Source organism: Rhizobium sp. SVR5-2C, from assembly GCF_056755115.1.
Map to the genome: position 1 here is coordinate 1 of NZ_JBNDHT010000034.1, position 55,450 is coordinate 55,450.

General features: G+C 59.3%; 49 protein-coding genes and 3 pseudogenes. 29 read left to right on the top strand and 23 right to left on the bottom strand.

What is annotated here, in order from left to right:
- Together ACPYOI_RS12310 and ACPYOI_RS12315 are read right to left on the bottom strand one after the other, a co-directional pair.
- A pseudogene (locus ACPYOI_RS12310) lies at positions 1-378 on the bottom strand (hypothetical protein); the annotation flags it as partial.
- A gap of 54 nt (positions 379-432) precedes the next feature.
- Positions 433-1,746, bottom strand: a complete 1,314-nt coding sequence (locus ACPYOI_RS12315) for a glycosyltransferase family 2 protein (RefSeq protein ID WP_481422903.1) — start codon at positions 1,744-1,746, stop codon at positions 433-435.
- A 202-nt stretch (positions 1,747-1,948) separates the two neighbouring features.
- Here ACPYOI_RS12315 and ACPYOI_RS12320 point away from each other — a divergent pair, with 202 nt between their 5' ends.
- Positions 1,949-2,746, top strand: a complete 798-nt coding sequence (locus ACPYOI_RS12320; RefSeq protein WP_481415466.1) for a WecB/TagA/CpsF family glycosyltransferase — start codon at positions 1,949-1,951, stop codon at positions 2,744-2,746.
- Positions 2,747-2,827: 81 nt separating this feature from the next.
- Here the strand turns inward: ACPYOI_RS12320 and ACPYOI_RS12325 are convergent, their stop codons facing one another.
- From ACPYOI_RS12325 to ACPYOI_RS12340, 4 genes are all read right to left on the bottom strand, one after another.
- Positions 2,828-3,757, bottom strand: coding sequence for a glycosyltransferase family 2 protein (locus tag ACPYOI_RS12325; RefSeq protein ID WP_481422904.1), 930 nt, complete (start codon positions 3,755-3,757; stop codon positions 2,828-2,830).
- Positions 3,758-3,820: 63 nt separating this feature from the next.
- Complete coding sequence (locus ACPYOI_RS12330; RefSeq protein WP_481415464.1) at positions 3,821-4,639, bottom strand: CpsD/CapB family tyrosine-protein kinase; 819 nt, start codon at positions 4,637-4,639, stop codon at positions 3,821-3,823.
- Between the two features lie 39 nt (positions 4,640-4,678).
- Positions 4,679-6,322: a GumC family protein gene (locus ACPYOI_RS12335; RefSeq protein WP_481422905.1), complete on the bottom strand. Its 1,644-nt coding sequence runs from the start codon at positions 6,320-6,322 to the stop codon at positions 4,679-4,681.
- 585 nt (positions 6,323-6,907) lie between these two features.
- Positions 6,908-7,708, bottom strand: a complete 801-nt coding sequence (locus ACPYOI_RS12340; RefSeq protein WP_481415462.1) for a LuxR C-terminal-related transcriptional regulator — start codon at positions 7,706-7,708, stop codon at positions 6,908-6,910.
- A gap of 570 nt (positions 7,709-8,278) precedes the next feature.
- Between ACPYOI_RS12340 and ACPYOI_RS12345 the strand changes: the two genes are divergently transcribed.
- The 6 genes from ACPYOI_RS12345 to ACPYOI_RS12370 are packed head-to-tail and all read left to right on the top strand — an operon-like array spanning position 8,279 to position 13,782.
- A complete protein-coding gene (locus ACPYOI_RS12345; protein WP_481415461.1) occupies positions 8,279-8,785 on the top strand; it encodes an acyltransferase in 507 nt (168 codons plus the stop codon).
- Positions 8,782-9,819 carry a Gfo/Idh/MocA family protein gene (locus ACPYOI_RS12350; RefSeq protein WP_481415460.1) on the top strand — a complete coding sequence of 346 codons (1,038 nt, stop codon included), beginning with the start codon at positions 8,782-8,784 and terminating at the stop codon, positions 9,817-9,819. Before ACPYOI_RS12345 ends, ACPYOI_RS12350 begins: the two co-directional genes overlap by 4 nt.
- A complete protein-coding gene (locus ACPYOI_RS12355) occupies positions 9,816-10,919 on the top strand; it encodes a DegT/DnrJ/EryC1/StrS family aminotransferase (protein WP_481415459.1) in 1,104 nt (367 codons plus the stop codon). The genes ACPYOI_RS12350 and ACPYOI_RS12355 overlap by 4 nt, the downstream gene beginning before the upstream one ends.
- Complete coding sequence (locus ACPYOI_RS12360) at positions 10,909-11,634, top strand: acyltransferase (RefSeq protein WP_481415458.1); 726 nt, start codon at positions 10,909-10,911, stop codon at positions 11,632-11,634. Before ACPYOI_RS12355 ends, ACPYOI_RS12360 begins: the two co-directional genes overlap by 11 nt.
- Entirely contained in the window at positions 11,624-12,598 is a 975-nt protein-coding gene (locus tag ACPYOI_RS12365; RefSeq protein WP_481415457.1) for an NAD-dependent epimerase/dehydratase family protein, read from the top strand. The genes ACPYOI_RS12360 and ACPYOI_RS12365 overlap by 11 nt, the downstream gene beginning before the upstream one ends.
- On the top strand, positions 12,595-13,782 hold the full coding sequence (locus tag ACPYOI_RS12370) for a DegT/DnrJ/EryC1/StrS family aminotransferase (protein ID WP_481415456.1): 1,188 nt from the start codon (positions 12,595-12,597) through the stop codon (positions 13,780-13,782). The genes ACPYOI_RS12365 and ACPYOI_RS12370 overlap by 4 nt, the downstream gene beginning before the upstream one ends.
- Before the next feature lie 73 nt (positions 13,783-13,855).
- Here ACPYOI_RS12370 and ACPYOI_RS12375 read toward each other — a convergent pair whose 3' ends face one another.
- The 7 genes and pseudogenes from ACPYOI_RS12375 to mctS form a co-directional block, all read right to left on the bottom strand.
- The gene (locus tag ACPYOI_RS12375) at positions 13,856-15,364 is read right to left on the bottom strand and encodes an O-antigen translocase (RefSeq protein ID WP_481415455.1); all 1,509 of its coding nucleotides are present in this window, start codon (positions 15,362-15,364) and stop codon (positions 13,856-13,858) included.
- A gap of 10 nt (positions 15,365-15,374) precedes the next feature.
- The gene (gene rfbA, locus ACPYOI_RS12380) at positions 15,375-16,292 is read right to left on the bottom strand and encodes a glucose-1-phosphate thymidylyltransferase RfbA (protein WP_481415454.1); all 918 of its coding nucleotides are present in this window, start codon (positions 16,290-16,292) and stop codon (positions 15,375-15,377) included.
- Between the two features lie 82 nt (positions 16,293-16,374).
- The gene (locus tag ACPYOI_RS12385) at positions 16,375-17,685 is read right to left on the bottom strand and encodes a polysaccharide biosynthesis/export family protein (protein WP_481422906.1); all 1,311 of its coding nucleotides are present in this window, start codon (positions 17,683-17,685) and stop codon (positions 16,375-16,377) included.
- Positions 17,686-17,998: 313 nt separating this feature from the next.
- On the bottom strand, positions 17,999-19,474 hold the full coding sequence (gene mctP, locus ACPYOI_RS12390) for a monocarboxylate uptake permease MctP (protein WP_481415452.1): 1,476 nt from the start codon (positions 19,472-19,474) through the stop codon (positions 17,999-18,001).
- Positions 19,464-19,661: a DUF3311 domain-containing protein gene (locus ACPYOI_RS12395; protein ID WP_481415451.1), complete on the bottom strand. Its 198-nt coding sequence runs from the start codon at positions 19,659-19,661 to the stop codon at positions 19,464-19,466. Before ACPYOI_RS12395 ends, mctP begins: the two co-directional genes overlap by 11 nt.
- 272 nt (positions 19,662-19,933) lie before the next feature.
- A complete protein-coding gene (gene mctR / locus ACPYOI_RS12400) occupies positions 19,934-20,578 on the bottom strand; it encodes a two-component system response regulator MctR (protein WP_481415450.1) in 645 nt (214 codons plus the stop codon).
- Positions 20,575-21,961 (bottom strand): annotated as a pseudogene (gene mctS / locus ACPYOI_RS12405) (two-component system sensor histidine kinase MctS). The gene mctR and the pseudogene mctS overlap by 4 nt, the downstream one beginning before the upstream one ends.
- Before the next feature lie 400 nt (positions 21,962-22,361).
- Here mctS and ACPYOI_RS12410 point away from each other — a divergent pair.
- The 9 genes from ACPYOI_RS12410 to ACPYOI_RS12450 all read left to right on the top strand — a co-directional run bounded on the left by ACPYOI_RS12410 (position 22,362) and on the right by ACPYOI_RS12450 (position 30,538).
- The gene (locus tag ACPYOI_RS12410) at positions 22,362-23,243 is read left to right on the top strand and encodes a MurR/RpiR family transcriptional regulator (RefSeq protein ID WP_481415448.1); all 882 of its coding nucleotides are present in this window, start codon (positions 22,362-22,364) and stop codon (positions 23,241-23,243) included.
- Between the two features lie 110 nt (positions 23,244-23,353).
- Complete coding sequence (locus tag ACPYOI_RS12415; RefSeq protein WP_481415447.1) at positions 23,354-24,355, top strand: ABC transporter substrate-binding protein; 1,002 nt, start codon at positions 23,354-23,356, stop codon at positions 24,353-24,355.
- 70 nt (positions 24,356-24,425) lie between these two features.
- A complete protein-coding gene (locus ACPYOI_RS12420; RefSeq protein WP_481415446.1) occupies positions 24,426-26,144 on the top strand; it encodes an ABC transporter permease in 1,719 nt (572 codons plus the stop codon).
- Entirely contained in the window at positions 26,141-27,187 is a 1,047-nt protein-coding gene (locus ACPYOI_RS12425) for an ABC transporter ATP-binding protein (protein ID WP_481415445.1), read from the top strand. The genes ACPYOI_RS12420 and ACPYOI_RS12425 overlap by 4 nt, the downstream gene beginning before the upstream one ends.
- Before the next feature lie 34 nt (positions 27,188-27,221).
- Positions 27,222-27,977, top strand: a complete 756-nt coding sequence (locus tag ACPYOI_RS12430) for a COG4280 domain-containing protein (protein ID WP_481415444.1) — start codon at positions 27,222-27,224, stop codon at positions 27,975-27,977.
- Positions 27,974-28,216: a hypothetical protein gene (locus ACPYOI_RS12435; RefSeq protein WP_481415443.1), complete on the top strand. Its 243-nt coding sequence runs from the start codon at positions 27,974-27,976 to the stop codon at positions 28,214-28,216. The genes ACPYOI_RS12430 and ACPYOI_RS12435 overlap by 4 nt, the downstream gene beginning before the upstream one ends.
- A gap of 536 nt (positions 28,217-28,752) precedes the next feature.
- The gene (locus tag ACPYOI_RS12440; RefSeq protein ID WP_481422907.1) at positions 28,753-28,953 is read left to right on the top strand and encodes a DUF2905 domain-containing protein; all 201 of its coding nucleotides are present in this window, start codon (positions 28,753-28,755) and stop codon (positions 28,951-28,953) included.
- Between the two features lie 99 nt (positions 28,954-29,052).
- On the top strand, positions 29,053-29,904 hold the full coding sequence (locus ACPYOI_RS12445; RefSeq protein ID WP_481422908.1) for an FkbM family methyltransferase: 852 nt from the start codon (positions 29,053-29,055) through the stop codon (positions 29,902-29,904).
- Between the two features lie 151 nt (positions 29,905-30,055).
- Positions 30,056-30,538, top strand: a complete 483-nt coding sequence (locus ACPYOI_RS12450) for a hypothetical protein (protein WP_481415440.1) — start codon at positions 30,056-30,058, stop codon at positions 30,536-30,538.
- A 675-nt stretch (positions 30,539-31,213) separates the two neighbouring features.
- Here ACPYOI_RS12450 and ACPYOI_RS12455 read toward each other — a convergent pair.
- Positions 31,214-32,356 carry a glycosyltransferase gene (locus ACPYOI_RS12455; RefSeq protein ID WP_481415439.1) on the bottom strand — a complete coding sequence of 381 codons (1,143 nt, stop codon included), beginning with the start codon at positions 32,354-32,356 and terminating at the stop codon, positions 31,214-31,216.
- A 177-nt stretch (positions 32,357-32,533) separates the two neighbouring features.
- Here ACPYOI_RS12455 and ACPYOI_RS12460 point away from each other — a divergent pair, with 177 nt between their 5' ends.
- The 7 genes from ACPYOI_RS12460 (at position 32,534) to ACPYOI_RS12490 (ending at position 38,407) form a co-directional block, all read left to right on the top strand.
- Positions 32,534-32,878, top strand: a complete 345-nt coding sequence (locus tag ACPYOI_RS12460) for a hypothetical protein (protein ID WP_481415438.1) — start codon at positions 32,534-32,536, stop codon at positions 32,876-32,878.
- Positions 32,879-33,062: 184 nt separating this feature from the next.
- Positions 33,063-34,109 (top strand): glycoside hydrolase family 25 protein, encoded by a 1,047-nt coding sequence (locus tag ACPYOI_RS12465; RefSeq protein ID WP_481415437.1) that lies wholly within the window; start codon positions 33,063-33,065, stop codon positions 34,107-34,109.
- Between the two features lie 282 nt (positions 34,110-34,391).
- Positions 34,392-34,814 (top strand): EF-hand domain-containing protein, encoded by a 423-nt coding sequence (locus ACPYOI_RS12470; RefSeq protein ID WP_168833083.1) that lies wholly within the window; start codon positions 34,392-34,394, stop codon positions 34,812-34,814.
- Between the two features lie 262 nt (positions 34,815-35,076).
- Positions 35,077-35,529 carry a hypothetical protein gene (locus tag ACPYOI_RS12475; protein WP_481415436.1) on the top strand — a complete coding sequence of 151 codons (453 nt, stop codon included), beginning with the start codon at positions 35,077-35,079 and terminating at the stop codon, positions 35,527-35,529.
- Between the two features lie 30 nt (positions 35,530-35,559).
- Entirely contained in the window at positions 35,560-36,828 is a 1,269-nt protein-coding gene (tolA, locus tag ACPYOI_RS12480) for a cell envelope integrity protein TolA (protein WP_481415435.1), read from the top strand.
- A 290-nt stretch (positions 36,829-37,118) separates the two neighbouring features.
- On the top strand, positions 37,119-37,538 hold the full coding sequence (locus ACPYOI_RS12485) for a helix-turn-helix domain-containing protein (protein ID WP_481415434.1): 420 nt from the start codon (positions 37,119-37,121) through the stop codon (positions 37,536-37,538).
- Between the two features lie 560 nt (positions 37,539-38,098).
- Positions 38,099-38,407 (top strand): hypothetical protein, encoded by a 309-nt coding sequence (locus ACPYOI_RS12490; protein WP_481422909.1) that lies wholly within the window; start codon positions 38,099-38,101, stop codon positions 38,405-38,407.
- 127 nt (positions 38,408-38,534) lie between these two features.
- Here the strand turns inward: ACPYOI_RS12490 and ACPYOI_RS12495 are convergent, their stop codons facing one another.
- The 4 genes from ACPYOI_RS12495 to ACPYOI_RS12510 all read right to left on the bottom strand — a co-directional run bounded on the left by ACPYOI_RS12495 (position 38,535) and on the right by ACPYOI_RS12510 (position 45,074).
- Positions 38,535-41,750: an efflux RND transporter permease subunit gene (locus ACPYOI_RS12495; RefSeq protein WP_481422910.1), complete on the bottom strand. Its 3,216-nt coding sequence runs from the start codon at positions 41,748-41,750 to the stop codon at positions 38,535-38,537.
- A gap of 3 nt (positions 41,751-41,753) precedes the next feature.
- Positions 41,754-42,866, bottom strand: coding sequence for an efflux RND transporter periplasmic adaptor subunit (locus tag ACPYOI_RS12500; RefSeq protein ID WP_481415432.1), 1,113 nt, complete (start codon positions 42,864-42,866; stop codon positions 41,754-41,756).
- A gap of 192 nt (positions 42,867-43,058) precedes the next feature.
- Positions 43,059-44,057 (bottom strand): LacI family DNA-binding transcriptional regulator, encoded by a 999-nt coding sequence (locus ACPYOI_RS12505; RefSeq protein WP_168833077.1) that lies wholly within the window; start codon positions 44,055-44,057, stop codon positions 43,059-43,061.
- A gap of 9 nt (positions 44,058-44,066) precedes the next feature.
- Positions 44,067-45,074, bottom strand: a complete 1,008-nt coding sequence (locus ACPYOI_RS12510) for a Gfo/Idh/MocA family protein (RefSeq protein ID WP_481415431.1) — start codon at positions 45,072-45,074, stop codon at positions 44,067-44,069.
- A 200-nt stretch (positions 45,075-45,274) separates the two neighbouring features.
- Between ACPYOI_RS12510 and ACPYOI_RS12515 the strand changes: the two genes are divergently transcribed.
- From ACPYOI_RS12515 to ACPYOI_RS12535, 5 genes are all read left to right on the top strand, one after another.
- On the top strand, positions 45,275-46,567 hold the full coding sequence (locus ACPYOI_RS12515) for an ABC transporter substrate-binding protein (RefSeq protein ID WP_481422911.1): 1,293 nt from the start codon (positions 45,275-45,277) through the stop codon (positions 46,565-46,567).
- 78 nt (positions 46,568-46,645) lie between these two features.
- Positions 46,646-47,533 carry a carbohydrate ABC transporter permease gene (locus ACPYOI_RS12520; RefSeq protein WP_481415429.1) on the top strand — a complete coding sequence of 296 codons (888 nt, stop codon included), beginning with the start codon at positions 46,646-46,648 and terminating at the stop codon, positions 47,531-47,533.
- Position 47,534: 1 nt separating this feature from the next.
- The gene (locus ACPYOI_RS12525; RefSeq protein ID WP_481415428.1) at positions 47,535-48,446 is read left to right on the top strand and encodes a carbohydrate ABC transporter permease; all 912 of its coding nucleotides are present in this window, start codon (positions 47,535-47,537) and stop codon (positions 48,444-48,446) included.
- Positions 48,447-48,467: 21 nt separating this feature from the next.
- Complete coding sequence (locus ACPYOI_RS12530; RefSeq protein ID WP_481415427.1) at positions 48,468-49,553, top strand: ABC transporter ATP-binding protein; 1,086 nt, start codon at positions 48,468-48,470, stop codon at positions 49,551-49,553.
- Between the two features lie 13 nt (positions 49,554-49,566).
- Complete coding sequence (locus tag ACPYOI_RS12535; RefSeq protein WP_481415426.1) at positions 49,567-50,313, top strand: ThuA domain-containing protein; 747 nt, start codon at positions 49,567-49,569, stop codon at positions 50,311-50,313.
- A gap of 154 nt (positions 50,314-50,467) precedes the next feature.
- Here the strand turns inward: ACPYOI_RS12535 and ACPYOI_RS12540 are convergent, their stop codons facing one another.
- Positions 50,468-51,055, bottom strand: a complete 588-nt coding sequence (locus tag ACPYOI_RS12540; RefSeq protein ID WP_481415425.1) for a TetR/AcrR family transcriptional regulator — start codon at positions 51,053-51,055, stop codon at positions 50,468-50,470.
- A 132-nt stretch (positions 51,056-51,187) separates the two neighbouring features.
- Between ACPYOI_RS12540 and ACPYOI_RS12545 the strand changes: the two genes are divergently transcribed.
- Complete coding sequence (locus tag ACPYOI_RS12545; protein ID WP_481415424.1) at positions 51,188-52,402, top strand: MFS transporter; 1,215 nt, start codon at positions 51,188-51,190, stop codon at positions 52,400-52,402.
- A 12-nt stretch (positions 52,403-52,414) separates the two neighbouring features.
- On the opposite strand, the gene ACPYOI_RS12550 is transcribed toward ACPYOI_RS12545, so the two are convergent.
- The 4 genes and pseudogenes from ACPYOI_RS12550 to ACPYOI_RS12565 all read right to left on the bottom strand — a co-directional run.
- The gene (locus ACPYOI_RS12550; protein WP_168833068.1) at positions 52,415-53,059 is read right to left on the bottom strand and encodes a metallophosphoesterase family protein; all 645 of its coding nucleotides are present in this window, start codon (positions 53,057-53,059) and stop codon (positions 52,415-52,417) included.
- A gap of 302 nt (positions 53,060-53,361) precedes the next feature.
- A complete protein-coding gene (locus tag ACPYOI_RS12555; RefSeq protein WP_481415423.1) occupies positions 53,362-54,117 on the bottom strand; it encodes an ABC transporter ATP-binding protein in 756 nt (251 codons plus the stop codon).
- The gene (locus ACPYOI_RS12560; protein ID WP_481415422.1) at positions 54,111-55,178 is read right to left on the bottom strand and encodes a FecCD family ABC transporter permease; all 1,068 of its coding nucleotides are present in this window, start codon (positions 55,176-55,178) and stop codon (positions 54,111-54,113) included. The genes ACPYOI_RS12555 and ACPYOI_RS12560 overlap by 7 nt, the downstream gene beginning before the upstream one ends.
- Positions 55,179-55,210: 32 nt before the next feature.
- Positions 55,211-55,450: pseudogene (locus ACPYOI_RS12565) on the bottom strand (ABC transporter substrate-binding protein); the annotation flags it as partial.

A 55,450-nucleotide genomic window follows, 5' to 3' on the forward strand; every position in this document is an offset into this window, starting at 1 on the left:
CGGATTGGGCTCGAAGGCATGCACCCTACCCTCACCTCCGACGCGAGCAGCTAAATGCAGGCTGACCAGTCCTAGATTGGCGCCTATGTCCAATACGACATCTCCCGGGCGCACAAAACGATCGACTATCCAAGAGATTTTCGGGTCGAGATCGCCGACAAAGTACATGGTGCGACCGACCAGGTCGTTGACCGGCACGAGAGCCTTGCCACCCTTGACCTCAGCCCAGAGGTTGACCGTTCGATTGCCCGAAAGAAATTTGATTATGTTTGAGTTTGCAATTGTTGGTCCCCCGGATTTCAGGGGATAGCGTCGGGCTATAGCCGCGACGGACCTCTCTCGCCAACTCGGTGTGGAAGGGATTGCCGCAGGGATCATTTGTCTCTACTCCATCCTGAGATCTCGTTGCGCGCCAGGAGCCATTGATTGCATTCAAATTTCCGGCGCACGTGGTTTTTCGCGGGCAGTTCTGATCCAGCCTTCCCTGGCGCTGCCAAACAAGGTGCGCGGGTAGAGCTTCAACTTCCATGCCACGTAGAGCGGAATTGCGCCTATGGCACGCGCAGGCAGCGCTTTTTGTCCATAGGCCAGCCAAGCCGCAAACGTTGCGACAAACACCAGAGCCAGACTTGTCGCCGCAATCGCCAGGGGCAAAATCGATAGGCCGGCCGCCGCAAGAACACCTGTGAACAGCAGCGCTGATAACAGCAGAAACAGAAGCAGCGTCAGTGGTGGCACCATTAGGTCCAATGTTAGCGCTAGGCAGTCCAGGTTCAGGAACGTCCGAGGCTCAAGCAAAGAGCGCATTTCTGTTCGGATCATTCCGAGGTGACCTCCCTCCCAACGGCGGCGCTGGGAGCCGGCTCCTTCTTCGGAGCAGGGGAACTGGCTCGTAACCTGCGCGTGCTCGCAAAACCGTGGCGCGTGTCCACCGCGCGAGAGATCCAGTCCGAGCTTCATGTCTTCGACACGGTTTGAATTAGCTACGTGTGCACCGGCTAAAAGGCGCCACGGAATTGCAGTCCCGGTCCCGGTGACCTGGCATGGCAGGCCAAGGTGCGCGAGGCCGAGGGGCCTCACGTGGTTCTTAACGAGAAACGCGAATTCCGCCACCGCATGATTGATTGCCGCTCCGGCAGGGGCGGTCATCAGGTTGCGCGATTGAACTGGCTTGCCGCTTGCAACAACGGCCGCAGTAAGTCTTTCGAGCGCATTCGCACCAAGGTGACAATCCGCGTCGATCATTACGACGATTTCTGGTGGAGCCTTCTCCAAATGGCGTATGCCGGCATCGAGCGCAAATCCCTTACCGCGAAGGTCGCGGTCAAAACGTTCGAGGACCTCTACGCCCGCGGCCTTAGCAAGCTGTGCCGTCTGGTCGGTGCAGTTATCGGCTACGACGACCAGCCGGTCTTGGGTAGACAGCTGGCTGGAAATACTGGCGAGGGTCGCGGCGATGCCGCTTTCTTCGTTGTGAGCCGGGACTAGGACGGCAATCGAAGGACGATGCTTTCGGTCCATCTCCACGACCGGCCTCGTTCGCCACCCCAGGCTGGCGACGAGACATTCCAGCGCATAAAGAGTGCTCGGTATCGATAGGACAGCGGTTGCGGCGAAGGCTGTAGAGCTCAAGATCGCATTCCACACGCGATGTTCTCCTTGCATGACTGACGAGAAATTCTCACGTTCCGTCAAAATACAAATACAGAACATCGAATCTCCTCTCAAGTTTATAGCAATACGCATTTGGGCCTATCGCCTGACGTTCGAGGCTATATCTCGCTGTACGTCAAAGTGATGTTCTAATTTAGACCAATAATATATTGTATAACAACTACTTAAGATGATTAACTTCAAGCATAACTAAAACAAAACACCAATATAAGTCTGGAAAACGCTGGCGTCTGTACTTGCGTATCGCTGCCGACCGAGGGTGAGGGGAGAGGCGATGACCGGTCTAGACAAGCTGCCGCGAGAGGACGGGTTTTATGCCAGGCGCCGGCATTATTTTCTTGGCGCTCCTTTCGACTGCATTGTTCCGAATGCAGTCGTTAATCTTGTGAGTGACTGCGGGCCGGGTTCGCGATTTCGCTATATCGTCACGCCGAATGTCGACCACGTAGTAAGATTGAATGAAAACGCGGTGCTCGCCGAATACTACGATCGCGCCTGGTTATCCCTTTGCGACAGCCAGCCGATCGCACGGTTGGCGAGAGCCTTGTCTCTAGACTTGCCTCTCGTAACTGGTTCCGACCTGACCGCGACCCTTTTCAAGTCCGTCATCAACAACGGGGATAGCATTACGCTGATCGCAGCGAATGATCGAATTGTCCGCAATCTGGAACTCGCCTATCCAAGCGTACGCTTTCGAGCTTTCGTACCGCCGCAGGCGGTATGGACCAACGCCGCAGCCTTGCAGTCCTGTGTAGACTTTGCCACACGTGAGCGAGCTCGCTTCATTTTTATAGCAATTGGTTCGCCGCAGTCGGAAAAGATTGCGCACGAACTCTTGACGCATCCGGACGCTCGGGGAGTCGGGTTCTGCGTCGGCGCTGCTTTGGAATTTCTTACCGGAATGAAGAAACGGGCCCCCGCCTGGATGCGCCGGTCCGGATTGGAATGGTTGCATCGGATCGCATCGGATCCGCGAAGGCTGTGGCGCCGCTATGTTTTTGCAGTCGTGCCATTTGGGCGCATCGTCCTGGGAGAAATAGCAAGAAGACGCCGCCTTGCGCACGAAAGATGAAGCCCCCACACAGGACCGTTTGCGTTTTAAAATCACTTCGGCAAGCGGCCTTTGTAGGGAACCAACCTCTTCGCCTCGCGACTAGGCGGTCAATGCCCCGCGCAAGGCAGCCCGGTGTCTTCGGCGCAGTGGTACGCGCATGCTCTCGCCGGTAATAACACCGAGACGAAAAAGCATCGTGGACAAGTAGCCATGACGCTGACGGTAGTAGCGGATGCGGTTAGACGCCATCATGGCGCATAGCATGAGGTTATCCTCAGTTTTGCCGCCGATATGGATTGCTCGCGCGCCTGTATCATAGACAATGGAAAGGCCGCACCGGCGTACTCTTTCCTGGTAATCGACTTCCTCGCTGTAAAGAAAGAAGGACTCGTCCCAATCACCAACCGCTTGCCGCGCCCGTGCAGCAATGGCCAGGATCGCGCCAACCGCCCATTCGACCGTGCCGCCTTGATCGTACAAGGACGGATCTGCGACGACCTCGCTGAGGCCGAACCAGGCGGCGAGTTTCGATCCAACGAGCGCATCCGACCAAACGGTTACAAGGGACGGCTCGCGCCTGAGCGAGCGACTGACGCTGCCGTCCTCATCAAGGACCTGAGGGACTGCGACCCCGACCCGCGAGTCACGCAGCCGATCATTCAGTATTCGTGCCGCACCAGGATAAAGACGAATGTCGGGATTAAGGACCAGGATATTCCTGTCAGGTTCAATTGTTGCGACCGCGGCATTGATCCCTGCGGCATAGCCGGCGTTTCGTCCGTTCCTAATGACGCGGGCGCCGATCGGATGAGCAAGCGCGATGTCGACGGATCGATCCCTCGAATCGTTGTCGATGATGACCACTTCGTAGTGTTCAACACCCTCGAGACCCGCAGGCAACGAATCCAGCAACCCTGGCAGGACAGACGAGCTGTTGTAGGTCACAATCACCACGGCGAGTGGTCGCGCTGGTTCCGTGGCGTCCGCCAGTCGCTTATGCTGTTCAATCTGTCTCGGCAACGTGACCATGTCTCCCCCTCAGTCAGTTTTCGTAGGAAAATTCGGCGCCAAGCCTCGATCAGCTTCGTCCGGTCAGCAGCTGCTTTCACTGCCATATCGGCACTTGTTCAACACCACACCAAGGACATTGGTTTTTTCGGAAAGGTTATGCTCGCAGGTGTCAACCTCGCGCAGCGTGCTGTGTTCGGCGGCCGCGACTAGAACTGCGCAATCAACATTCGGCAAGAATGCCAGCACGTCATCGTTGGGTTGCATTGGCGGCAGATCGAACAGGATGATGTCTGGGCTCATCCTCTGTCGCATTTCCCGCAACACACGTGTTGTGTCCCGGCTCTGCAGCAGCTCCGCTGGCAAGGCAACAGATTGGCTATTGGCTCCAATTGCCAAATTGTCACCGTAACGCCGAAAAACATCGCGGATCTCGCTCTGCCCCTTCAGGTATAGTTCCATTGAGGGCAAGTCATCCATGCCGAGGACGTTGCCGATACCCGGTTGCCTCAGATCCAGGTCGACGAGCACGGTGCGGCAATCCTGTTGGTTTGCGAGAGCGAATGCCAGGTTGGCCGCAACGAAGGTCTTGCCGCAAGAAGGAGTCGGAGACGTAATGGCAACGGAGGCCCAGTTGTTCTCCCGCATGGTTTGCAGCAGCCTTGTGCGCATCATGCCGAACGCCGCCTGTGCCAGGTCGGAGCCGGTTATGGTGACGATGCGATTATTGGCGAGCACTTCGGAATCCATATGCAACGGCAAAAGGCCGGCCCAAAGCAAGTCACCTCCAGTCCGGGGACCTGGAACAATTGTCTGATCCGTTAGCCGCTCGCCCGCGCGCAAGGGCGTCGGCTCTTGCAGCGGTATTTGGGATTTCTCCATATTGACTTCCTGCATCTTCATGAGAATGCCTAGGGGAGGTTTCACAGGGGTCATGTTAGCTCACCAACTCGCTGTCAGTCTTGAGAAAAGCGCCTGAAATGCAGGCCCAAGCGGCCGGAAATAATAGTGAATGACCATCAGGGAGATGGGGATGGCGCTGCTGAACAGTAGCACGGCTAGACCCCGACTTTTGTTTGCAGCAACGACGTCGCTCGGCGCAAGGATGTGCGGAATAGTGGCTAGCGGCTGGTATTCAAGCATTTGAGCCAGCTCGGACGGTCGACGGATCGTCCGGTTCAGCAGCTCAAGCAGCACTATTAAGCCAAGACCTAATCCAACGCCTGCGACTGCGCCGATGGCGACAATCAGCCGGCGCTGCGGGCTTACCGCGGATTCGGGCGGTATTGCGGGCTCGAGCAGCGAGAAGCGTCCGCCATCCGAACGCATCTCGATTTGCTCGCCGATCAACGCCTCTGCCCGCCGCGCAATCGCTGCGTTATATTGCGTCTGCAGATTTAACTGGTTCCGCTCCAAGGAATTGAGCACCGTCTCGCTTTCCGGTGTCAGTGTAATGGAGCGGGTGAGCTCGGCGATGTTCCGCGTAATCGCCGATTTTTCGCGCGCTATGAGCTGAAGCCGTTCATCAATATCCGACAATTGAACGTCAAGTGCGGAAATGTTCCTCTTGTCCTTCGTGCCGTCTGCTTTCGCTGGGTCTGTCACCTTCAAGCCATCTTCCAGCGACGCAATTCGGGTCCGCAGAGCCACGATGTTGGGGCTCGAGGGTGAAAAGGTGGTCAATTGTTCCGCCAAGGCGCGGTTCATGTCCATCAGAGTTTGCTGCTCCGGCGTTAAGGGATCGGCACTCGCAATCTGACCGGTCGCGGCATAGGTGGCGACGAGATTGCCACGCCTGGAGCGCAGATCGGCCTCCTCATGCTCCAGCGACACCAGCCTTTCCTGCTGGCTGATTTGGCGCGTGCGGCGAAAATCAAGGCTGTCTGGCAACGTATCCTTGTTCTCGTTCTTGAACTTGAGAATGTCGGCTTCAAGCCGGTTTAAATCCGCGCCGAGCCTCATGACTTCCTGGTTGAAAAACCGGTACGTGTCTCCAGCGCGATCAGTGCGTTGACGCTGGTTGCGGCGCAGGATCATTCCCACGAGCTCATTGGCCACCTTTGCCGCCAGCACCGGTTCGTTCGCCTTGAACGACACGCTGAATACGGTCGCTCCCGGGCCACCCTGCGGCGCGTCCCACAGAACCTGTTCGAACGATATGCGGGAGCGCATATCCTTGGCGATATCCTCTCCGGAGAGCATTGCCCTTTCGTTGCCGTAGATCCCGAGCTTGTCCGCCAATTCAACAAGACCGTCGCGTGTCGTGATTTGCTGCTGAGTGATCTTCAACTGTTCAAAGACGTTTGTGGGAACGGTCGAACGAGCGAGTTCGGATGGAATCTGCGGGGATTCCACCAGGATTCTGCCGGTGGAGACGTAGGCCCGCGGGAGGGCGAGGGCAAAGGCGACGGCGATTGCCACCGCCAAGACGACGAATGCCGTGAGGTAAGGCAATCTTCGCTTCAGGATCCAAAAATAGAAACGTAGATCCAACTCGCCCACAACAATACCGCCCCACTTGAATGCCCCACCGGCGATGTGCCGGATGGTTATCTTCGGGCGATTGCGAATGACATGATAGATCATCGATGGTAGGTGCCCGGAGCGCATATTCGCCGGTCGTTAGTTCTTTGGGTGAATCTCCTATCCACCCGTCGTACTCCTAACGCGTCCCTCAGAGAGGTCCGCGCGACGAGATGCTACGGAGCGCCGTTTGAGCCAATATCTTCGTGTGCGGGAACTCGATCGTGCTATCCGTCGTGAAACAGGTTTCCCTGCTTATGGCGGCATTGCTGAGGTGCCATCATGACGGTTAACCACGAAGCCCTTTGGCGCAGCTCCCGCTGCGCCAAAGGGCTGATCGTCTTTGCCGGATGGGTGGAGAAGTGCGCTAAGACCTCCAATCCGTGAGGCTGCGAACACCAGGCCGAACGGAGGGAGCAGGATGATCTGAGGAGCCGGTTGGCGCGGGCGATTGCACGCGCGCCTAGCCTGGCAAGCGAATGCCCGCTTTACGACGCTCGTTATGTTGCACCTGACGAACTGTGCCCGTCCATCGAGCAATCCGGAGCATCAGATCGTGACCAGTGCTGAATTTCCTTTACAGCCACCGGGATAGGTTAAAGCGGGAATGCGCTTGCGATGTGATTGAAGACGTCGTCGGCTGACGGATCAGCACGGTACCCTGTTCGTTCCCGCGCCTGTGAGACTATCGGGAAAGAGATCGTTGATCTTGAAGACGACCTCCGTTCTGTTCGTCGCCTTGACCTTTTTCATGATGTTGCGAACATGCACCTTAACGGTGCTTTCCCGTAAATTGAGCTCATAGGCGATGATCTTGTTTGCCTTTCCGCGGCGAAGCGCCTCGACGACTTCCGCTTGGCGATCGGTGAATATCCCCGCCAAAGGGCGCGCCGTCGAATTGCCTGACTCGAGCAAGTGACGCATTGCAAATAGGGCGCTCGCAGGCACAAAAACCCCTCCTGCCACTGACAGCGCGATCAGCTCCATGCAGACGCTAATGCTGACCGACGTCGGTATATAACCTTTGGCACCATACTCGAGCGCCCTGACGATCTGGGCGTAGTCGTCGCTATCAGCCAATACGATGATTGGTATCGATCCGAACTCCGACGAAAGACTCCTGATTTCCTCCGAGACGGCAGGCTCGTCGATCTTTTTGCCCCCGACGTTCAAGAGAATTGCTGAAAGCGGAGGGTACTCGTCGCGTTTTTGCTCCCACTCCTCAATTGACCCGAATGCCAGGATAAGTAGATCAGCCTTGTGGGCCGCCATGCATTGCGCAAGGCATTGCCGGTCAAGTGCACGGTTGTCGAGAATTACTAGCGAATGCTTGGGCCTTGACCCTTCCACGAGCGTCCGGGTCAGTGCAGTCGAGCCGTGCTCAATTTTCAGGGGAGGAGCTACATTTTCCTGCCTGTGGTTTAAATTTGGTACAATCGCTGAACTCACAGCCTCATCCTCCCCCACATAGTTTCCCTACGCCCCAACTAAGGTCGAACATTCAACTCCTCTGCAGATACGGGAGTTTAGAATGTGCTAAAGTACAAACCAATTACCATAGTTCACCGGATGATACACTAATTAATATAGGTTAAATTCGTACATGAGCTCGCCAATACGATGTAAATAGAAGATATTTCTGTATGAAGACTGTTATTCTACTAAGCCATTCGCGGTAGGGTTGATAAAGATACTACGCAGCTAAGGCGCAAGCGCTAAAATCCGTGGAAACAATACCCGTCCCAGCCGCCAGGTCTGGAGCGAGCGCCGGACAAAAGCCACCATCAAGTTTGGATAGGGGCCACGAGTTTTGGCGTATACCGCCATCCAACCTTTGTAAGTATGTACTCCTTTAGGTGAATAAGCTTCAACGTTTTGCTTCTTTACTCAATTCGCGAAAACAATTCTTCTGGTGAAAGAAAGAAATATTTGCTCTGTCGAAATGAAACTTGGGCGGATCATGCGACTGCCGAGTTTTGTTGAGAAGCAGGGCCTGTTGGGAGCAGGGGTCTAGGCGGGATGATTGCATCAAACGTCAAGCTGGATGATGGCACCGTCATCCACCATCCAGATCTCGTGAACCTTTACGGCTGCGCGGTCGGTGCGGGAACGCGCATCGGCACTTTCGTGGAGATTCAGAAAAACGTCCTGATCGGAAAGAACTGCAAGATTTCCAGCCATTCCTTCCTCTGTGAGGGCGTGACGCTGGAAGACGGCGTTTTCATAGGTCACGGGGTCATGTTTACGAACGACACATACCCGCGCGCCGTCAACTCCGATGGCAGTCTGCAGACGGAGGCCGACTGGATTGTCATCCCGACCCTGGTCAAGCGCCATGCATCGATCGGCAGCAACGCCACCATTCTGCCTGGCGTGACCATCGGAGCGGCTGCGCAAGTCGGCGCAGGGGCGGTTGTAACAAAAGATGTGCCTGATGGCGCCATTGTCGCTGGCGTTCCGGCCAGGATGATCGGCCGCGTTAATGACAAGCCAGTTGACATGCACTCGTCGGGGGGAATGCGATGATCGGCATTGCTGTTGTCGGGTATGGGTATTGGGGACCGAATCTGGTTCGTAACATCTCGGAAACCGCCCGCGCTCACCTCGTTTGTGTCTGCGATCTCAATAGCGAGCGACTGGCGGCCGTTCAAAGCCGCTATCCCGCGATTAAAACCACCGACGATTTCGAGGAGGTCTTGCGCGACCCGCGAGTGGATGCCATCGCCATCGCGACGCCGGTTTCGAGCCATTTCAAGCTTGCCATGAAGGCATTGATGGCCGGAAAGCATGTCTTCGTCGAAAAGCCGATGGCCGCGACAGCGGAGGAAGCCTCGCGGATGGTCGACGAAGCAGCGCGCCGCCGCCTCGTGCTGGCCGTGGACCATACGTTCGTCCACACAGGAGCCGTTCGCAAGATGTGCGAACTCGTCGAAAGCGGCCTGGGCGACATGTATTACTACGACTCGGTTCGGGTCAATCTCGGGCTGTTCCAGCACGATGTCAGCGTCATTTGGGACCTCGCCGTCCACGACCTGTCCATCTTGGACTATGTCCTGCCGGAGAAACCGGTGGCCGTTTCGGCGATCGGGATGAGCCATGTGACCGGCGAGCCTGAGAACATTGCGTATCTGACGCTTTTCTTTGAGAGCAAGCTCATTGCGCACATCCACGTCAATTGGCTGGCGCCGGTCAAGGTACGCCGTACGCTGATTGGCGGTAGTAACAAGATGATCGTTTATGACGATCTAGAGCCCAGCGAAAAGATCAAGGTCTACGACAAGGGCATCACGATGAACTGCAATTCTCACACATACGGCGAGAAGGTCCATCAGATGCTGGTGGGTTATCGCAGTGGCGACATGTACGCGCCCAGGCTTGATATGACCGAGGCATTGAAAATCGAACTCGAGCAGTTCATCGATTGCATCGAGCAAAATGCGCGGCCGATCACCGACGGCCATGCCGGGCTGCGCGTCGTTCGCATCCTCGAAGCTGCAAGCCGATCGCTCGCGCAGCGCGGTCGTATCGTCGAGCTCGAAGAGGCGAGGCTCATCGCATGATCCCATTCCTCGACCTCAAAGCACAATATGCGTCAATCAAGGACGAGATCGATGCTGCGGTGCTCCGCGTGCTTGCCTCCGGGCAATACATACTGGGCGACGAGGTCGCCCGTCTCGAGGAGGAATTCGCAAACTACTGCGACGTCAGACATGCGATCGCCGTCAACACCGGAACGAGTGCCTTGCATCTGGCCCTTCTTGCGGCGGGCGTTGGCCCCGGCGATGAGGTGATCACTGTGCCATTCACGTTCGTCGCAACTGTGTCGGCGATTTGCTACACAGGCGCACGACCCGTGTTCGTCGATGTCGAACCCGTCACCCTGACAATGGATCCGGCCCAGGTCGAGGCAAAGATAACTCCCCGTACCAAGGGCATTGTTCCTGTCCACCTCTACGGCCAGATGGCCGAGATGGATGCGATCAAGGGGATAGCCGACTGCTACCGGGTGCCCGTCATCGAAGACGCCTGCCAAGCCCACGGGGCGGAATATAAAGACCGACGTGCCGGCAGCGTCGGCGTATCCGGCTGCTTCAGCTTCTACCCAGGCAAAAATCTCGGCGCCTGCGGCGAGGGAGGCATGATCATTACGAACAGCGACGATCAGGCCCAGACGATGCGGATGCTGCGCGACTGGGGGCAGGAACGGCGCTATCACCATCTGCTCAAAGGCTTTAACTACCGCATGGACGCCATTCAAGGCGCGATCCTGCGTATCAAGCTCCGGCATCTTGAAGCCTGGACCGAGGCGCGTCGCGCCCATGCCCGCCGCTATTCGTTGCTGCTTGCCGGATCGCCGCATTTAAAGACGCCTGTTGAGGTGGCCGATCGCCGTCACGTCTATCATGTCTATGCCGTAAGAAGCCGCGATCGCGATGGACTTCAACGGGCACTCACCGCGGAAGGCATTCAGTCCGGCCTGCACTATCCCATCCCGGTTCATCTACAGAAGGCTCATGCCGACCTCGGTTACGAAATCGGTGATTTTCCGATATCAGAAGCCGCGGCACGTGAAGTTCTCTCGCTCCCGATCTATCCCGAGATGACTGCGCGGCAGGTTGAAGAAGTGGTCGCCGCAATGGAGTATGCCTATGTCGGTTAACCGCGCAGGCGAGGCTCGACGGGTGCAGGCGGTCCACGGCCGCAATGAAAGGCCGGCGGATCCCGCCTACCAGGCCGTGTTGGTCGACGAACTCAGGCAATCATACGGGCGCGCTGGCCTGATCGAACTCTACGGCCGCTTCGCGACAGGGGAAGGGTTCGTCGACGCCCTGATGCGGAAGGCCATCTGGCAAAGTCTCGCGAGACGCTGCGGTACGGCTTTGCAGGTCGCAAGTGGTGCCGGCTTCAAGCATCCGGAAACGTTCGAAATCGGCAACGGGGTGTTCATCGGCGCTCAAGCCTATATCCAGGGACGCTATGATGGCCGATGTGTGATCGGCGACAATGTCTGGATCGGCCCGATGGCGTATTTCGACGCTCGCGATCTGGTGATCGAGGAGTTTGTAGGGTGGGGGCCCGGCGCCAAGGTGCTTGGCTCAACCCACACCGCCATGCCGGTGGATGAGCCAATCATTCGCACGGATCTCGAAATCAAGCCGGTGCATGTTGGCGCATGGGCCGACATTGGCACGAATGCGACAATTCTTCCCGGCGTGCACATCGGGAAGGGGGCGATCGTTGGAGCAGGAGCCGTCGTGGTCTCCGACGTCGAGCCATTCGCAGTGGTGGCGGGTGTGCCAGCGAAGTTCATGCGTTGGCGCACGGACGCCGATCCGATGCTGGATATGTCGCGCGGGGGAGATCATGAGAAATAAACGGGTGCTCATTACCGGTGGAGCCGGTTTGATCGGTTCGCATATTGCTGATCTCGTCGCATTGGAAAAACCCCGCGAGATTCTCATCCTCGACAACTTCGTGCGCGGACGCCTGGACAATCTCAGCACGGCGATAAGCGCCGGTCCTCTCAAGATCATCGACGGAGATATCAGAGACAGAGCGCTATTGGCGAAGGCCTTCGAGGGCGTCGATATTGTCTTTCATCAGGCGGCCATTCGAATTACCCAGTGTGCCGAAGAGCCACGGCTGGCCTTCGATGTTCTGGCGGAAGGCACGTTCAATGTTCTTGAAGCCGCCGTTAAGGCAGGCGTGTCGAAGGTGATCGCTGCCTCCTCTGCCTCCGTGCTGGGGCTTGCCGACAGCTTCCCCACGAGCGAAGAGCATCACCCCTACAATAACCGGACGATCTACGGTGCGGCGAAAGTGTTCAATGAAGGACTGTTGCGCAGCTTTGCCGAGATGTACGGGCTTCGCTATGTCGCGCTTCGCTATTTTAACGTCTACGGTCCGCGAATGGACGTGCACGGCGCCTATACAGAGGTGCTGATCCGCTGGATGGAGCGGCTCGCGGCCGGAATGCCGCCGATCATCTATGGCGACGGCAGTCAGACCATGGACTTCGTGCATGTCCGCGACATAGCCCGGGCAAACGTCTTGGCCGCGACGTGCGATGTCACGGACGAGGTGTTCAATGTCGCCAGCGGCAAGGAAACAAGCCTCCTGGAACTCGCGCAGATTTTGAGCGGGATCATGGGATCCTCACTCGAACCTCAACATCACCCGGCACGGACCGTGAATGGCGTGACCCGTCGTCTCGCCGACACAAGCAAAGCCGAACGGCTTCTGGGATTCAAGGCCGATATCCCGATAGAGGAAGGACTGCGTGATCTTGTGGCGTGGTGGCGGCTGGAATCGGCTGCAGCCGGAGGCGAAGCTGCATGAGCCCGTCGCTGCCTGCAATTCCGGTCGCCAAGCCTGTTCTCGGAGAGGAGGAGGCAGAGGCGGTACGCCGCGTCATCCTGTCAGGATGGGTGACGCAGGGACCGGAAGTCGCGGCTTTCGAGAACGAATTTGCAGCCTTTGTTGGTGCCGCGCACGCCTGCGCCGTTTCCAACTGCACGACCGCGCTTCATCTGGCTCTAAAGGCAGTCGGTATCTGCCCGGGCGATGAAGTCATCACGGTTAGCCATTCGTTCATCGCGACGGCGAACGCCGTCAGATATTGCGATGCGGTCCCGGTCTTCATCGACATCGAAGCGGACGGCTACAACATCGACCCCAGCCTGATTGAAACCGCAATCACGCCCCGCACGAAGGCAATCCTTTGCGTGCATCAGCTCGGCATGCCTTGTGATCTTCGCCGCATTGTGGAGATCGGAAAGCGCCACTCGATACCGGTTATCGAGGACGCGGCCTGTGCGACGGGAAGCGAAATCCTTTGGGAAGACTGCTGGGAAAAGATTGGCAAACCGCACGCCGACATTGCGTGCTTCTCCTTCCACCCCCGCAAGGTTGTCACGACCGGTGATGGCGGCATGTTGACCACGGCCAATCCCGAATATGATCGAAAATTCCGGCTGTGGCGTCAGCATGGCATGAGCGTCACCGATACCGTCCGCCACGGCTCGAAACAGGTGATCTTCGAGGACTATGATGAACTGGGCTACAACTACCGCATGACCGACCTGCAGGCCGCCGTCGGACGGGAGCAACTTCGACGGCTGCCAGAACTGATCAAGCGGCGGCGGCAGCTTGCAGAGCGGTACAGCGAGCGCCTGCCCACGATCGCGGGGCTAGCGCCACCGGTCGAGCCCAGTTGGGCTCGCAGCAATTGGCAGAGCTTTTGTGTGAGATTGCCGAGCACGGCCGATCAACGGGCAGTCATGCAAGTGCTGCTCGATCAGGGTATCTCGACCCGGCGCGGTGTGATGAACATTCATCTTGAGAAAGCCTATTCCGGCCAGGGCTTCCATCGCGCCGCCACAAGCCTGATGCGAAGCGTGTCAGCGCAGCAGCGAACGATCATCCTGCCGCTGTTTGTCCAGATGACGGAGGTCGACATGGCTTGGGTGGTTGATGCACTTCACGGGTGCTTTGCTGAAGCCGCTAACGCCGAAGCAGTCTGATTGCATGAGCGAAATGTTGCGGTTGGGCGATGCAGTATATACGAGGCAGGGCGGCGCTGAAGCGCGTTGCCTATCACGCCGATTTCGCGATCCATGCCCTGATGACCGCGGGCATTGACTCGGGCGGCAGCAGTTTGACCAACATGCGCAGCGAATAGAGTGTGCTCAGAGCGACCGCGACCGAGCCAATCGCCGTCGCCGGCCATAGCGGCAGGGCCCAAAAGGCGCAGAATACCAATCCCGATGCCGGCAGGAAAAGCAGCGCGTGCCTAAGATTGGCAGTCGACCAGCGGAAGCCGGTCAGCCGGTGCACGATGACGTAAATCAGGATGCCATGCCAGACATAGAGGCCAAAAAACGCCATGCCGGCTCCCAGCGCACCGAACTTCGATACGAAGAGCCAAGCCAAGCCCACATGCACCAGCGTGGCCGCTACCTCCGTCCAGAAGAAAATAGTCTGTGCGCTCTTCGCCAACACGATGAAACCCATCGGCCATGCGACAATCCTGAGCATCATTCCAAGGCAGATCCAGCGCAGAAGATCCACGGCACCGTGAAACTCCGCGGAATAGAACAAGCTCATCATGAGCGGCGCGAGGGTCAACGTGGCGAGCAGGCCTGGGCCGGCCAGCAATATGCTAACCTCCGCCTGCTCATTGACCAGCCGGTTGCACTCGGCGTCGTTGCCTGCAGTTGCGGTCAAGCGCGGATAGAAGTCTGTACCCATCGCCTGCAATATGAAGCCGGCGTAGAGACCGCCAAGCGCCCAGGCCGCTTGATACAATCCCGCCGCGACAATGCCTCCTTCCTGCAGCACAATGATGCGGATCGCATAGGCCGAGCCGAAGGTCAGTAGTCCGCTTGCCATAAAGACGACGCCGAGCCTGAGCAGAGCTGTCGCCTCCCGGCCAAACTGGCGAGCCGACATTCGTGATGAGTGCGTGGATATCTGTCTGCTGTACCACCAGGTCGGAAGAATTGAGACGACCGCTATCGCCACGAGAGAAGGTGCGATCGCCTGCGCTCCGAACAGGTAGATCAGGGGGATGCTGACCACCGTGCCAAAAAATCCTGCGAGCACGTTGATGCGGGCAAGATTTGCGATGCCCCGCAAGCCTTGGATCAAAGCAATCTGCCCGGCAGACACCACTCGGAAAAATACGGCCAGGGAGAGCAGCACGATGCCGCTGGCGTGTTGATAGTCGCCGAAAGTGAAATTCGAGACCGGAAACGCGACAGCCGCGAGAAAGAGCGCACCTAACAGTCCGAGCACCACCGATATGCGCCTGAGCGCTGTCGCCGACTGCGCGACCCTCTCTGCGTCCCCGGTGCCCGCGGCCTCGGCGATCTGGCGCACCCCGCTACCGCTCACTCCCAGACCAGCTATCGCTTGCGCGATGTCGACTATCGACCCGTAAAGGCCGATAAGCCCCACGCCCTCCGGTCCAAGCAGAACCGCCAGGGCTTTGTTGCGAACGATGCTCAAGGCGACGTTCACGAGCGAGGAGCCGCCCATCAGCATCGTCGACTTCAGGATCTGGGTATAAGTCTGACCACTGGGCGGGATGATGCGCAAAGTCATCAGATTACCCCTAGCCGTTTATCCTGTGGGGCACGGTCTCCGGCGCGCTATCCCAGCCCTGTTCCTCAACACAGCTCCGGAGATAGGCGGCGTATGCTGTCTTGCCGAGGCGGTAAGCGCGTTTCAAAACCTGGTCAGGCCCAAGCCAACCCATACTAAGGGCGATTTCTTCCGGACAAGCGATCTGGATGCCCTGACGGCGTTCAACCGTCCGCACGAAGGAAGATGCGTCGTGCAAGCTGTCATAGGTGCCGGTGTCCAGCCAGGCATAACCACGCCCGAGTTGGCATACATGCAGTTCATCGCGTGCAAGATAGGCGTTGTTGACAGCCGTGATCTCAAGCTCGCCGCGTTCGGACGGCTTGATCGAAGCGGCGATGTTGACGACGTCATTGTCGTAGAAATAGAGACCCGTCACTGCCCAGTTCGACTTGGGCCTTGCGGGCTTTTCTTCAATGCTCGTCGCTTTGCCTGTGACCCGGTCGAAGCTGACGACGCCATATCGCTCAGGATCATCGACGTGGTAGGCGAATACGGTGGCTCCATGTTGGCGAGCGACCGCCTGCCGGCAGAGGTCGGGCAACCCATGACCGAAGAAGAGATTGTCGCCCAGGATCATCGCAACGCTGCCGCTGCCGACGAATTCGCGGCCGATGATGAATGCCTCGGCTAGACCATTGGGCTGAGGCTGTTCGGCGTAGCAGAGATTGATGCCGAAATCCGAGCCATCGCCAAGAAGCTCCTGGAAGCACGGCAGGTCGCGGGGCGTCGAGATGATCAGGATGTCGCGGATCTCCGCAAGCATCAACACGCTCAAGGGATAGTAGAGCATCGGCTTGTCGTAAACAGGCAGTATCTGCTTGGAAACCGCGATCGTCAGAGGATAAAGGCGTGTGCCGCTTCCCCCCGCCAGTATTATTCCCTTCATGTCGCTTCCACCTTGATCTTGCTTCCGCCGACTGCGCCCGCGCCCGGCACGAAGCTTGCTGACCACACATGCTCTTCGCGGTTCACTGGCTTGCCTGATTGGGATGTGTCCCCTCCTCGATAGGCACGCCGGGAGCGGCCTGAGACGATCCGTCCGAAATGCGGGGTTGGACGACTCTCACGACATCACCAGGCAGGAGCGATGTCGTCTCTGAGGCAGGGAACTGATTGATTTGTCCCTTATCCCGCCGGCTCACGGTAAAGGTAAGCAGCGGTTCCTCACCACGGGTTCTCGATCCGTCGCCGGTCGAGAGTTCGTCGAGGAGCAGCTTCTGCGTCATTTCGCGCTTCAATTTAAGCTGATCAATATTTGCTTGTTCCGACTGCAATTCGGAAGCAAGTTCGCTCCGCCGCCCGTCATAAAGTCCCTCGAGATTGCGCGTTGTCTCACTGATTGCCTGACGGCCCCGCATGATGGCCGTGACGAGGTCGAGCCGGTCGGAGCGGTAAGTCGTGAGCAATCGTTCCAGGTCCAATTGGCGCGACGCCACCGTGAGGCCTCGCTCGACTAGAGTTTTGACGCTGGTCAGCTGTTCCTCGGCGGATTTGAGATTGTCATCCGAGCCCTTGAGCTTCTCCTCCAGCGTATCGATTTCCGTATTCAAGAGATCGCGCAGCTCGGTGAGCGCCTTTGACTGTCTGTCCTGCGCATTCGCGCGAGCCTGAAAAATGACCCTTTCCTGGTTGTAGATTCCGGTAGCGAGTTGCTGATCGGCGCCGAGCGGCTGCTCGAAAGTTATTTCCTTCGCCCCAGCCATCTCCGCCTGGAGCCGCGCTACTTTGGCGGCGCTACGTAGGAGCGAGTGATCGATGTCTCGCAATTCGCCTGCGAGCCTGACCGTCTGCGATTGCTGCTGACTTGCCGTGCGGATCGGCCCTCCACTCATTGACAGGGATTGCAGGACGGTAAGTCCCGACCGAAACTTGTATTCCCCAGGCGAGGTTACGTCTCCGACGACATAAATTGGCGGGTATTCGAGAATTTCGATAGTGACCGCGGGCGCTTGGACCAACCCGATCTTTTCCTGCAGGCGCTTGGCAATCTCGCTTGTGAGGCCGGCGTTATCCAGATTGCCGACGGAAAGCGAGCCAAGAAGGGGCAAAAAGACTGCGCCTTCATCCGAGACCGTGTAGTCGCCGCCCAGCGCATCCCATCGTTCATATTGGCCCTTGGCCGGCATCCATTGGACAATCGTCAGACGGATTTTCGTTTGCGGAGCAAAGGGACTGCCATCGGCGAGAACCGGCGAGACAGCTCCGGCAAGAAAGACGAATGCACTGATGACAAACGTCGCGTGAAAGAACACGTAAGGGACGCGGTGCGATAACTTCATGTACATGTCCAGCCTGCAAAGCGTCCTTAAACGGACGCCGGTCCAATGCCTTCGACGCTGCGCGAACGCCGGACGCCAAATCCGAAGCCGCAACGCTAGTGTGCAGTCTGGCGAAGCCTTGAGGAAGGTGGAGGTAGTTTGCTTCGCCTCATCAATATTGATGAGGTAGGCAGGGTGCTTCAGCCAAAATCGAGCGGAAACACATGTCTCGGCGCTGCTCGGAGGCATTGCGCGGGAAATCCGGAGGTCATGCGCGCAAGAAAAGGCGCGCTAGCCGCGAAGGACCGTTTCCAGATCCCTCGCGGCAGAGTCTTTATGCTCGGACGGTCGATCTTGCCGGCACGATGACGTTAACCACAACAGCAACGGCAACGTTCGCAGCAAGTGCAAGCAGGCCTGTATAGACGGTGAAGGGCTCACCGCCGAGACTGAGGGCATGCAGCGGCTTCCAGCCGGCATCCCAGACGAGGAAGGTGCCGCCGAACAAGCCGACGAACCAGCCGGCAAGGAGGCTCGGTGCACGGAACCAGTTGGTGTACAGGCCGGAAACCAGAGCCGGAAGCGTCTGCAAGATCCAGATGCCGCCAAGCAATTGCAGGTCGAGCGCGAACTGCGTCGGCAGGAATAGGATGACGAGCAGGGCGCCGATCTTCACGATGAGCGACGTGACCTTCGCGACCTTGGCTTCGCCGGCGTCACTGACATCCGGATTGACATAGGCCTTCCAGAAATTGCGCGTGAAGAGGTTGGCGGCGCCGATGCTCATCACGGCAGCCGGAACGAGCGCGCCGATTGCGATTGCTGCGAAGGCAAAGCCCGCAAACCAGCTCGAAAACAGCGTTTTGAAAAGCGCTGGAACGACGTCATTTGGGCTTTCGAGCTGTAGGTTCGCGGCATGACCCATGTAACCAAGCAACGCCAGCAGGCCGAGGAGCAGCGTATAAGCTGGCAGCAGGACCGCATTCTTGCGGATCGTGTTGCCGCTGTTGGACGCGAAGATGCCGGTCAGCGTGTGCGGGTACATGAAGGCGGCGAGCGCCGAACCCAGGGCCAGCGTTGCGTAGGCAACGTATTGATTGCCGGCAAGCAGCAGGCTGCCCGAGCCTTTCGCCTGGAAGGCGGCATCGGCCGAGGCGAAGACATTGGCATAGCCGCCGAGCTTCGAGGGAATGAGCGCGACAGCCGCAATCACCACGATATAGATCATGATGTCCTTGACGAAGGCGATGAGCGCCGGAGCGCGCAGCCCTGCGGAATAGGTATAGAGCGCCAGCACGATGAAGGCGATTGCCAGCGGCAGTTCGCCGTGCAGCCCGAGCGCCTTCAGGACCGCTGTCATGCCGACAAGCTGGAGGGCGATGTAGGGCATGGTGGCGATGACGCCGGTTGCCGCCACGGCGAGTTCGAGACCCCGCGAGCCGTATTGGCCATGCACGACATCACCAGCCGTCACATAACCGAAGTCCTTGGCCCGTTTCCAGAGAACAGGCATCACCATGAAGACAAAGGGATAGACAATGATGGTGTATGGCAGAGCGAAGAAGCCATAGGCGCCGACGGTATAAACCAGCGCCGGAACGGCGATGACCGTATAGGCGGTATAGAAATCGCCGCCGACCAGGAACCAGGTGATCCAGGTGCCGAAGCTGCGGCCGCCCAGGCCCCACTCATCGATATGGGCGAGCGTTTCGGGCTTGCGCCAGCGGCTTGCGACGAAACCCATGACGGTGACGAGCGCGAAGAAAAAGATGAAGACGGCAAGCGCCGTGCCGTTGATCTCAGTCGTCATGGTGCGTGCTCCGATAGGCGATCCAGGTCAGGAAAGCGGTAATCGGCACCCAGGCGAGCTGGTACCAATAGAAGAAGGGGAAGCCGAAAAGAGACGGCTCGAGAACATTGTAAAAGGGCGGCCAAAGCAGGCCTATATAGGGGATGACGAGCAGCCAGAGCGCTGCCTTGTTATGTCGTTTTTCCATGTCGGGATACCTTTCAGGCGCCATGATTAAGGCCACCGGGTTCCAGTTGTCGGCGTGGAAGGTAGTTCCGTCAGGCAGCGGCCACCGGGGGCCTTGCCAGGTTCAGTGCAGCAGGTTTTCCGCTGAATCGAAAGCAGGCATCATGCATGGAACTCCTCCCAACAGCCCCGTTGGCGAGGCGTGAGGAACTCCTATGCCGCCGGTTTTCGTGCGACAAGGTGTCGAAAGAGACGAAATACGCCGCCCTACCCAGAACTGGGTAGGCGAGGGCTTTACCCGATCTTTTTAGCAATACCGCGGTCGATCGCATAGCGGATCAGGCCAGCCGTCGTGGCGATGCCGAGCTTTTTCTTGAGGTTCTTGCGGTGCGTTTCGGCCGTGGCCGAGCTTATCCCGAGCGTTTCGGCGATCTCCCGGTTGCTACTTCCGGCACCGATCAGCCCCAGAATGTCGCCTTCGCGCGGCGTCAGCGGGTCGCCATCCTCCTCCGTGCCGCGCTCCATCAGCACGTCGACGACCCCCGATGAGAAATAGGTTCCTCCGCCCGCCACCGTCTCGATGGCCGAGACGATCTCGTCCGTCGACACGTCCTTGAGGACGTAGCCGGCAGCACCACGCATCACCGAAGAGGAGATATACTCCCGGCTGTCATGCATGGAGAGCATCACGATTCGTGCCTCCGGAAGTTCTTTCCTAAAGACCTCGATCGCTTCGATGCCGCTTAGCTTCGGCATGTTGATGTCCATCAGCACCACCTGAGGCTGGACCTGCCTGCCGATATCAAGACCCGACTGCGCAAGCCCGGCCGTGCCGACGACCTCGATACGGTCGAATGTTTCGAGCACCGCCTTCAGCCCGTCCAGCACGAGCGGATGGTTGTCGATCAAGAGCACCTTGATTTTCGGCGGTTGGTTCATGCGGCTTGGGCCTTCTGACGAGCGGACAGATTGGCCGATTTCGGCATCATTGCCGTCAGCGTCGTACCGGTCGTGCTCGTATTGATCAGCAATCGACCACGGAAATGGGCCATGCGCTCCTGCATGTTGCGAAGACCGAGACCGGATGCTCCTAACCCGACGCTCTTGCTGCCATCGAATCCGGTTCCATTGTCAGAGATCATCATGCGCGCACGCGCGGCGTCGCTCCAGAGCTTGACTGTAAGCCGATTGGCTCCCGAATGCCGCTCGACATTGTTGAAGGCTTCCTGGGCGACCCGATAGAGAGCAGTGCTGGCCTCGGGCTTCAACGTGTCGATAAAGCCAGCGGCCTCGATATTCGTGTCTATTCCTGTGCGGTCAGCGAAATGATGGCATAGGGCTTCGAGTGCGGCGGTAAGGCCGAGATCGTCAAGCACGCGGGGGCGGAGATCGTGCGAAAGCCGCCTGATTTCCTTGATGGCGCCGTTCAGCGCCTCGACGCCGCGATCAATGGTGAGGGCGGCATCATCGACGTTCGTCCTGACCTTGCGGCCAGCAAGATCCATGGCATAGCGGACGCCCAAGAGGTTCTGAGAAACGCCGTCATGCAGCTCGCGCGCCAGCCGTGAGCGCTCCTCTTCCTGAGTATCAATGACCCGTTGCGTCAGTTCCTTGAGTCGACCGTCGGCGATACGACGTTCATGGAACGTCACAAGCATGCAGGTGGTGAAAACGACCAGCACCGCCGGCACCGCGATCAGCGCCACGATCACGAACGTCTCTTTAATGTTGGAACGCATGCCGTCATTGGCGGCGGCACTTTGCGCAAAGACGTCGTCGAGATAGACGCCCGTCCCGACGACCCAATGCCACTTGTCGAGGCTAACGACGAAGGACAGTTTGTCGGCGATCTGCCCGGTCGAGGGCTTCTGCCATTTGTACTGGTGCAGTCCGCCCCCCGCTTTTGCCGTTGCGATCAGTTCGGCAATCACTTTGTCTCCGTCTGGATCCGTCAGGGCGAGCCAATTGCGCCCGTGCCGAAAGCTCTGGCGCGGATGGACGATGTTGTTGCCGTCATAGTCATAGACGAAGAAGTAGCCGTCCTTGCCATAGTCGAGTGAGGCGAGAATTTCCGCCACCTTATCCTTGGCGGCCTGATCGTCGGGGGCGGCATCGTGGTAGGTCGTCTGGATGGCCGACACGGCGAGATTGGTGAGGTTGAGAATTTCCGCTTTCCTTGGCTTCCAGCATGTACTGCTCGAACGTATCGATGCTGTTCTTGGCGAGATTGGCCGATTGCCAGGTGATGAAGGCGGTGATCGCCAGGATCGAGATCACGAGCGGGATGATCGCAAGTGCGATTATCTGGTGCCGTAGGGTCAATTGAGCATCCTTCCATGTACCGCCTCGTAGCCTTGGCATTAACGACGGATCGCCCCGATAAGCCCGGCTAGTAAGGGGCAACGACGGCACGGGTCAAGTCCGGACAAACATCTGCAGGCTACCAAGCGGTGCGACTCGCTACGCGCGCGTAGTGTCACCGTTCGCGCGCGCGCTTCGGCTATTCCGAAAGCAGGCAACGACACCATCCCGGTCGCGTTTTCCGGTCGAGATAACAAGGTGGCGTTTAAACCGCGATATTTCAATGCGATGGACGTTACTGGTCGGCGGCAATCCTGACCGGCCTCATGCCGCGCACTGCGCCGTCATCTTCCTGAAACATTTATTTCGGATAAGGACGACCTGTAGCAAACGCAACAATGCCACTTGGATGACAGATCGAATGACTTCGGCGGAAAATTCCCTTGACGAGCGGATCGAGGCAGCTCTGCCCGCCATGTCTCCGGCAGAACAGAAGATGGCGTCGTTCTTCCGCACGCAGAAGGAGACGGTCCTCCTGATGTCGGCCGCCGAGATCGCTGAAAGGGCGGGGACCAGCGACGCCACCGTCGTACGAACGGCCCGGTCACTTGGCTTCGAGGGTCTCTCCGGGCTGCGCGAAGCCATTCTCGCCGATCTCACCGGCGGAGGACCCGAGGGGCGGCTCAAACGCACGCTTGAAGATCTAAGCGAGTATCCGGATGGCGTTCTTGGTCACGTGCTGAAGGCCCATCGCGAGAGCCTTGAGGTGATGGCTTCATCGGATTTCTCGGATGCCTTCAGGCGCACCGTCCAACTGCTCTTTTCGGCCCGCCGGCGCTTCGTCTTCGGCATTGGTCCCTCCGGCAGCGTCGCCGACTATGCCGCCTTGCAGTTCAACCGGCTCGGGTTGCCGACCACCGCTTTGTCTGAGAGCGGAATTGGTCTGGCCGACCGTCTGCTGACGATCGGGGAGGGCGATGCAATCCTGATGATTGCCTATGCGCCCATCTATCGCGAAGTCTCGGTTCTTCTCGATCACGCTGAGGAGAACAATGTTCCGGTCGCCCTGGTCGGCGACAGCCTCGCGCCTTTTGTCCGAAAGCGCGTTGTCGAGGTTCTGCCCGTGCCACGCGGACGGGCGGACCATCTTGCCATGCATGGAGCTACCACTGTCCTCATCGAGGCGATGATCGTGGCGCTTGCCGCACAGGATCGATCCGCGGCGCTCGCCTCGCTGGAGAAATTCGGCGCCCTGCGCGGCGCGATCGACAAGCTGTGGCTGAAGAGAGGCGTAAAAAGGTAAAGTACGCTTGAAGAAGAAAACGTCTGCACTGTAATATAATTGAAATATTGTCATGGTATTGCTGCGGAGCATTCTTTGCTTCCAATAAAGCAAACTTTAAGGATAGACAAATGAGCAAGTATTTATTCGCTGGAGCGTTCGCATCCGCTTTGCTCGGTGCGATCGTCCCTTCAAACGCCGCGGACCATCTTATCGTCTACTCGGCGCTCGATACGGTTGATGCGGCCACCAAGGCGTTCACCGAAAAGACCGGCATTCAGGTCGATCTGGTTCGCCTTTCGACGGGCGAGTTGCTCGGCAAGGTCGCTGCAGAAGGCAACAACCCCAAATTCGACATCCTTTGGGTCGAGGGTTCGGCGGTCATGAGCAGACTGGCGGAGCAGGGCATTCTCAAGCCGGAGCCGGGCCTTGCCGACAAGGTCGATTATACTGACCTTGGCCGCCGCCTTGTGCCGCAGAGCCAGGCCTACTTCCCGGTCACCGTCTCGACTACGGCGATCGCCGTCAACACGAAGAAGATCGGCGATGCCGCACCGCCGAAGAGCTGGACCGATCTGGAAAAGTTCGCCGGCAAGGTTGCCGCCAAGGATCCGAACCTCTCCGGTCCGGCCTTCCAGTGGCTCGCTAGCTATTTTGCCGACAAGGGCGTCGATGCCGGCAAGGCGGAGCTCGAGAAGATCCTGACCAATAGAGCGCTCAGCGGTATTCCAAGCGGCGGCGCGGTGAACAAGTCGCTGGTCACCGGCGACGCGAGCCTGGCGATTCAGCAGGATACATCGATCTATGCGCTGATCGCCCAGAAGGAGCCGATCTCTGTCGTCTACCCGTCGGAAGGCGTCGTCGCAATTCCTTCCAGCGCAGGCATTGCCAGCGTCTCCACGCATGAGGATCAGGCGAAGGCCTACATCCAGTTCCTGCTGACGAAGGAAGGCGAGACAGCAATGCTGCAGACTGAAGGCGGCGACGGCTATTTCGCACCGGTCATCAACGGCGTGAAGGGCAATGGTGCCCGCGTCGACAACACAGCTACTTGGCAGATCCTCGACGACAAGATGGCCTCCGCAAACGAGACCGAATGGAAGCAGTGGTTCCGCGACCAGTTCGTTCCCTGATTACGCCCGAGGCGCGGTGTTTTCGCCGCGCCTCTTTCAACCAGAGACGCTGAGGCTTTTCGGTGCTGGAATGACGATCTCCTTGAATATCGGTCGACGAAACTGGGGAGGCAGTGCGCCGCTTCTGTGGCTTGTCGCCTTCGTGCTGATCGGCCTGCCGCTCCTGTTGGTGCTGGCACAGGCTGTGTTGCCGAAGCTTTTCGATCCGGTCGCTCCGAGTTTCCAGCCGGAGCTTACAGCGCTCGGCAGGCTTGTCGGTTCTCCACGCCTGTTTCGCGGCATTCTCAACACAATCCTGCTCGGACTGGCCGGCGCCGTCGTCTCGACGGCCCTAGGCACGGCCCTGGCACTCGTCCTGACACTCACCGATATCTGCTTGCGGCGGGCTTGGCTTGCGCTGCCCTGGATCGTGTTCGCGATGCCGAGCTACCTCAAGGGGCTCGCTTGGGTGCTGCTCATGTCCCGCGGCGGCTATCTCGTCTATCTCGGCGTTCTCACGCCGGAGGGAGCCTCTGCCTTTTTCGGCCCGCCGGGCCTCTTGATGGTGATGGCCTTGGCGCTGTTCCCGGTTCCCTATTTCATCGTTCGTTCGCGGCTGCAGGGGCTCGGCGGAGAATTCATCGATGCGGCGCGCATGGCCGCCGCGCGACCGCGCCAGACGATCCGGCGGATCATCGTGCCGATGCTATTGCCGGCCATCGGCCTCTCGCTGTTGACGACCTTTGCGGAGATCGTCGGCGATTTCGGGATAGCCAATACGATTGCGCGATCCATGAATTTCGGGCTGCTGACCTATAACATCTACGCGGCCACCGCGAGCTTTCCAGTCGATTTCGCTGCCGCCGGTGCGCAGGCACTGTTGCTTGTGGTGCTCGTTTCCGGTTCTGTTGCGGCAACGGCGCTCAGTGGTGCCCAGCGCGAAACCCGCTTCCTCTCCGGCCGCAACCGGCAGCTCGTCCGATACCAGCTGGGTGCCTGGCAGCCATTCGCGGTCCTTTGCCTTGCAATAGGTTCACTTGGCGCGGCAATACTGCCGTTGTTATCGATTGTTGTGCGGGCTTTCACAATCTCTCTGACAGATGGGCTGTCCCCGGGAAATTTCTCCCTTGATGCCATGCGGACAGTGTTCGACTCCGCAAGCGTCGCCGGTCAGGCGCTCGTCTGGAGCTTCGTCTATGCACTGCTGGCTGCCCTGGTTGCCGTGGCGTTCTCGACGCTGTTCGCCTATCGAATCTCACTCGCCTCCAGCGCGACCCGCCTGCTTTCCGCCGGCCTCGCGATGGTGACCGTCGCCATTCCCGGCATCATCCTCGCGTTCGGATACATTCTTCTCTACAACCGTCTCGCCGGCTTCCGCGATCTGGGGCTTTACGGATCGCGGCTGCTGCTGGTGATCGGCTATGCCGCCGCCGCGCTGCCCTATTGCCTGATCTTCCTCTGGGCGGCGCTTGACCGGTTGGGGAGCTCGCTTGGCGAAGCTTCGCGGCTTTCGGGCGCGGACCCCATGCAGCATCTGCGGCGCATCGTTCTGCCGCTCATTCGCAGAGCTGTCGTCGTCGCGTTCGGGGTGACGATGGTTCGTTCGCTCTTCGAGCTGCCGATGTCGCAATTCCTGATACCGAGCTCCGGCTCGGCTCTGCCCGCTCTGATCGTCAATGACTTCACGCAGGACCGGGATGCCGTTGCCTGCGCTCTGGCGCTGACAGCGCTTTGCGCCGTCGGCATCGTGGCTGGAATTGCCGCCCTCTTTCGAAATGAACGCGATCCCGCCAAGGAGGCCGGACGATGACCCACCCCGCACTGGAATGTTCTTCTCTCGTCAAATCGCTTGGCGGCAAGTTGGTGTTGAACGACTTGGCCGTATCGGTTGAGCCGGGCGAGGTGGTTGCTCTCGTCGGGGCCAGCGGTTCGGGCAAGTCGACACTGCTTCGATCGATCGCCGGTCTTGTCTCACCAGATAGCGGTGAAATCCATATCCAGGGCGACCTCATGTGGTCGCACCGCGGGGAGGTGCCCGCCGAGGACCGCAATGTCGGGCTGGTGTTTCAGGACTATGCCCTGTGGCCGCATATGTCGGTGCGCCAGAACCTGAGCTTTGGCCTCGAAGTGCGCGGGCTTAAGCATGAGGAGATCAAGCGGCGGGTCGACCACGCGCTGGAAATCACGCAGCTCGGATCTCTTGGGGCACGGCGGCCAAGCGAACTTTCCGGCGGACAGCAGCAGCGCGTGGCGATCGCCCGCTGCCTTGCGATGCGGCCGCGCCTGCTGTTGCTCGACGAACCTTTGAGCAACCTTGATGCGGCGCTGCGTGATGATCTCAGGTCGGAGATGATGCGGCTCATCCGCGCCGAAGGCATGACGGCTGTCTATGTGACGCATGATCAGGTCGAGGCCATGGCTGTGTCCGACCGGCTGGCGGTGATGGACCGGGGATCGATCGTGCAGTTTGCGTCGCCGCAAGCCATTTATGCCGCGCCGGCGAACGCTTTCGTCGCCCGCTTCCTCGGCGGCTTTTCGCTGATCAGCGGCACGGCCTACGACAACCGTTTCGCCGTCGGCGGCAATGGGGGCGTGCTCAGCCACAGCTCCAGTGGAATGAACGGCTCGGCCATGCTCGTCGTCCGCCCGGAGGACGGCCGGCCAGTAGACGAGCATCCCGACAACCATCTGACCGGCGAGGTTGTCGACAGCGCATTCCACGGCCGCTGCTGGCGTCTGCAAATCAAAGTCGGTTCCGACGTTGTTCGACTGGATTGGCCGCGCAGGGAGGTTCCCGGCTCGCCTCTCGCCTTCTCCCTTCCGCCGGAGCGATGCACCGTACTTCCGGCCTGACCCGCTTTATTGAAGACTGATATGGACAAATGAAATGACAACAATAACAAGCATAGGCTCGACCGTGACGGCGGCCTTCCTCGGTTCCTTCGTGGAGGTCGTCGAGGCCTTCACCATCATCCTTGCCGTCGGCGTGACGCAGAGCTGGCGTCCGGCCTTCATCGGCACAGGCCTTGCGCTTGCGGTCCTCGCCATTCTGGTCCTGGCACTCGGGCCTTTGCTCGGCCTGATCCCGATCGACCTGATGCAATTCATCATCGGCACGCTGCTGATCCTGTTCGGCCTGCGCTGGCTGAGAAAGGCGATCCTTCGAGCCTCCGGCTTCATCGCACTGCATGACGAGGAAAAGGCGTTTGCCGCCGAGACCGACAGCCTCCGCCGGCAAGCAGCCGAGGCGAGGGCGAATTTCCTTGCGGGAACGGCGGCATTCAAGGCTGTCCTTCTCGAGGGCATCGAGGTCGTCTTCATTGTGATCGCCACCGGAGCGGGTCAGGGCATGCTCGGCTATGCCAGCATGGGTGCTGCGGCCGCTTGTATCCTCGTGCTTGTCATCGGCCTATTCGTCCACAAACCGCTCTCCACTGTCCCGGAAAACAGCCTGAAATTTGTCGTCGGCCTGCTTCTCAGTACATTCGGCATCTTCTGGGTGGGTGAGGGCCTCGGCGCCGAATGGCCGGGCGCCGATCTTTCCCTGCTGCCGATCCTTGCCGTGCTAGCGATCTTTTCCTCCGTCGCCGTCAGGATGCTGCGCAATTATCACAATGCCCCCATGGAGCCCTCTGCCCAATGAACATTCTCAAAATCGTTTTCAAGGAACTCCTCGGAATGTTCATAGATGACGGCGCGCTGGCGCTGTTGTCTCTGATCCTGATCGCCGCCATCGGGCTTTTGGTGAAGCTCGGCTTTGTCACAGCCCTGATCGGCGCCCTGATCCTTGCCGTCGGGTGCCTGCTGATCTTGGCCGAGAGCGTTTTCAGAGCGGCGAAAGCCAAAGTCCGAAGCGCGCGTCAGGAGGCGCAGGCCGTGTAGAGCGGATCGGTGGGGCGGTGATCGTCTTGAGGTCGTCGGTGAACTCGGTCTCAGAGAAGGCCTTTCGGTAGCGCTCTGATCAGGCCGCTCCGCTACGTCCGGACTTTGCACGCCAGTTCAAACAACCGGAAACGAAAAAGCCTGCCGCGGGAGGAGGTGCGGCAGGCTTTTCCAAAAGAACCGATCAGCAACCTGGGAGGAGGAGTGGCGCTGATCCCGAGAGCGACCTGGGAGGAGGACGGTCGCACACTCGCATCGAAGTTCTGCGGGAGGAGGTGCAGCACTTCGATGAGTTGAATATACAAGGATTGCGCTCAAATCATAGGCAGGAATTCGCAATCCAGCCATGCGCTATGCGCGTGGCGAATAGGTCACTATACCTTCAACTGCCAGCATCGGGCGCTTTATCGGGCGCGCCCTGCCGTAGCGAAAACGCAATATGGGCGGCTCGTTTCTTGCCAAGGGCCATTTGGACTTAGAGCGAGGCTGGTTTAGATTGATCCGTGTCAATCGAGGCAGGAAGCATGGGAGCTACCATGTCCCGGACGCTGATCACCATTGGTCTTATAATCGTTGCGCTCGGTATTCTCTGGCCGTGGCTTGGGCGTCTCGGTCTTGGGAGACTACCGGGCGACATTCTGGTCCAGCGCGGGAGCTTCACGATCTATATCCCTATCGCCACCGGCCTGCTTGTCAGCATCGTGCTTTCCGCGCTCCTCTGGCTGATCAATCGCTAGAAGACCGCTTCCGCGAGCAACGCAGGCAGAATTTGACAATCTTAAGTTTGCCGTTCTTTCGATCTACCTAATAGACGGGCTGATGGAGGAGGGGGCTGCATGCCAAGGCGCGGCAAGTTCTTCTATTTCATTGTCAAGTCGATGGACGTTTTTCAGAGGATATATATGAGGCTCTACACGATATTGAGCCCATCTTCAGAAGCGTACACGGTTTTTGACGCCAGGATGCTCTGCAATTCTCGAGACTTCGTTCAACGACGAATCAGGTTCTTCGGTATATTTGAACATAACCTCACGCACTTCACCCTTTCCAGGCTGAAGCAAGGTGATGGTTATGCAGACATCGGAGCGAATGTCGGCTATTACTCGCTGCTCGCGTCAAAGAAAGTCGGCGCTGATGGTGTCGTCGTCTCGGTGGAGGCTGATCCAACCACCTTCACGAGACTTCAGACGAACCTTTCACTAAACGACACGGGAAATGTAAGAGCGCTCAATGTTGCCGCAACAGAAGAGCCATGCACGATTTCCATCAGAAAGGGCACCAAGCACAATGCCGGCGCCAATGCTGTAGCCGTAGATGCATCCGGTACGATACCAGGATTGCCGCTGAAAAGGATTCTCGGCGACGACATTGGGAAGATCAACTTCATCAAGATAGACATAGAGGGTTCGGAAGGACCCGTCCTCAAGTCTATCCTTGATGACGTTGATCGATTTCCTGCCGACCTAATCGTCGCCTCGGAAGTAAGCGATGACTCTTCGGAGTTTGTCGAAAAGTTCATCAAGGCGGGATTCAAAGCCTATGCCATCAGCAATATCTACACGGTCGATTATTACCTGATCAGGTCGTATCTCCGCCGGATCGGTGATCCATCCACTTTCGATATCGTCGAAACCAACAGATTTTTACCCGGTCAAAACGATTACGTTTTCGAGCGCATGCATGCTTAGGCGCTCCCGCCCTGCTTCTTATAGTAGCTCAGCCACCTGGATATCCGACGCGCCAGTGGGCGTGTCAATTCGGCAAGTGACAGATACCGCACCGGGCTATTGCGGCTTCATAATCTCGAGTTCAACTCCCAGATTAGATAGAGGATGGTCGATGAGGGAGCGATTTTGCAGGAATCTGAAAGTCACCGGCTTTTCCGCAGCCATATCTTTCTTGTCCTTCGTGCCAGCCCTGGCAGAGTGCAGGTCAGCGCTCAACAGCCCCGAGTGGCCGCAAATCGCCAGGGCGATCGGCTCCGCGCAACTGTGTGAACAACTTCCGCTGGGTCCAAACCACACCGCGAGATTTCAAGTGCTGTCGGTCGATATCTGTTCGTTGCCAAGCGGCGCATCGTCTGTCGTCGCAAAGGCTTTGCTGACTTGTGAGTCAAGTTCAGATTCACTCTTTCAGACGCCTCCGCTCGAGGGCGAAGTTGTAGCCACGGTGACGCTTGATATTGGCGCGTGCAGGATAACCGATGCAAATATTCAGATCAGCGGCGAACTCGGCGCGCTTCTGTCCGGGCTGGAGGAGACCCAGCAGTTCGCCCGGGACTGGGCGCAGTCGCAGTTAACTAGACTTTGCCGTCTGCGCTGATCGATACAAGCTCCGCCGAGATGCGTTAGCGTCGGTGCTTTGAAAGAAAAGGGGAGGTCGCTGGGGGGAATGCGACCTCCCAATGGATCGAAGCGATCCATTGCCAAGGGAGGGAGAAAAACACCAGAGCTCAGAAGCCTGGTCACCCGCCTCATGCGAGAGACGGACATGAGGCAGTGGTGATAAGGTACATCCGGTTTGCAAATAAAGGTATTATACTCCGGTATATGAGCGCTACGCCTTGGCGTGGTCGCTGGACGCTTGCGATCTCGTCGCGAGAACATCCCCCAACAGCATACCTGCCCGCTACCATGGCTTTTCGATCAGAAGGGCGTTCCGAGCGTTCACCCAATTGGATTATTGCGGTCGTTTTATGCTTAGGTTCTAATATGCTCTCTGATATGAGCACCGGGGGAAGCGGTGATGAGCATCGAAGACTTGGAAGCCTTATCTCGGAAAGAGTGGGGTCGTGTGCTCGGCTGTCGGCCGCGTGAACCTCGTCGCGCGGAAAAGCCTTCGCAATTGGAAACCAGTTCCGGAAGGCCTGCAGACGGTCATTCACCAGTGACGGAACAGCCTTCATCAACGCAGCGGATACAGAGTGGACCAAGCCGGGTTGATCCGGACTAGGCCGTGCCCGCGGTTAAACAAACGCCCGGTGGAATTTTGGGGTCTTCACATCTGGACAGCCGGTGCCTCACTCAATCGGGAACCTTGCGGACCGATCGTCATCGTATTGCCCCGCCATTCAAATGTCTTGCCCAACCAGCTTCGCATCCAAATGATAGGCATCATAACGTCTCTGGCTATCATGGCGACAAGCGACATGGGCGATAGATGCCAGTTCTTGCTCTTTGCCAGTGCTAGCTCTGGCAAGTAGACGGCCGCAAGAACCGCGACGGTACTCGCAGCCAGGCCGGCTCCCGACAGGGGGAGGCAGAACACCAGAAGCAGTGGTGGCAATAGTCCAAGAAAGATTTCAGCCGCGAAATAGATGGGAAACGTAACACGTCTCAGCCTTGCCCATCGGCATTGCCTTGACCATATATCCCGGACAGTCCGCTGGCCGAGCGGCTGATCGAAGGGCGATGCTACCAGATGAACCTTCAATCCGAGACCGTTGACCAGCTTTGTCGCTGCAGCGTCCTCGGCAATCTCCGCCGCCAGGGCTTGAATGCCTCCCCGGCGGTCAAGCGTCTCCTTGCGCCAAAGCATGCTTTTGCCTTGCGCAAAGCCAAAGCCCAGCGCTTCACCCGCATATTGCCAGCGTGCCTGATGCGTGTTGAGAAAGGCGCATTCGACCTTTGCCCAGAACCCTTGGGGCCGAGCGCCCAGGGGCGTCGAACAGACAAGACCGCTGTCGCTTCGCCATGCAGCCATCAAGTGGTGGAGATAGTCCGGAGGCATCAGAACGTTGGAATCGGCGAGGACGATCCAATCATGGGCGGCTGCATTCCAACCCTTGAGGCAGTTGTTGAGCTTCGGGTTGGCACTGAAACGGTCGTCTCCCACCAGCGTCCGGGATTTCACGGTCGGATGCTCTAAGCGCGCGCTTTCGATCGCTGCTACCACTGGGTCGTTTCGGTCAGCGACACAAAAGATGAGCTCGTAGTCCTGCCAGTCCAGGCGATGGGCGCAAGCGATCGTTTCCTGCGAGAACTGTTCGAGGCCGCAAACCGGAATGACGATAGAGACCGGAGATCGCGACGAGAGATCAGGTGTAACAAGACCACGTCGTGAAATCCGCCATCCGGCAATCATCAAACTTATGATGTGAATCGCCAGAAGGAGACCGACGACGGCAAGCATGTAGAGCATCGGCAATTCCAAGAGTGGAAGCGGCTGCAAAAATCACATGAATCGCGGCGCGACAGGTCAGAGATCACCATTCTCACATGACACTATGATGACGTGCGGCGTTCGGGCAGGCATTGGCTATCGCCTGTCACAAAGGTCATGCTTAATGGCGGTAGCGCCAGCGTGGGAGGGATCATCATGACGCCGCGCCAGTTCCGCAGGAACGCAGTCACGTTCTGGTTGGAAGCCCCTTTCGTGATGTCGCTCCGGCTCCAGCAGATGCAGATTGCGACGCTGACGGGTAAAGCCCAGGATGCGGCGGAACTTCAGCGGATGGTCGTGGAAAAACTCGCAGCCACTGCAGAGAGCGCGGTGGCGGTCAATATGGCGCTGTCGAAGGCTGCTTTCGACGCGACGATCAACTTGATGATGGGCAGACGTCCCTCAGTGACGAAGACTCACGACGCGGTCGTCGCGGCTGCTGTCAAACCCTTTGGTAAGCGTGTCCGCGCCAACAGCCGTCGCCTGGCTAACAAGAAATAAGACGGTCCCGTTCGCGAAGTCCCAACCAGGGGCGGCCGGACGATCCCTCTTGGCCATCCTCTCCGTTCAGCCACTTAGGCAACGGCGTCGTTAGGATTCAGTCTTTTTTGGTAATTCTCCGGTAAGCATCTCCTGTTCATGACGCGGCTTCTGCCGCCGGCAATTGTTTTGTGTACGGGGGCATATGCGTCTAGCGGCCGTTCCAGCAATATTTCTCGCCTCGCTGACCCTATCGGGCTGCGCATCCAATACCGGTCCGGAAAGCCTGGTAGCCGGATTGCCGTCGCAGGAAACGACGAGTTCCGTCGTCCGACCGGCCGCCCCGGTGCCTGTAGCAGACGTAGGCCAAACCTTCGCGCCGGCCGCTCCGCAGCAGGAGGTCCTTGCCTGGGCGGGGCCGGTTCCGCAACCGCAGGCCTTCGTGACGGCACCAGGAACGGCAGCCATGCCCGTTCCGGCGGAAAGGCCGACTGCGGCTTTCGCCCCAGTCGCCCCCGTCGACCCCGCGCCCCCCGCGATCGATCCGTCTCCGAGGACGCAGATTTACAGCCGCCGTTTCCGCGACGCCAAGCCCATCAATTTTGGTTCCGCCTCGCCACGGAAGCTCGCCGTGCACGGTGTCGACGTTTCGCGCTGGCAAGGCGGGATCGACTGGGTGAAGTTGCGGACACAGGGCGCGAACTTCGCCTATATCAAGGCGACCGATGGCGGCGACCATCTTGATCCGATGTTCCGGAAGAACTGGCGCAACGCCAAGGAGGCCGGGCTGAAACGCGGCGCCTATCACTTCTTCTACTGGTGCCGGACCGCCGGGGAGCAGGCAGACTGGTTCATCCGCAACGTCCCGCGGGACGCGGACGCTCTTCCGCCAGTCATTGACGTCGAGTGGAATGGCGAATCGAGCTGCAGGAAACAGCCTTCGCGGGCGCGGGTGCTGGAGAAGATGCAGGTCTTCATGGACAAGCTCGAGCGGCATTACGGCCAACGCCCGATCATCTATACCGCTCCGGACTTCTACCGAGACAATCTGAAGGGGGCGTTCCCCAACTATCACTTCTGGCTGCGCTCGGTAGCCGCTCACCCCGCCAAGGTCTATCCGGGACGAAAGTGGCTCTTCTGGCAGTATTCGGGCTCCGGCCTCTCGCATGGCGTCGAAGGCAGGATCGACCTCAACGTATTCCATGGCAGCGAGGCGGAGTGGCACGATTGGGCTGAAGCATCGGCCGGCTGAGCGAATCGGATAAGAAAGCGGCGGTTCTTCGCAATGCCTCTACGGTCCTTGCCCGGCCAGGTTCCCGAGCGCCATAAAAATCATAGTCGTCGCGTCGTTTGATCTGGCCGCGACAGAGGCTGTTCGGGGTAGTACTTCACGGCATCGGCTGCATTGGGCCGACGCATTCATCCTTTTCAGTTGTAACGCAACTCGCCAATTCGCGTTTTTGGCAAGGTCCGGACAAGTATCGGCCTACAACTTGGCCTTGCGTAAGGTCAGCCAGAAAAGGATATCATTTTTATGAAAGTAGGATCTGACAATTCCGTTTACAGCCTGTTCGTCCCGAAGGCGCGCAAGAGTCCGTCCGTGAAAGATGAGGGCATGGAGGTGTCGCCTCAACAGCCACCAAAGGCGCCGCCACTGCGAACCGATGATGAACTTGTCGCTGAATTCCAGGCGCGCATGGCCCGTCAGGCGATGGAATGGGCAGATACAAACAAAGACGGCACGCTCACCAAGAGCGAATATCTGGATGGCCAAACGCGCCTCGCCGCACTCAACGACAGGCCCTACGATGCAAGCTATAATGAGGACCGGTGGGCAAAACTCGACACGACCGGTAAGGGCTCCGTCAATGAGGACGAACTTCGCGAAGGTTTGGCCAACATCTTCCCGGTAAAGGTTGGGCATCTGGATCCAAACTATCGACTACCCAAGTCCTGAGGCCGCTTAGTGGCCCCTGAATGATGGATTTGACCGTCGCGAAGGAAATGACACGCGGCGGTCATCGGCACGAGATCTGCTAAAAAGCCTCGGGATCCCCTTCGACGCCTTGTGCCTCAATCGCCTCGGTGTTGCGCAACTGCAATGCTTCGCCACCTGCTGGTTCTCCAGCGAATTGTAGAGCTGTAGCCGCTCTGGCGAATGCCGTTCGTCTCTGATATATGACTATTTAAGTCAAGTTTCAGAAATGGATGGAGAAGTGATGTTGGCGGCAAGCAGGTTTGCAACTTTCGTGGCGGGCGGATTGATGGCGGCTGGAAGCATCTCGCCCGCCTATGCACAGGATGCTGCCGCGGCCCCTCTGGCTCCCGCAAACGCCCTCGAAGTCGAGCTCAACGCCCTGACGCCCTCGCAAAAGGGCTGCATGATGACCTTCGTGGCGCTGAACAAGCTGGGCTCACCGGTCAACAAGATTTCCTTCGAGCTCGCCTTCTTCAACGACAAGAACACCGTCGAAAAGATCACCGTTCTCGATTTCCGCGATCTGCCGCAGGGCAAGAAGCGCGTGCGCCAGTTCGACATGCCGAACGTCAAGTGCGAGGCGGTCACCCGCATCCTGATCAACGATACGCCGGTCTGCGATGGTCCGGCGCCGGGCGAATGCATGAAGGGTCTCGTCACCCGTTCGCAGATTTCCGTTCCCTTCGAAGGGTGAAGAATGGCGCCGGGGGCCGGGGAAAGGCAAATGGTAGTTTCAGCGAAATCCAGGTCGCGGCACGCGTTCTTCGCCGAGCAGGACGCGGGCGGTTCGAACGACAACCCGCCGGGGCTCCTTCCCGGGCACGAGATGCCGGAACTGCGCAATGCGCCGCGCCAGCCTGCTGGCGAAGCCATCATCCATTATACCCGTTTCGCTCAGATCGAATGCTTCCCGGAACATCCGCAAGGCCCGAAGGCTGGTGCTGCGGATGCGCCGCACATGGTGCAGTGCGCAATTGAAAAGCAGGACGCTGCGCCGAAGCTCCGCAAGCGCAATGTCGCCGTAGCGTGTCTGACGTCGTTTGCCTTTCATGCGATACTTTTCACCGTGCTTACCGTCGGCTTCGTGGTGACGCCGCATGAGCCGGAGGAGGAGGCGGGCGAGACTGTCAGCGTCGTCATTCTCGGCGATTCCGAGGCCGACCAGGCGTCTGCCGGCGACCCCGACCTGCAGGCAGAGCCGCAGCCCGAAGAAGTGGTGGCCGAGACCGTTCGGCCGGAAACGATTCAGCCCACCGAAGTGCAGCCGGAAAGGGCGGAACCTGTCGAAGCCGAGCCGGTTCGGCCGGTGCAGGAAGTGACGCGGGCCTCTGCGGAGACCGTCACGGCTACAGAACCGGAAGTCCTGACCTCGAATGTTCCGATGGAGACCTCCGTTATCCAGCCGATGGCGACCGAGATACCGGAAGAGGTAAAGCCCCTTGATCCGGTGGAAACTGCGGAAGCCCTGCCGGAGCCGGTGCAGCCGGAAGAGATGCCGATGTCCGCAACGCCGAAGGCCGTGCGGCCGGTCGAAAAGCCAAAGGCGGAAATGAAAGAGCCGCCGAAGAAGGTCGAAAAGAAGGTTGCCGGCTCGCAGGGTGAGAACAAACAGGATTCGAAGCGTGGCGCGAACGACGGCGAAGAACTTGCGAAGTCGAACCAGAACTCCCGTTCAGCCGGCGGTTCGGATGGAGCAGGCAGTGCGGCTGTAGCCAATTATCCGGGCAAAGTTCGATCCCGCATCAATCGCGGCGTAAAGGTGCCAAACGAATACAAACGCATGGGCCGTTCGATGTCGGTACGCGTCAAGTTAACGATTGGTGCCAATGGTTCACTTGCTGGTTTGTCCATAACGCAAAGTTCTGGATTTCTACAGTTGGATCAGGATGTTGCAGCTGACATTCGCCGTCTCTCCCCATTTTCGCCACTGCCAGCCGACTGGGGCAAGCCGACTTGGACGTTTGACGTGGGGGTCCAGGTCACCGGCCGCTAAAAGTCGCGGGAGCGGTCAGGCACGTATAAAAGCTCTTAAGCTCGTGTATAGGTCATCCCCTCCTTTTTAATAGTTGGAGCCTTTCTCCCGACAATAGCAACGGGCAGGGAGGGTGGTGTAACAGTAATAGTCCGGCTTACGTCCATTTGCAGGAGGTGCAGGCAGCGGCCTCGTCTGCGGCCGCTGGATGCGGTGCAGTAAGCTGAGCGATTTGGGACCCGAAGGGCGGCCGGCCCGGCTTACCCTGGAACAGGTGCCATTCAGTAGCGCGCCTCCTGGGAAATAGTGAAATGAACGCAAAAACTCCCAATGCAATCGACGTCCATGTAGGTTCGAGAGTGAGAATGCGCCGGTTGTTGCTCGGTCTCAGTCAAGTGCAGCTGGCCGAACAGATCGGCGTTACCTTTCAGCAGGTGCAGAAGTACGAAAAGGGTATGAACCGCATCGGCGCAAGCCGGCTGCTGAAGATTGCTGAAGTTCTCTCCGCGCCGCCAAGCTTCTTCTTTCAGCAGGACGAAGCATCGCCACAGCGGCTTGATGGAGACGGAATTTCGGACAGCGCCGATCCAGTAGGCGAGTTCCTGCGCTCGAAGGAGGGGCTTGCCCTCAATCAGGCATATCTAAAAATTACAGATGCAAAGGTGCGGGAGAAGATCCTTTCGCTGGTCAAGGCAATGGCGGCCGCCGAAACCGAAGCCCTCGCAATGTGACCATCGTTGCCGCATCGCACAGGATCTGCGCGGATCAAGCGGCACTCCAGCCGATGCTCGAGTTCAAAAACATGTGCAGCTTCCGACGGCGGCATTTGTTATCCGCGCAAGCACTGTCCGAAGCAGGCTGACATTCCACAGTCAATATCGCCTCTCAAATTTCAACAGAACCGCAGGGTCGGCACTGAGCCATGCCCGGAGTGTAACGGGACGGGGAAAGATGCCGCGCCCTGACCATGGGTCTATGATTGGCACAACCTCTGTATAATTTCGCGCGGTGCGACGGAATGGTACCTTCTCATAGCTTCATCGGCGAACTCCCCCGATGAGGCGTTCAGTACAGCCTCGGTGCTTCCCCCACCCCCCTCGCGCACCGTGGCCAGCGGATATCGTATCCGCATTGACCGCCTCCTTCAGCCGGGGCGGTCTTTTTTTGGGCGCTCGTGTCGTTTCACGCGCGATTCCGGCCGCAGTGCCGGCGCGGAATTCAACACCTCTCCAAAATTTGCTTTGAATGCTGCGGGCGCCGCTGCTTAACTGGCTTCAGGGGAGGACCTTCCATGAAGAGCGTGATCCTAGCCGCGGCGTTTTTGCTCCCGTCATCAGTCCTTGCCGTCGAGGCCGTGAACGTCGATGCCCGGGCTCATACCTGCAACCAGCTTGCGCAGATCATCCGTCAACAGAAGGCCGTTTTTGTTCGCGTCGGCTTCGGCGGCCGCAGCTTCCGCTATCCGCCAGCCCGTTGCCGGTTGGGTGATAAGCGCGACACGACCAGTTTGCGTGATGCCAACGGAAAGATGTGCATCCTCGATTACGCCTGCGTGTACGACCCGGCATCATCCTATAATTGGTCCTTTGGTTCGCGCTGAGAGGTGAGTGCGGTGTCCTTCGGCGGATCGCCGACGATCTCGCTTCGAGCGCCGGATGCCCGCCTCGTGGAGGAAGGCAAGATCCCGAGCTGAACCGGACTTTCCTCCGTCAGGCGGCCGCTTTGCGCTAACTCGAATCGGCACGCCTTTGCGTGGAACTCGCAACCTGATCGGGCTCATGTGGCCGCTCACCCGCTGGGGCAGCCGCAGCGGGCTGCGGCTGCGAGCCGCCAGCAAGCTTATGCGCACGTTCCCGGAGCGATTGAAAGACCACATAGAGGGCCGGGATGATGAAGATCCCGACGAGGGCGGCCACCAGCATGCCGCCTGCAACACCCGTGCCGACCGACCGGCGGCTGAGCATGCCAGCCCCCTGCGCGATAACCAGCGGGATCAATCCGGCGATGAAGGCGAAGCTGGTCATCATCACTGCCCGGAAGCGGGTCCGGGCGCCCTGAATGGCCGCATCGACGATGCCTGCACCTTTCTCCCGCTGGAACTTGGCAAATTCGACGATCAGGATCGCATTCTTGGAGGCCAGCGCAATCAAGACCACAAGCCCGATCTGGGCGTAGATGTCGAATGACAGACCCGCAATCAACACTGAAAGAAGAGCGCCTGCGACACCGACCGCCACCGAAAGCAGAACCGGGATCGGAATCGTCCAGCTTTCATAAAGAGCGACCAGGAAGAGGTAGGCGAAGAGGATGGCGAGCGCCAGGATCACGGTGGTCTGGCCAGCCGCCTCGAGCTCCTGAAGCGCTGTTCCGGTCCACTCGAAGCTGTAGCCTGCCGGAAGCGTCGCTGCCGAAAGCGCTTCCATCGCAGCAAGCGCCTGGCCCGACGAGACGCCGGGGGCCGGCTGGCCATTCAGCGTGATGGAGCGGTAGTTGTTGTAACGCACGATCGATTGCGGGCCTACGATGTAGTCCACGCGCGCCACGGATGCGACGGGGACCATCTCGCCGGAGGCATTGCGGACATGCAGGCGTGGAATGTCGTTGACGGAATCGCGATCTGTCTCGGCAGCCTGTAGATTGACCTTCCAACTGCGGCCGAAGAGGTTGAAGTCATTAACGTAATACGATCCGAGCGTTCCCTGCAGCGTGGCGAACAGATCGCTGACTGACACCCCAAGAGCCTGCAGGCGATCGCGATCGAGATAGAGATAGAGTTGCGGAGAGGTTGCCGAGTAGGTGCTGAAAGTCGGCCCGAGCATCGGGTTCTGGTTCGCCGCCACGATCAGCCCGCCGGCCGTCGCGGCCAGTTCCGTGGGTGGGCGTCCCTGCAGGTCGAGCAGTTGATATTCGAAGCCGGAGCCGCTACCCAGACCGAGGATCGGGGGCAGGTTGAAGGCGAAGACCTGAGCGCCCCTGATTGTCGTGCCCTTGGCCATGGTGGCCGCTATCGCGGAATCGACCGAGGCGGCTGCGCTCTCGCGCTCGGCGAAGGGCTTCATGGTCACTACGGCAAAGCCGCTGTTCGATTTCGCCAGGCCATCGAGAAAGCTGTAGCCCGTGACGCTGATGACGTTCGCGACTCCTTCGATGCCGCCCAGCAATGTTTCGACCTGGCGCACAATCGTGTCGGTCCTGTTGTAGGACGCGCCATCCGGCAGACGGATTTCCACAAAGAAGGCGCCTTGGTCCTCGCTCGGCAGGAAGCCGGTCGGCACGACACGGAACAGCCAACCGCTGGCGCCAATCGCGATCGCCAGCAGCACGAGGCCGACAATGGCTCTGCGAGCGATATGCTCGGCGACATACGCATAGCCGTCGCGGCTGCGGTCAATGCCGCGCGAGATCCACCCAAGAAGGCCCCGTTTCGGTCCGTGGTGCGGTTTGAGGAGGATTGAGCACAAGGCCGGACTGAGCGTCAGGGCATTGATCGCAGAAATCACCATTGACACCGAGACGGCGACCGCAAACTGCTGGAAGAGCTGACCGCTGAGACCCGGAATGAAGGCGACGGGCACGAAGACCGAAAGCAGGACGAGGGTGATCGCAACGATCGCGCCGGTGATTTCGCCCATGGCAAGGCGGGCTGCCTCCGGCGCACGCATGCCAGGATTCTCCTCCATCACCCGCTCGACATTTTCGACGACGACGATTGCGTCGTCGACAACGATTCCGATAGCGAGTACCAGCGCCAGCAGCGACACGGTATTCAGCGAAAAGCCCATCGCCAGTATGACCGCAAAGGTGCCGATAAGGGCTACCGGAACGGCGACCAGCGGTATCAGCGTCGCACGGACGCTGCCCAGAAAGAGAAATACGACGACGATGACGAGCACGAACGCCTCGATCAGCGTATGGGCGACGTTCTCCACACTCGCCTCGACGAATTCGGAGGTGTCATAGGAAATCTTGTAGGTGAGACCCTCCGGAAAGGCGCGGGAGAGGCGCTCCATCGCCGCCCTGACACCCTCTGCTGCGGAAAGCGCATTTGCGCCGGGAGCCTGATACGTCCCGATCATGGCGACCGGCCTGCCGTTGAAGCGCGCGCTGGAATCCGAACTCGCTGCTCCGAGCTCAACCTTGGCAACATCGCGAATGCGAACATAGGAGCCGTCGGGCTGTGCTCGCAAGACGACGTTTCCGAACTCTGCGGGATCGGTCAGCCGCCCCTGGGTCTGCAGGTTGAGCTGGAACAGCGGGTCGTTCGTCATCGGCTGGGCGCCGATACGGCCGATGGCGGCCTGGACGTTCTGCGCCCGTAAGGCGTTGATCACATCCGTTGGCGTCATCTCGAGGCTAGTGAGGCGATCGACGTCGAGGACCACGCGCATCGAATAGTCCTGGGCCCCGAACATCGATGCATCGCCGACACCTGGCACCCGCTTGAGCGTATCCATTATGTTGATGGTCGCGTAGTTCGAAAGAAACAGCGAATCGAAGCTGTCGTTCTCGCCATAGATGGCGATCACCTGCATCAGGGCGGAGGATTTCTTGCGGACGCTGACGCCGGTCTGCTTGACCTCGGATGGCAGGCCGGCTTCGGCGAGCGACACGCGGTTCTGGACGTTGACAGTGGCGATATCCGGATCCGTCCCGACGGCAAAGCTGACCGTCAGGTTGTAGGATCCGTCAGCGCCGCTCGTGGATTTCATGTAAAGCATGTCGTCAACGCCGACGACCTTGCTTTCGATCGGCTGAGCGACGGTCGCTTCGACCACTTCGGCGCCGGCGCCGGGATAGTTAGCCGTGACACTGACCTGCGGCGGGACGATATCGGGAAACTGGGCGATCGGCAGTCTTGTCAGCGCAATCAGGCCGGCGAGCGTCAGCACGATGGAAATGACGGCGGCAAATCGCGGGCGATCGATGAAGATTGCGGAGATCATGGCTTAGCCGTCTGCGGCAGGTGCAGCATCGACGACCATGCCGGGTCGTACCTTGCCGACGCCATCTGTTATAACGCGCTCGTCTTCCTTCAGACCTTTTGCGATCACCGACTGGCCGCCCGTAGAGCGAGCGACTTCGATGCGACGAAGTTCAACCTTGGAATCCGCCCCGACGACCATCACGAAGGCGCCTTGCTGATCGCGTTGTACAGCCTCCTGCGGTATGGCCAGCACATCCTGCCTGTCCAGCTGTTCGAACGTGACCCTGACGAGCGTGCCATCGAGCAGGAGTTTATCCGGATTGGCGAATTCGGCGCGCACCAGGATCGTATCGGTACCCTGCGCCACGTCGCTGGAGACGAAATTGATCTCCCCTTTCGACGGATATATCGTTCCGTTCGGCAGAGTTATCCCGACATTGCCGCCCGGAGGGGCCTCTCCCCTCAGCACGCGCTCGCGATAGGTAAGAAAAAGCGAGGTCGCGACTGGGAAATTGACATAGATAGGATCCAGCCGCGTCAGAGTGGCGAGCGAACCGGAATCGGGACCGACGAGAGCCCCGACATCTACAGCGCTCAAGCCGATGATCCCGTCGAAGGGCGCAACGATCTTCGTGTAGGAAAGATTGAGCTCGGCGCTCGCCTTGCTGCCCCTAAGACGGACGAGCTCAGCCTCTGCCTTCTTTACCTGGGCATTTGCAATGTCGAGCTGCGCCTGCGGGATCGTCCTGTTGGCGAAGAGCTGTTGGGAACGACGCTGCTCGATAGCAGCCAGATCCCGCGCTGCTTCGGCAGCCTCGATAGAGCCCTGGATTTCCTGAACAGCGGCCCGATACGTGCCGTCTTCGACCTCATAAAGTACCGTCCCGGCGGAAACAGTTTGCCCCTCTGTGAATTTGACAGCCTCCAGGAAACCGGAGACGCGGGCGCGAATATCGACCTTCTGTATGGCAACGACACGGCCCGTAAAGTCCGTGGTCTCCCGCAGATCCATCATTTTAGCGGGAGCGACGGTCACTGCAGGTGCCTGTTGGGAATAGGCAACGTCAGCCACGAAGATGATGGCAACAAATAGCGCGGATGAAAAGGCGGAAACCAATACACTCGAGACTCGCATGAAACGTTCTCCTGAGCAGACGCTGATGCTGTGTCGAATTTCCCGCCTAGACTATACACCAAAGCGAGCAGTCACAAAGAGACGAATCAGAAGCATAAAGTCCACCGCGGCGGACTTGTGCTTGCCGCGCCTAAAGTATCGCCAAGTCAGTTCGCTCGCTTGCGCTAGCTCATGCAATGATTGTTATAACGGCTACGCCGTTGAGCCCCAGCGGACCGTGCAGGTGAGCATCATGTTGTGCGGGCCTTCGAGTCCGGCTTCGTGACGCTCGATAAGCTCCACCACCGCATCCATGAAAGCGGTATGGTCGAGGCTCAGCGTCGTAAGATCGTTGCAGTCCCATGCGGCCATGGCGATGCCGTCCTGGCCCACGATGGCAATATCGTCGGGCGTGTTCTTGCCGAGGACGCGGCGGGCCGCGTCGCGGGCACCGATCGCCATCACGTCGTTGCCGCAGATGATCGCATCGACCTTGGAGCGATGCAGCAGGAGGACGGCTTCCTTGAACCCTGAATCGTATCCGTAGTCGCCAAAGGCCTCAGCTTCCAGGGAGAGGCCGCGTCTGGCGAGGGCATCGGCGAACCACTTGCGGCGCAGCTTGTCGATCCAGCTGGACTTGGTGCCGGAGAGATAGGCGAAGCGTTTCTTGCCGTCGCGGACGATCTTGTCGATGATTTCGTCGGCGGCCGCCGAGCCGTCAATGCGGATACTGGAGACGTTTTCGTTCTCAAGCGGTTCGAAGGACACGATGATCGGTTTCGTGGTGTGGAAGATATCGACTGCGTCCTGCATCGAGACCATGTCGGAGAAGACGACAACGTGATCGACCTGATAGGTCGAGGCCAGGCGCATCAGTTGCAGCCGGTCGGAGTGATCGCGGCAACAGAGGATGATGGGCAGAAGCTGGCGGGCCTGCAGCCGCTGGACGAGAAGTTGCTGTTCCTCGGCTTCGCAGGGGTTGCCGATCGCATTGACGACGAGCGCGACCAGACGGGAACGCTGGTTGTTCAGGGAACGCGCCAGCGCATTCGGCTGATAACCATGTTCGCGCGCAACTGCCAGGATGCGGTCGCGTGTAGCGCTGCCGATCCTCGAATCCGACGAGAAAGCCCGGGAAATGGTCGCGGAGGACACCCCGGCGAGCTTTGCCAGTTCCTTCGAGGTCATCCGTCGTTTGCTCATTACAGACATTCCACACGCTTACGGCGCGGCAATCCTGACGGGGACGCCGTCTGCCGCTGCCGATTCCTTGATTGCATCCCAGAGCCTAGCGAATCGTAAGCCCATTTCAACCGAACCGGTGTTCTCCATCTTTCCGCCACGTATGGCGAGAAAGCTTTTCATCGGATTGCCGAGAATCTCGGCCTCCTCACGGGCTCCACTCGCGCGGTCTACGCTGATTTCGCGCCAGCCGCCCCAGGCGTCGATGCGAACGATCGCCTTGGAATAGAAGAACGTGATGTATGAGGCGCAGCCCGGAGGACCTTCGCCAGCCGCCGTCAGGGTCGCAAGCGCGCCATTCTTGAGACGCGCCGAGACGGCGGTTGCGATATCGATCCTTTTCCCATGATTGTTCATGTAGGCCGAGACGCTTTCGAAATCGGAGTTGGCGAGCAGGCAAACGGTATTCATCATGTGCGCGCCGGTATCGAACATGAAGCCTCCGCCGGAGATTTCGGGCTGCTGCTTCCAGTGTCCGTCGTAGTTGCTCGACCAGCTTTCCCAGATCATCCCGGAAATCGCGATCAGATCGCCGAATTCGCCGCTCACGGCGCGCTCGCGGGTATCGATGACCAGCGGAGAAAGGCCCCCCTGGAAGGCGGTGACGATCGTCACGCCACTTTTCTTTTGCGCAGCAATCAGCCGCTCGGCTTCGGCGACCGTGGTGACCATCGGTTTTTCGAGGAAGAGGTCGAGACCGGCTTCCGCAACCGCGACCGCCTGTTCGCCGTGGAAGGCGTGCGGAGTCGAGACGTAGACGATATCGAGCTCGTCCCGACAGGTGGAAAGCATGTCCCGATAGTCCTCGAAGCTCCTCGGCGCCGGCGCGCCGGAAGCGACGCAGACGTCAATCAGCCGCTGGCGGGAGGAGGGATTCGTGTCGGCGAGCGCCACGAACTCGAGTTCAGGCATCTTCGCCCAGCTTTCCGCATACTCAGCCGCCTTCAGCCCGGCGCCGATAACGCCAAGCCGCAATTTCTGTGACATGCAAAGGTCCTCCCGATCGAATTGTGTATACGATTACACAACGATGCAGCGAAGGCAATATCAAAAATTATAAAGCAAAATCAAATGTATAATGCATGGGCGCAGTGCTTCTTAATATCCATCTTGTCTTAACTGCGAATGCGTGTACATTTTTGCGCACGGTGCTGGAGGGCGCCGTGTACCAAAAGGGAGGACTTCCGTTGAAGAAGACGGTCATTGGTGGCCTCTGCGCCATTTTGCTCAGCGCCGTTTCGACGCTGGCGCATGCCGAGACAATCCGAATTGCCAACCACGGCCAAGCCGGCATCGACGCCATGAAGTCGACCGTCGAGCGCATCGAAAAGAAGTATGGGGTGACCGTCGAGGTCATCGAATATCCCGCGCCGGACAAGGACTACCTGACCAAGCTGCTAACGGAACTCGGGGCCGGGAATGCTCCAGACCTCTTCTCGATTCCGACGACGGCTGCCGTCGCCGACATGGTCGAAGCCGGTTACCTCGCGCCGATCAGCAGCGAGTTCAAGGCCTGGGAAGGCTACGGCTCTCTCTATGATGTCGCAAAGCAGCTCGCCGTCAGCCCGGACCGCGAAACCTATGTGATGCCGTTCATGCTCGGCATTCAGGAGATCTATTACCGCAAGGACGTTCTCGACAAGGCGGGCATCTCCACCGAGCAACCGAAGACCTGGAAGGAGCTTCTTGATCGTGCCGCCGAAATCAAAAAGAAGACCGGCGCCTACGGCCTGCTCTTCCCGGCGGGCGTTTCCTGGGGCAGTGGCGCCTTCGACGAAGGCTTCCAGCACCTGATCGTCGGCTCCAAGACGCCGCAGATCGTCGATGCCGATGGCAAGCTCGACCTCAATGGCGGGGGCGTCAAGGACGTCTTCGACGTCTACAAGCAGCTGATCGACAACGATCTGATGCCGACGCAGCCGCTGCTTGGACCGGAACCGTGGGTCGTGCCGAAGTATCAGATGTTCCCGGCCGGCAAGCTTGCTGCAACCACCTGCGGCTCCTGGTGCTACATCTTTGACTGGGGCCGCGAAAGCAAGAACCCAATTCCGGACGTGACGAAAGTCGTCGGCACCTGGACGGTTCCGGGCCAAAGTGGCAGCCAGTATGTGATTGCCAACCTTGCTGCGCCGTGGGCGGTCAACTCCAAGTCCGCCAATGTCGAACTGGCGAAGAAGGCGCTGATGGAAATCGGCTCGGTAGAGACCCAGGTGTCCTATGCGGCCCGGATCGGCAACATTCCGGCCAGCAAGGACGCTGCGAAGAATGCCGACTTCCAGAAGCTGACCGAGCTGGTTCCTATCCATGCGGCCGCTGAAAACGGCGTGTTTCTGAAGCAGGCTGCCGGCTTCGGCGCGGTTGCCGAAGGCGTTGCCCGAGCAACCGAAGCGCTGCTTCGCAAGGAAACCGATGCGGCCGGCGCCCAGAAGATCCTGGTCGACTACGTCAAGGAAACGCTCGGCGACGACATGGTCAAATAGGCTGTCCTTCCGCTTATTCCGGGGACGCGGCTGAGCCGCCGCGTCTTCCAGTCCATTCCGACGGAGTTGTAGGCTTCCATGGTCCGAAACGTCCACGAAAAGCGCGCCGAGCGGCAGCTTCTCCTGATCCTGCTGCCATCGCTGGCGCTGCTTCTGGCCTTCGTGATCTACCCTGCGCTTTACTCCGTCTATCTGAGCTTCACCAATGAAGCGCTAACCGGCGCCGCAGCACTTCGGCCGCGCTTCGTCGGGATCCGCAACTATGCGCGGCTTCTGAACGACGCGAAGTTCTGGAACTCCCTGCTCGTCACCTTTTTCTTCGTGCTGGGCTCGGCGGTCATCGGCCAGTTCGTCCTCGGTCTGATCTCTGCGATCGCGCTTCGCCGGAACATCCGCTTCCGGCAGATATTCTCCTCGATCATCCTTTTGCCGAACGCAGCGCCGGAAGTCGTTGCCGGCTTCATGTGGATTTCCATGCTGGCGGGCGGCGAGCAAGCAACACTCAGCCGGATCGTCAGCTTTTTCGGCGTCACGCCGGCCGACTGGCTGCAGGTCTTTCCGCTGTCGATGATCATCATCGTCAACACCTGGCGCGGCATTGCCACCGCCATGATCCTGCTGACGGCGGGCCTCAGCACCATTCCAACCGAAATCTACGAGGCTGCCCGCATAGATGGAGCGACCCCGTCGCAAATGTTTCGCCGCATCACCCTGCCGCTGATGATGCCGACGATCCTTCTCTACATGCTGATCTCTGCGGTCTCGACGATTGCCGTCTTCGGTCTCGTCTATGCGCTCACGCGCGGCGGGCCGGGCGGTGCGACGGAGCTCGTCAGCATCTACATCTACAACCAGTCCTTTACGGCATTCCAGCTCGGTTACGGCGCGGCGGTGGCCGTCGTCGCCCTGCTGATTTCGCTGGTCCTCGGCATCGGCTATGTCCGGGCCATGAAAGTGGACGTCTGACATGGCAGCAATTTCTCCCGCCGAGAACGCGAACAAGACCCGCTCCGATCTGCTTGCTTACGCAACGCTGTCGCTGATCTCGATCTTCTGCGCCGTGCCTTTCTTCTGGGTGCTGCTTGCCTCCTTCGACGGAAATGCGCAGCTTTTCCTGCGCTGGCCGGAGCAGTGGTCGTTTGCCAACTATATGCGCGTCTTCACCAAGGAGGACGGCGCGAAATGGCTATTCAATTCGCTCTTCGTGGTCGGCAGCGCGACGGTATTGGTCATGGTGCTGGCGGGGCTCGGCGGCTATGCGCTGTCGCGGACCCGGGCCTGGTGGAAGCTGCCGTTCCTCTATGCGATCCTGCTGATCCGCGTGCTGCCGCCGACGGCGCTCGTCGTGCCGCTCTACAAGTTCCTGTTGACGCTGAACAATGCCGAAGGGGCTGTGCTTCGCCCGATCTTCGGCGAGTATGCCCGGCCGATCATGCGCTGGACCGGCTTCATCGATGGCTATCTCGGCCTGATCCTCGTGCTTGCGACCATGCAATTGCCGCTGGCGCTCTGGATCATGAAGACCTTCTTCGACGGGCTGCCACGGGACTATGAAGAAGCCGCCGTGATGGACGGGGCAACACTCGTGCAGCGCATCCGCCGGGTGCTCATTCCGCTGGCGCTGCCCGGACTGGCGGCCGCGGGACTGTTTGCCTTCATGTCGGCCTGGGGCGACTTCCTGCTGCCTTTGATATTCCTGTCGTCGCCGGAGTTGCAAACACTGCCGCTCGGCCTTTTCCGTGCCTTCCTGCGTATCAACGAGATCGATTACGGCCTGCTTGCGGCACTCGCCTTCATCTACCTCATGCCCGCCGTGGTCGCCTTCGGCTTCGCGCGACGCTTCCTCGTGCAGACCTTCGCGGGCGGCGTCAAAGGCTGATTTCCGGAAAGAGTTTCAAAGATGATCAATCTCAAGAACGTTCGCAAATTCTACGGTGCGCTGGAAGTCATCAAGGGCGTGGATATCACCGTGGAGGATGGTGAATTCGCCGTATTCGTCGGGCCTTCCGGCTGTGGTAAATCGACATTGCTGCGGATGATCGCCGGCCTCGAGGGCATCGACGACGGCGACTTGATCCTCAACGGCCAGCGCATCAACGACGTCCCGCCGGACAAACGCGGGATCGCCATGGTGTTCCAGTCCTACGCGCTCTACCCCCACATGACGGTGGCGGAGAATATCGGTTTTTCCCTGAGCCTGAAGAAAGTCCCGGAAGCGGAGATTCGTCGCCAGGTCGAAAGCGTCGCAGAGATCCTGCAGTTGACCGACTATCTCAATCGCCGGCCCGCGGCACTTTCCGGCGGACAGCGGCAACGTGTGGCGATCGGCCGTGCCATCATCAAGAAGCCGTCGCTGATCCTCTTCGACGAGCCGTTGTCAAACCTCGACTCCGCACTAAGGGTGCAGATGCGCGCCGAACTGCAGCGCCTGCACCGGGAACTCAAGGCGACCGTCGTCTATGTTACTCATGACCAGGTCGAGGCGATGACCATGGCGGACCGGATCGTCGTGCTGAACAAGGGCGTCGTTGCGCAGCAGGGCGCGCCGATGACGCTCTATCACCGGCCGGAAAACGAGTTCGTCGCGACCTTCATCGGCTCGCCCAAGATGAACATCATCCCGGTGACGGTCACCCGCCCGCAAGCCGGGCTGCTGCATGCCCAAAGCCCGATCGGGCTTTCGCTCGATCTGCCGGATAAAGGAAGCTCCGTGCCGCAAGGGGAGGCGAGGCTCGGCATCCGGCCGGAACATCTGAAGATCACGCCGGAGGGCCGGGGCAACTTTTCCGCCGAGGTCGTGATCGTCGAGCGGCTCGGCGTTGAAACCTACATGACGGTCGGCTCGCAGGCGCAGCCGATCGTGGTGCGCGCCGAGGGCGACATCGCTCTGCGGCCAGGTGACCGCGTTTCGCTCGCGGCCGACCCTTCGGCCTGCCATTTGTTCGACACCGCCGGGCGGGTCATTCGCCCTGCTCAAGCTTCATAAGATAGAGGACATCATGACAATCAAGGTCACCATCTGGAACGAGGGACGCCACGAACAACTGCACAAGGAAGTGCAGGAGATTTATCCGGACCGCATCGACGGAGCGATCGCCGCCGGCATCCAGCATCCCGATTTCGAGATCCGCCGCGGTACGTTGGACGATCCCGATGAAGGCCTGCCGGATTCAGTGCTTAATGACACCGACGTGTTGCTCTGGTGGGGTCACATGGCGCATGAGGAGGTCAGTGACGGGCTGATCGACCGTGTGCAACAGCGAGTGCTGAAGGGCATGGGGCTGTTGGTGCTGCATTCCGGCCACCACTCCAAGCTCTTCCGGCGCCTGATGGGAACGAATGCCAATCTCTCCTGGCGCGAGACGCCGGATGGTGATCTCGAGCGGGTCTGGGTCGTCAACCCCGCGCATCCGATCGCCGAGGGCCTGCCGCCTTATTTCGAGGTCAATGCCTCGGAAATGTACGGCGAACCCTTCGACATTCCGCAGCCGGACGAGCTCGTCTTCATCTCCTGGTATTCGGGCGGCGAAGTATTCAGGAGCGGCTGCACCTTCCAGCGCGGCCGCGGGCGCATCTTCTTCTTCAGTCCCGGTCACGAGACCTATCCGATCTATCACGACAAGAACGTGCACAAGGTCATTTCGAACGGCATCCGCTGGGCGAAGCAGACGCATACCGACGGCCGTATCCTTGAAAACTGGCACCGGGCCCAACCGCTCCACAGCCGTCCGGACAAGCGAGTCTGATCGCGCGCGGGGCTGGCTTTTGACAGCTTAGGCATCCTCCGCGTCGAACGAATTGCGGCCGGGACAACGAAAAGGCGGTTTGTCCCGGCGCTTCTCACCGCGGAAGCAATTCAGTCAGCTGCGAGTCGTGGAACCATCAAATGCGGATGGGACATCACGCAGATTTACGGGCGGAAGCCCGCGTTGGCGATATCAGCTCCATTGCCCCTGCCACCAGACGCTCGACACGTGCAGCATCCGGTGTTTCGCCGAAAAGGATGCGGTACATGATAGGAGAGACAACGCGGTCTAAGACCGCCTCGACATCCGGAAACGCTTCGCCGCGCTCCCTGGCACGCTGCACGACCACCTCGATCTGCTGCTTAGTGAAATTGCGGCATTGAAAGGCGCCGCTGCCGTCTTGCGAACATAGCACGTCGCGTATCATCTCCCGGCCGGGGTTCGAGGACATTTCCTCGGCATATTGCTCGGCCCACGCCTGCAGGTCGCCGCGGCAGCTACCCGTATCGACCGGCTGCATGTCGGGGCGCAGCCGCTCGACGGCGACGTCGGAAAGCAGTTCCTGAAGATCGCCCCAACGGCGATAGATGGTCGACGGCGTTACCCCCGCTTCAGCCGCGATGATCGGAATTGTCAGGTCCGCGCGATCCATCTTCGCAAGGAGATCCTGTACGGCCTTGTGAACCGATGCCTGGACCCTGGCGCTTCTGCCGCCCGGACGGAGACCTTCCCTGCCTGCCATTTTCCTATCCTGGCCCTTCCTTCGGTGATGGTTCAGAAATTTTCATGAAGCCATAAACGCAAATTATTTGCTTTTAGCCGCGCGTTCGCTTACATCGCCTAAACGCAACGATTTAGCTTTTGAGGGTTATATATGTTCTCCTCCCGCGAATCCAGAGAGTCCGGAGCTGCCGCAAAGAACCCAATCGCTTTCCATGCCGTCACGCTCGCAACCTTCTTCGGCGCATCCGCGGCGCCGACGCCGCTTTATCGTATCTACCAGGAGAACTTCGCCGCCTCGCCGGTGATCATGACAGTTGTTTTTGCGGTCTATGCCTTCGCACTCCTGACGGCATTGCTGATTGCCGGTTCGATTTCCGATCATCTCGGCCGCAAGCCGGTGATTTTCGGTGCGCTGCTTCTCGAAGTCGCAGCCATGGCGCTTTTCGTCGTTGCGGATGGCCCCAACTGGCTGATCGCGGCGCGCATCGTTCAAGGCCTTGCGACCGGCATAGCCGGCGCCTCGATTGGCGCAGCACTTGTCGACGTCGACCGCGCCAAGGGCCAGCTCGTGAACTCGCTCGCACCGTTGACGGGAATGGCGTTCGGCGCAATCGGCACCAGCGCGCTCATTCAATACGGCCCTTTCCCGCTTCACCTCATCTATGGCTTGCTCCTGCTTGGCTTTGCGGCGCAGGCGGCGGCGATATGGATGACGCCGGAAACGGGCGGCAGACGCACGGGTGCACTGGCCTCCCTCATGCCGCGGCTCAGCATTCCGCCCCAGGTCAAGCGGCCACTTGCGCTCGCCACGCCAGTCAATATCGCCAACTGGGCACTTGGCGGCTTTTATCTGTCACTGGTGCCCTCGCTTGTGGCCTCGACCACCGGCAGCCGGGCGCCGCTGACCGGAGGAGCGGTCGTGGCCGCGCTGATGGCTGCCGGCTCTTTCAGCGTCTTCCTGCGCCGTGCACGCAGTCCGCGGGCAAACGTGACCTTCGGCGTTTCGGCCACGACGGTCGGCTTCCTCACCGTCGTCGCCGGGACCCACCTCGCCAACGTGCCGGTCCTGATCATCGGGACACTGGTCACCGGGATGGGGTTCGGTACGAGCTTCCTCGGGACTGTCGGATCGATCATGCCGCTTGCCAAAGCGGATGAGCGCGCCGGGCTGCTGTCGGCCTTCTACGTCCAGAGCTACCTCGCCTTCAGCCTACCCGCCATTCTTGCCGGGTTTCTTGCAAAGACGCTCGGTTACCAGCTGACGACCGACATCTATGCGGCCGCCATCATCGCCACCGGCCTCACGGGGCTCATGGCAAGCCGCGCGCGCCCAGAAAGGGCGACGACTGCTGCCCAAGAGAGCTGATCTCCGAACAGCTCAGGCCTTTACATCGAGAAAAGCAATCGGGCCGCCAGGGACGCTGTCATCGAAGACGGCGCAAGATAGCTTGCCACCGAAGACGCAAGCGCTGTCGACGTTGGTGCGGTTTCCGACCGTGAGAGGGTTCTGGTGCGAAGGCGTATGACCGTGACAGAGATGCTTACCCCAGTAAGTGCTGGAATAGTCATCTGGCACTCGGGTCCACAATAGATCTTTGGGGGTCTGGTCTTCGAGATATGCGCCCTCCCGGACGCCGGCGTGAACGAATATCCGATGCTCATCCATGTGCATGAGCGGAAGGCTGTGCGCCCATTCCAGATGCCACTCGGGGATTTCGTTTTCATACGACTGGATAGTCTTGAGCCCTCCGTTTGCGAGCCACCATGACTGATCGCATTGCCCAGCATGCACACCAACCATCATATCTTCGTGGTTGCCTTTAAGCGCTATCCATTTCCAGCTGGAGGATGGCGGGCCGGAAATCAGCCTTTCGACGACGGATCGACTGTCCGGTCCGCGGTCGACATAGTCTCCCAGGAAGACGACGGTGCCACCCGAAGCGTAGGCCGCGATGTTAGCGAGCAGGCGCTTCAGTGGATCAATGCAGCCATGAATATCGCCTATTGCGAACGTGTAGCTCACGCGGCCCCTCTCTTCGGCGCATCGGATACGTTTCCCATTAAGACGATTGGCTTCGAGACTGGGAACAGCGAATCACCGGTGCGACTTGCCTCGATCTTATTCTCATCGAGGCAATAGTCGCTATCGAATTACTTAAGGAAGTGCTTATTCACGGCTTTAAGCTTCGCGTCCAGTTCCAAACGCGACCGGCGCGCTGCCAGGGGCGGTAAGGGCACTGGTTTCCGATCGGCGGTGTCACTGACAAGGGTAGCCAGCGAAAGAGGTGTGGCTCCAATCCGTTCGCGGGGCAGGGGAGTTGCTCTCTATCCCACCGTGCCGTCGACGATGACCACCGGCTTGCCTTCGCTGCAGCATTCGATGCGAGCGATGACGTTGTAGACTTCGCGCAGCATATCCGGTGTGATGACATCCTCGGTCGGGCCGCTTGCAATCAAACCGCCGCCGGCGATCACCATCGTCTGGGTACAGTAGCGAAGCGCATGATTGAGATCGTGGAGAGCGATCAAAACAGCCATGCCGTCGGCTGCAGCGAGTTTTCTCATGAACTCCAGCACCTCGATCTGCCGGAAAAGATCAAGCGCCGACGTCGGTTCGTCCATTAGGAGCACTTCGGGCTTGCGGACCAAGGCCTGGGCAATCGCCACCAATTGCCGCTGCCCGCCCGAAAGCGCGCCGAGATCGCGGAAGGAAAGATCTGAAATACGCAGCGCCGAAAGAACCCGGTCGATCTCCGTCAGCTCGCGATCGGCGACCCGCCAGCCGGAGTCCTGCTTGGCGGCAAGCAATACCGACTCATAGACGGTCAAAACCGCGTTGGCACCGGTATCCTGCGGCATGTAACAGATCGACCTGTGGCCATCTCTGGCTGCCTCGACATGGACAACGCCCGGCCCGGAAAGCAGGCCGGCTATCCGCTTGAACAAGGTCGACTTGCCGGCGGCATTTGGGCCGATCACGGCGGTCAATTCGCCGCCGCGCAGCACATCGGTCGAGATGCCGTTGAATACCTGCGTGCGGCCGTAGCGCGCGCCGACCCCCTCCAGTCTGAGCGCTACCATGCCCGCCTCCGGTTGGTGAAGATAAGGGAGAAGAAGAAGGGAACGCCCACGAGTGCGGTAATGACACCGATCGGCAGGATCGCTCCGGGAATCAAGGTCTTCGATACAACGGAGGTGACCGAGAGCAACAGCGCGCCGCAGATAACCGATCCGGGCAGAAAGAAGCGCTGATCCTCGCCGACCAGCATCCGCGCGATGTGCGGCCCGACGAGCCCGACGAAGCCGATCGTCCCGACAAAAGAGACGGGGATCGCCGCCAGCAGACTAACGAGAAGCATGGTTTCGAGCCGCAGTGAACGGACATTGACACCGAGGCTCGCAGCCTTGTCATCGCCGAGGCGAAGTGCCGTCAGCGCCCAGGCGCGGCGGGCAAAGAGCGGTATGCATAAGACGAGGACCGCGCAGGTGACGCCAACCTTCATCCAGGTGGCCTTGGTCAGGCTGCCCATGGTCCAGAAGACGACGGCGGCAAGCGCCTGTTCGGATGCCAGATATTCAAGCAACGACAAAAGCGCGTTGAACGTAAAGACCAGCGCTATCCCGAGCAGCACGATGGTCTCGACGGTGACGCCGCGCAGCGTCGAAACGCCATAAATGAAGAGTGAGGCAAGCATCGCCATCAGAAAGGCGTTTACGGGCACCATGAACTGGATTGCTGCAGGAAAGACGGCAATGCCCGCGACCAGCGCCAGTGCGGCACCGAAGCCGGCGGCTGCGGAAATGCCCAGCGTAAAAGGGCTGGCCAGCGGATTGGCCAGAATGGTCTGCATCTGCGCGCCTGCAAGCGAGAGCGAGGCACCGACCGTCACCGCCATCAGCGCGATCGGCATGCGAATGTCCCAGATCACCACCCGCAACTTGTTTTCGACCGTGTCTGGCGAAACGATCGCCGCGAGAACCTCGCTCAGCGTATATCGCGCCGGGCCAAGGCCCATGTCCACAGCGACGCTCAGGATCAATGTCGCGAGAAGGCCGGACAATATCAGGATCCGGCGAGCCGCCAGGGCGCGGTACTGACCGCGTCCTGGGAGAACTGCCGCGTTTTCGATTGTGACGGCCATCAAGCCGAGCCCCTTTCAAGTGTCACGAGATTTCAAAGGCTCGTATTGAGCGACACGAAATAGCCCGTGCGGTATTCGACCGGCAGGAAGCGCTGATGCAATTCCTTGAAGGTCGCGTCCGGATCGAGGTCTTTGAAGAGGTCAGGGTGCAGCCACTTGGCGATCTGCTGAACCGCCACGAACTGGTACGGATTATTGTAGAACTGATGCCAGATCGCATGGACATTGCCGGTCTTGACCGCCTTGATATCCGTGAAGGCGGGCCGCTGCAT

What these genes read in the sequence shown, in the direction of transcription:
- ACPYOI_RS12385 (WP_481422906.1), bottom strand. Translation starts at nt 17,685, where the DNA reads ATGAAGTTATCGCACCGCGTCCCTTACGTGTTCTTTCACGCGACGTTT.
- ACPYOI_RS12450 (WP_481415440.1), top strand. Translation starts at nt 30,056, where the DNA reads ATGAGGGAGCGATTTTGCAGGAATCTGAAAGTCACCGGCTTTTCCGCA.
- ACPYOI_RS12475 (WP_481415436.1), top strand. Translation starts at nt 35,077, where the DNA reads ATGTTGGCGGCAAGCAGGTTTGCAACTTTCGTGGCGGGCGGATTGATG.
- ACPYOI_RS12495 (WP_481422910.1), bottom strand. Translation starts at nt 41,750, where the DNA reads ATGATCTCCGCAATCTTCATCGATCGCCCGCGATTTGCCGCCGTCATT.
- ACPYOI_RS12370 (WP_481415456.1), top strand. Translation starts at nt 12,595, where the DNA reads ATGAGCCCGTCGCTGCCTGCAATTCCGGTCGCCAAGCCTGTTCTCGGA.
- ACPYOI_RS12395 (WP_481415451.1), bottom strand. Translation starts at nt 19,661, where the DNA reads ATGGAAAAACGACATAACAAGGCAGCGCTCTGGCTGCTCGTCATCCCC.
- ACPYOI_RS12540 (WP_481415425.1), bottom strand. Translation starts at nt 51,055, where the DNA reads ATGGCAGGCAGGGAAGGTCTCCGTCCGGGCGGCAGAAGCGCCAGGGTC.
- ACPYOI_RS12355 (WP_481415459.1), top strand. Translation starts at nt 9,816, where the DNA reads ATGATCCCATTCCTCGACCTCAAAGCACAATATGCGTCAATCAAGGAC.
- ACPYOI_RS12320 (WP_481415466.1), top strand. Translation starts at nt 1,949, where the DNA reads ATGACCGGTCTAGACAAGCTGCCGCGAGAGGACGGGTTTTATGCCAGG.
- mctP (WP_481415452.1), bottom strand. Translation starts at nt 19,474, where the DNA reads ATGACGACTGAGATCAACGGCACGGCGCTTGCCGTCTTCATCTTTTTC.
- ACPYOI_RS12315 (WP_481422903.1), bottom strand. Translation starts at nt 1,746, where the DNA reads ATGCGTATTGCTATAAACTTGAGAGGAGATTCGATGTTCTGTATTTGT.
- ACPYOI_RS12440 (WP_481422907.1), top strand. Translation starts at nt 28,753, where the DNA reads ATGTCCCGGACGCTGATCACCATTGGTCTTATAATCGTTGCGCTCGGT.
- ACPYOI_RS12435 (WP_481415443.1), top strand. Translation starts at nt 27,974, where the DNA reads ATGAACATTCTCAAAATCGTTTTCAAGGAACTCCTCGGAATGTTCATA.
- ACPYOI_RS12455 (WP_481415439.1), bottom strand. Translation starts at nt 32,356, where the DNA reads ATGCTCTACATGCTTGCCGTCGTCGGTCTCCTTCTGGCGATTCACATC.
- ACPYOI_RS12525 (WP_481415428.1), top strand. Translation starts at nt 47,535, where the DNA reads ATGGCAGCAATTTCTCCCGCCGAGAACGCGAACAAGACCCGCTCCGAT.
- ACPYOI_RS12510 (WP_481415431.1), bottom strand. Translation starts at nt 45,074, where the DNA reads ATGTCACAGAAATTGCGGCTTGGCGTTATCGGCGCCGGGCTGAAGGCG.
- ACPYOI_RS12410 (WP_481415448.1), top strand. Translation starts at nt 22,362, where the DNA reads ATGACTTCGGCGGAAAATTCCCTTGACGAGCGGATCGAGGCAGCTCTG.
- ACPYOI_RS12505 (WP_168833077.1), bottom strand. Translation starts at nt 44,057, where the DNA reads ATGTCTGTAATGAGCAAACGACGGATGACCTCGAAGGAACTGGCAAAG.
- ACPYOI_RS12335 (WP_481422905.1), bottom strand. Translation starts at nt 6,322, where the DNA reads ATGATCTATCATGTCATTCGCAATCGCCCGAAGATAACCATCCGGCAC.
- ACPYOI_RS12330 (WP_481415464.1), bottom strand. Translation starts at nt 4,639, where the DNA reads ATGAAGATGCAGGAAGTCAATATGGAGAAATCCCAAATACCGCTGCAA.
- ACPYOI_RS12530 (WP_481415427.1), top strand. Translation starts at nt 48,468, where the DNA reads ATGATCAATCTCAAGAACGTTCGCAAATTCTACGGTGCGCTGGAAGTC.
- ACPYOI_RS12345 (WP_481415461.1), top strand. Translation starts at nt 8,279, where the DNA reads ATGATTGCATCAAACGTCAAGCTGGATGATGGCACCGTCATCCACCAT.
- ACPYOI_RS12465 (WP_481415437.1), top strand. Translation starts at nt 33,063, where the DNA reads ATGCGTCTAGCGGCCGTTCCAGCAATATTTCTCGCCTCGCTGACCCTA.
- ACPYOI_RS12415 (WP_481415447.1), top strand. Translation starts at nt 23,354, where the DNA reads ATGAGCAAGTATTTATTCGCTGGAGCGTTCGCATCCGCTTTGCTCGGT.
- ACPYOI_RS12365 (WP_481415457.1), top strand. Translation starts at nt 11,624, where the DNA reads ATGAGAAATAAACGGGTGCTCATTACCGGTGGAGCCGGTTTGATCGGT.
- mctR (WP_481415450.1), bottom strand. Translation starts at nt 20,578, where the DNA reads ATGAACCAACCGCCGAAAATCAAGGTGCTCTTGATCGACAACCATCCG.
- ACPYOI_RS12325 (WP_481422904.1), bottom strand. Translation starts at nt 3,757, where the DNA reads ATGGTCACGTTGCCGAGACAGATTGAACAGCATAAGCGACTGGCGGAC.
- ACPYOI_RS12560 (WP_481415422.1), bottom strand. Translation starts at nt 55,178, where the DNA reads ATGGCCGTCACAATCGAAAACGCGGCAGTTCTCCCAGGACGCGGTCAG.
- ACPYOI_RS12490 (WP_481422909.1), top strand. Translation starts at nt 38,099, where the DNA reads ATGAAGAGCGTGATCCTAGCCGCGGCGTTTTTGCTCCCGTCATCAGTC.
- rfbA (WP_481415454.1), bottom strand. Translation starts at nt 16,292, where the DNA reads ATGAAGGGAATAATACTGGCGGGGGGAAGCGGCACACGCCTTTATCCT.
- ACPYOI_RS12520 (WP_481415429.1), top strand. Translation starts at nt 46,646, where the DNA reads ATGGTCCGAAACGTCCACGAAAAGCGCGCCGAGCGGCAGCTTCTCCTG.
- ACPYOI_RS12375 (WP_481415455.1), bottom strand. Translation starts at nt 15,364, where the DNA reads ATGACTTTGCGCATCATCCCGCCCAGTGGTCAGACTTATACCCAGATC.
- tolA (WP_481415435.1), top strand. Translation starts at nt 35,560, where the DNA reads ATGGTAGTTTCAGCGAAATCCAGGTCGCGGCACGCGTTCTTCGCCGAG.
- ACPYOI_RS12545 (WP_481415424.1), top strand. Translation starts at nt 51,188, where the DNA reads ATGTTCTCCTCCCGCGAATCCAGAGAGTCCGGAGCTGCCGCAAAGAAC.
- ACPYOI_RS12460 (WP_481415438.1), top strand. Translation starts at nt 32,534, where the DNA reads ATGACGCCGCGCCAGTTCCGCAGGAACGCAGTCACGTTCTGGTTGGAA.
- ACPYOI_RS12535 (WP_481415426.1), top strand. Translation starts at nt 49,567, where the DNA reads ATGACAATCAAGGTCACCATCTGGAACGAGGGACGCCACGAACAACTG.
- ACPYOI_RS12500 (WP_481415432.1), bottom strand. Translation starts at nt 42,866, where the DNA reads ATGCGAGTCTCGAGTGTATTGGTTTCCGCCTTTTCATCCGCGCTATTT.
- ACPYOI_RS12470 (WP_168833083.1), top strand. Translation starts at nt 34,392, where the DNA reads ATGAAAGTAGGATCTGACAATTCCGTTTACAGCCTGTTCGTCCCGAAG.
- ACPYOI_RS12485 (WP_481415434.1), top strand. Translation starts at nt 37,119, where the DNA reads ATGAACGCAAAAACTCCCAATGCAATCGACGTCCATGTAGGTTCGAGA.
- ACPYOI_RS12555 (WP_481415423.1), bottom strand. Translation starts at nt 54,117, where the DNA reads ATGGTAGCGCTCAGACTGGAGGGGGTCGGCGCGCGCTACGGCCGCACG.
- ACPYOI_RS12360 (WP_481415458.1), top strand. Translation starts at nt 10,909, where the DNA reads ATGTCGGTTAACCGCGCAGGCGAGGCTCGACGGGTGCAGGCGGTCCAC.
- ACPYOI_RS12425 (WP_481415445.1), top strand. Translation starts at nt 26,141, where the DNA reads ATGACCCACCCCGCACTGGAATGTTCTTCTCTCGTCAAATCGCTTGGC.
- ACPYOI_RS12420 (WP_481415446.1), top strand. Translation starts at nt 24,426, where the DNA reads ATGACGATCTCCTTGAATATCGGTCGACGAAACTGGGGAGGCAGTGCG.
- ACPYOI_RS12445 (WP_481422908.1), top strand. Translation starts at nt 29,053, where the DNA reads ATGCCAAGGCGCGGCAAGTTCTTCTATTTCATTGTCAAGTCGATGGAC.
- ACPYOI_RS12430 (WP_481415444.1), top strand. Translation starts at nt 27,222, where the DNA reads ATGACAACAATAACAAGCATAGGCTCGACCGTGACGGCGGCCTTCCTC.
- ACPYOI_RS12350 (WP_481415460.1), top strand. Translation starts at nt 8,782, where the DNA reads ATGATCGGCATTGCTGTTGTCGGGTATGGGTATTGGGGACCGAATCTG.